The sequence below is a fragment of the Acinetobacter sp. SwsAc6 genome (assembly GCF_013391565.1).
GTDB lineage: Bacteria > Pseudomonadota > Gammaproteobacteria > Pseudomonadales > Moraxellaceae > Acinetobacter > Acinetobacter cumulans.
The window spans coordinates 1-55,149 of sequence record NZ_JACAXE010000024.1 but is presented as its reverse complement, the minus strand read 5'-3'; the positions used below and the strand labels follow the sequence as shown (position 1 = coordinate 55,149).

The following is a 55,149-nucleotide window of genomic DNA, read 5'->3' as shown; positions in this document are numbered from 1 at the left end:
GTGTTTCAGAAAGCTTCTTTGAATCGATATATTTCATACGCAGATTATGCTCGATTATTTAAGATTCTTTGGTACAAATAATCGGCAAAAGAAAGATCTTTTTTTGATTTATGAAAGAGATCTAATATTTTGATTAATTTGAAATCTATTTTTGCTTTAAATACAAGCAAATTATTTTGTAAAATGATAAACAAATCACGTTTTATGTATTGTTTTGTGAATTATTAATATTATTATGTGTAGCTATTGAGGTTGGGTGTATTTTAATCACGTTTTTTTAAAAAAGTGATTTTTAGGATTAATTTGAGTACGGGTGTATTTAAATTTATTCAATTTATATATTTTCAATCACGTATTTTTTTCTCTCCCTCAGCGTTAATAATAGACGCTTAAAGTAATTATATATGGTTAGCCAAGATCGTAGCAGTCCCGCTACACGGTTGTATATTTCTGTTCGCGTTAAATTTGTGATCGCTTTCATTGGAGCCTGTCTGTGGACATGGTTTTCTTTATGGATGGCTGAAAATTGGATCCGTGATTTGAGCCAATTGATTGGGTCAGTTGCAGCGATATTCTTTATTTATGGTATTGCGATTATTCCTGGATTTATGAATTCCTTTGCTGCTTTAAGTTTGTTGATGGATAAAAGGCCTAAACGAAAAATCTTAGATGTTTATCCAAATATTACAATTTTGATTGCTGCATATAATGAAGAATCTTCTATTCTAGACACGCTTAAGAGTGTGGATCGACAGAATTATCTAGGTGGACTGCAAGTCATTGTGATTAATGACGGTTCTAAAAATCGTACTGCGCAACTGGTCAAACGGGCTGAAGCTCAGTATTCATGGCTGACTTTATTGGATTTAACCCAAAATGCAGGTAAGGCTCATGCCTTAAATGAGGGTTTGAAATTAGCCAAACATGATTTGGTGCTTACTGTTGATGCAGATTCCTACTTACACCGTATTGCTTTGCAATGCATTGTGGAGCGCTATGTTGCAGATCCGCCGAATACACGCGCTGTTGCAGGTAAAATTTTGGTACGAAATTCACGTCATAATTTACTGACAAAAACGCAAGAGTGGGATTATTTTTTGGGAATTGCTGCGACAAAACGCTTACAGTCTTTATATCAAGGTACGCTGGTGGCTCAAGGCGCATTTTCAATTTATGATCGTAATGCACTGGTTGAAGTGGGTGGCTGGCCTGAGTGTGTAGGTGAGGACATTGTACTTACTTGGGCATTGCTCAGAGCAGGTTACCGTATTGGACATTCGGAGGATGCCTGTGTATTTACCAATGCGCCGACGGAACTCAACGTGTTTGTTAAACAACGTCAGCGTTGGGCACGTGGCATGATGGAGGCTTTTATTAAGCATCCAGGTATTTTAATTAAGCCACGATTATCCACCTTCTTTATTCATTGGAATGTGCTTTTCCCGTGGTTGGATATTGCGTTTACCTTTGGTTTTATTCCTGGAATTATTCTGGCGTGTTTTGGTCATTTTTGGATAGTTGGTCCAATGACTTTGGCACTCTTACCTATGGCTTTTTTGTTGGGTTTTCTCAATTACAGTATTGAAAAACGTATGTTTAAAGCTATGGATCTTAAAATACGTAAAAACCTGACCGGTTTCTTTGTATATGTTTTGGGTTATAGTTTTTTGTTGCAACCAGCAAGCATTTTAGGCTACTTGGACGAAATTTTGAAAACACGTAAAAAATGGGGTACTAAATGAAATCTAATAATATAAATTTTGGTTTCTCATTATGCTTTTTGTGCTTACTTTCAACCGATGTGCAGGCAGGTGAGTCTTCAGCAACCCAACCCTCAGATTGGGCTGCGGGTACTGAGTTTTTCATTAGCCATGATAGTGAAGGTTTTGAAACGAAAAAATTATCAGCTGAAGTTTTTCCTCAATACACCAATGCAAATGATTATTTGGGGGTACGTTTTAGTGCCTATAATTATAAAATTGATGATTGGCAAAGTGATGCTTATAAAGTTTCAATTCTTGCTAAGAATGTAGAAGCAGCGACTGCAAATGGATGGACGCTCGAAGCTGGGGTGTTTGAACAAAATGACCATACCTTAGCCACCTTTGATGGTAGCTATCGTCAACCATTAACTAAAAGTACCGCAGTAGAAGTATTTGCCAATCGAGATTGGGTCGAAACACGACCAGCTTTAGAGCAAGGTATTCATTTTACTTATTTGGGTGGAGCGGTTGATCAACAAATAGGGCCACATGTTACCGTGGTTGGTTTGGCTGCAACACAGCTTTTCTCTGATGATAATCGCCGTGACCATGGTCGCTTAAAATTAATCTATCAGCCATCCTTAGAACATGGCTTAACTTTGCAGGCGCGATACCGTATGTATCGAAGTGATGCTGATGATGTTGCAGGCTTGTATTTTAATCCTAAAGATTATGAAGAAAGTATGCTGGCACTGGGGTGGCGTAAACGATTCAGTGGTTGGACGACGGGTATGACCGTTGGTTATGGCCGAGAAAAAGTGGCTGATGCACCGAGCCAATCAACAAAACTGCTTGAACTGAACATACAGAGCCCAATCCATCAAAACCAATTTGTGCGCTTAAATGCGGGTTATAGTAACAGTGCTTCATATTATGGCGTCGACTATAGCTATCGTTATTTAATGGGCGAATGGGTACTTAAGTTTTAACAATGCTGTCAAAAATTGAATTCACCTTTAGCTTGGCTTTTTAAGTTCAGGTAAAATGATAAAATTCAGCCAACAGCTCGGCAAAACTGTTCAGAAAATATTAACTTCCTGTCATACTACGACCTTATAAATGGATAGTTTAGATTTGAGGTAATGAGCGTGATTTCAGTTGGTATTGTCGGCGGTACAGGTTATACAGGCGTTGAATTACTCCGTATTTTACTGCGTCATCCAAACGCGGAAGTAAAAGTTTTAACTTCACGTACTGAAAATGGTCGCCGTGTCGATGACATGTTTCCAAGCTTACGTGGCCATACTGAACTCAAATATTCAGACCTTGATATCAATGCATTAAAAGCATGTGATGTTGTATTTTTTGCAACACCACATGGTGTAGCGATGAAACATGCTGCTGAATTAGTTGCAGCAAATACCAAAGTGATTGATTTGGCTGCTGACTTCCGTTTGCAAGATCTTGAACAGTTTGAAAAATGGTATGGTTTAGAGCACGCTTGCCCAGAAATTCTAAAAGATTCTGTTTACGGCCTGTCTGAGCTGAATCGTGAAAAAATTCAACAAGCTTCAGTGATTGGTAACCCAGGTTGCTATCCAACTACAGTGCAATTGGGTTTAGCACCTGTGCTCAAGGCTGAAGGATTAGTGAAACCTGAAAGTATTATTATTGATGCAAAATCTGGGGTTTCAGGTGCAGGTCGTAAAGCAAGTCTTGGCATGATCTATTCTGAAAATGCAGATAACTTTAAAGCATACGGTGTAGCGGGTCATCGTCATCACCCTGAAATTGTAGAAGCACTCGAAAATATTTCAGGTCAAAAAGGTGTATTTAACGAAATTTTATTTGTACCTCATTTGGTGCCAATGATTCGTGGCATGCTCAGCACAATTTATATCGATTTAACGGATGCTGGCGCAACTGCAGATTTGCAAAACTTATATGAACAGTTCTATGCAAATGAACAGTTTGTAGATGTGATGCCAGTGGGCAGTTCACCAGAAACACGTACAGTACGTGGCGCTAACCAATTACGTATTGCATTGTATAAACCACAGCCTAAGAAACTAGTAATTCTTGCAGTACAAGATAACTTAGTAAAAGGTGCTGCTGGTCAAGCAGTACAAAACATGAACTTAATGTTTAATTTTGCAGAAAATGCAGGGTTACAAGGCATTGGTTTATTACCATAAGAAACGCATTAAAACTTCACACACATTTAGATTTCGATTTAAATGTGTGTTTTGAATAAATCAAATAAGAGACGACGATGCCGAATACAGACTCTAATATCACGTCAGAACCGACTTCAAGTAACAACAAACCATTTTTGCAAAGTAATATGCCTTTGGTTGCAGGTGCTGCAATCATTGCGCTGAGCAGTGGTTTATTGGGTTATTCCGTTGGCCATCGTCAAGGCCTGACGGTGGTGGGCTATGATGCGGATGCGGAGCAATTGGTTGAAGTTGTGCAAAAGCAAAAAGCTGAATTGGCTGTGCTCCACAAATCACTCAATACTGCTGTGCAAGAGCGCGATATAGCAGTAAGCAATTCAAATGATTTAGGATTATCTGTAATTAAATCACGTGATGCACAAGAGCAAGCAGAAAATCTTGGTGTGTTATATCGTGAGGTATTACGCCAACGCGGTGGTATTGCCTTGGCAGTCCAACACTTGGCTATCAAACCTTTACCTGAAAATGCTTTTGAATATCAACTGGATTTAATGCAGGTGAGTCCAAATAAAGCCAATGTTTCAGGTAGTGTGGAAATGCGCTTAATTCAAGGTACAGAAGTTCTGACTGTACCTATGGAAGACAAAAACTTCAATTTTGAAAACAATGAACGTTTAACGGGTCGATGGACTATGCCTAAAGGCTTTACCCCAAGTTTTATTGAGGTACGTTTAAATGGTTCAGGTAAACAAGTCACCCGTCGTTTTAGTTGGACAAAAGGCCCTGCAGTAGATAATCAAGCTGCATTCCTTTCCGAGATCCCACAAACTGAAGCAAACGTAAACTAAAGTGTGTAATAAAAAAATTATGCGAACAAATAAGCGTCAAATTAGCCTGTCGAGTATCAAAGCCTCTTTTCATCAATCTGGATTGGTCGATTGGCATCTCAGCCCACGCTTGAGCAACGACGATTCGCATGAAGAAGGTGATTCAAATACTGCGGTAATGACTGCGCCGCCTCAATTTAAACGTCCACCGATGTATGCTGTCGTTTTAATGAACGATGATTACACCCCAATGGACTTTGTTATTGAAATTTTACAACAATACTTTGCAATGAATCTTGACCAAGCTACTCAAGTAATGCTAACTGTACATTATGAAGGAAAAGGTGTTGCAGGTGTTTATCCGCGAGACATCGCGGAGACTAAAGCGAACCAAGTCAATAATTACGCTCGGTCTCAAGGTCATCCATTACTTTGTCAGATTGAGTCCAAAGATTAAGGGGGTTGCATGCTCAGTCGTCAATTAGAAGTATCATTACGTTTGGCTGTCAGCATGGCTCGTCAAAAGAGACATGAGTTTTTGACGGTAGAACATTTATTATTGGCTTTACTTGATAATGACTCTGCTGTAAATGCATTAAAAGCATGCGGCGCAGACATTATTGTGCTTCGCAAAGAGTTAGAAGAATACGTCGAACAACACACCCCAAAATTGGGTGAAAATCAGGATCAAGCACCGCATCCTACGGAAAGCTTTGACCGTATTTTGCAACGTGCCATTTTTCATGTGCAATCTAGCGGTGGTGACCGTACTGTAGAAGGTGCGGATATTTTGGTGGCGATGTATTCTGAGCGTGATTCTTTTGCGGTGTATTTACTTAAACGCCATCAAATTAATCGTTTGACTCTGACTCAATACCTTTCTCATGGAACACGTAAAGAAGAAGTACAAGCTGAAGAAGAAGTAGAAGAGCTGGATGGCGAATCTGCAGCTTCTGCCAATGCTGGCCCATTAGAGCTTTACACCACCAATTTAAATCTAGAAGCGCAAAAGGGCAAAACTGACCCTTTAATTGGCCGTGAAAAAGAAATTGAACGCGCAGCTCAAATTCTATGTCGTCGCCGTAAAAACAACCCGCTGTTGGTGGGTGATCCCGGCGTAGGTAAAACGTCTATTGCAGAAGGTTTAGCTTGGCTCATTGTAAATGGTAAAGCGCCTAAGCCACTTGAGCATGCTGAAGTATTTAGTTTGGACATTGGTGCATTGGTTGCAGGAACCAAGTATCGTGGTGATTTTGAGAAGCGCTTAAAACAATTGTTAAATGCGCTAAAGAAAAAACCAGAAGCAGTGTTATTTATTGATGAAATTCACATGATCATTGGTGCGGGCTCAAGCATGGGTAGCACGATGGACGCATCTAATTTGATTAAGCCAGCACTTGCAAATGGTACTTTACGTTGCATCGGTTCAACAACTTTCCAAGAATACCGTCAGGTATTTGAAAAGGATCATGCTCTATCTCGTCGTTTCCAAAAAATTGATGTGAATGAGCCTTCAATTTCAGAAACGATTGATATTTTACGCGGTTTGAAATCTAAATTTGAAGAATTTCACCATGTGAAGTATGAAGATCAAGCTTTGGTTTCGGCGGTTGAATTATCTGCTAAATTTATTAATGACCGTTTCTTGCCAGATAAAGCCATCGATGTAATTGATGAAGCTGGTGCACAGCGCCGATTGAAGGCAGAGCAAGACGATACCGCAATTACGGTTGAAAATATCGAAGATATTGTGTCTAAAATTGCCCGTATTCCGCCAAAAACGGTATCTAAGGATGATAAATCAGTTCTTGAACATTTAGAGCGTGATTTGAAACGTGTGGTCTTTGGTCAAGATGAAGCGATTGAAGCCTTGTCTTCAGCAATTAAACTGTCACGTGCAGGCTTGAAGTCACCAGACAAACCCGTTGGTAGTTTTGTTTTTGCTGGCCCAACAGGCGTGGGTAAAACGGAAGTTACCAAGCAATTGGCTAAACTGCTAGGTGTAGAACTCGTACGTTTTGATATGTCTGAATACATGGAGCGTCACGCCGTATCTCGCTTAATTGGTGCGCCTCCAGGTTATGTTGGTTTTGACCAAGGCGGTTTACTGACGGATGCGATTCATAAAAATCCACACTGTGTATTGTTGCTGGATGAAATTGAAAAAGCACATCCAGATGTATTTAACTTATTGCTTCAAATTATGGATCATGGTGCGTTAACGGATAATAATGGACGTAAGTCTGATTTCCGTAATGTAGTGCTGGTGCTGACAACGAATATTGGTGCAGAAAGTATTTCTCGCGTCAGCATTGGCTTTATGGATCAAGACAACAGTAATGACAACCAAGATGCAATGAAAAAAGCATTCTCACCAGAGTTCCGTAACCGTTTGGATGGTGTGATTCAGTTCCGTGCATTACCTACAACAGTCATTGAAAATGTGGTTGATAAGTTCTTAACTGAACTACAAGCACAGTTAGATGATAAGAAAGTGATGCTAGAAGTGGATCAAGATGCCCGTGAATGGATGGCTGAAAATGGTTATGATCGCCTGATGGGCGCTCGACCGATGCAACGTTTGATTCAAGAGCATTTGAAAAAACCACTTGCTGAAATGATTTTATTTGGTGAGTTAGCAGAGCATGGCGGTAACGTTGCCGTTTCTGTGAAGAAAGAAAATGGAAAAGCGATTGGCTTGAAACTTGAAGTATTTGAAGATCAAACCGCTGAACCAGCATAATTTCACAACTGATTTAAAATAACCCGTGTTCTCACGGGTTATTTTTTGACTATCCACATAATTGAAGGGCTTAACGTTTTGGATTTGCCATTTGCTAAAATATTAACGACATTCTTTTTGTTTTTAGTCACTGCTGTGATGGAAATATTAGGTTGTTATTTTCCTTATTTAATTTTGAATCAAAACAAAAGCCAATGGCTTTGGATCCCAACTGCTTTAGCTTTGGGTGCATTCGTATGGCTATTGACTTTACATCCAGCAGCTTCTGGGCGTATTTATGCTGCTTATGGTGGAATTTATATTTTTACAGCGTTGCTGTGGCTACGTTATGTCGATCAGGTTAGTTTAAGCCGTTGGGATTTGGCTGGCGGTGCGATTGTGCTTATTGGCGCAGCTTTAATTATTTTGCAACCACAAGGCATGATTCGATAGCATTTTTAAGTTCATTGTGAATGAATGTTTAGCGGAGCTTTATCTAAGACAAAGCCATTTCATTATGTAATAGATATATGCTTCTATAATTGGAGTATTTCAAGCAGTCAGTGTCTATAAAATAGATTGCTAAATGTATTAAATGACTGTTGTAAGTGCTGTGATTTGACCAGCTAGGAGAGTATTTGTATTGGATTTTGGCAATGGAGAAGTCGGCTTCTGAAAGATTCAGGAATTGTTGCAGAAGCCTATCCATATAGCAAATAAGATATTTGGCGATGCTTAAATACCACAATCTTTTTGCTTTAATTCAAGTTTGTAGTGGTTTTTTTCTGAGCTTAAATCGAACTCGACCAAATAAGGATTTTTTTTCTGATATTCATGCTCAAAGAAAATTGAGCAGTTCTGCACTAAATTTTTCATAATCAGTTTTTGCACTTCTTTACGGCCTAAGTCTGCTTCAAATTGTGCAAAGTCGGGTGTAATAATCATGCCTTTTAACTCGGTCTTTTCAGCACTGAGTTGAAGTTGCTCAATAATTGTATTGTGGTCAATCTCAAGAGGAAGTGTTTTAGAGTCTTCGGCACTTAATACAGCAAGAAGTTCATCCAACACTTTAGGTTGTTGAATCTTAAAATTTTGGTCAATAATTTTCTTCGATTGTAGGTATTCGTCAAATTCGGAAGCATGAACCTGACAGAAAGTTGCTGTTAAAACAGTAGTAAGGCAAAGAGCAAGTTTTGATACCATGGAGCAGGTCACTTTTAAAATTTATAAAAAGTTATTATTTGATTATAGCCATGCATGCATAAAAAAAGCACCCGAAGGTGCTTTTTATTCTACAAAAGCCTTAGTCTTTTTTAAGGTTTTCGTTAATTAAGAATTCAACCAATGCTTTTTGAGCATGTAAGCGGTTTTCAGCTTCATCCCAAACTACAGCATTTTTGTTGTCAAGCATATTTTCTGAGATTTCCTCGCCACGGTGAGCTGGCAAGCAATGCATGAATAGGCAATCTGGATGAGCTAAATCCATTAAGCGCTCGTTCACTTGATAGTCAGCGAATGCTTTTTCACGTACTTTTTGCTCTTCCTCTTGGCCCATACTTGCCCAAACATCAGTCACAATAAGATCTGCATTTACAGCAGCATCTTCAGCTGAGTTTACAAGCTCTACGCAGTGCGCAAATTCAGACAAAAATTGCTCTTGAGGTTCATAGCCTTTTGGTGAAGCAATTTTTAATTTAAAGCCCCACATGTGTGCAGCTTCAATATATGAATTACACATGTTGTTGCCGTCACCAATCCAAGCAACTATTTTACCTTCGATTGAACCACGGTGTTCAACAAAGGTTTGTACATCGGCAAGAAGTTGGCAAGGGTGGTGGTCATCTGTTAAAGCATTAATGACTGGAACTTTTGAGTAAGAAGCAAAACGTTCAACAATGTCATGGCCGAAAGTACGAATCATGACAATATCGAGCATGCTTGAAATAACACGTGCTGAATCTTCTACAGGTTCACCGCGACCCAATTGTGAATCACGTGATGAAAGGAAAATTGCACTACCACCAAACTGGCTCATACCAGCTTCAAACGATACACGCGTACGAGTGCTTGATTTTTCAAAAATCATGCCCATTACTTTGCCAACAAACGGTTGGAACACTTCATTGTTGTGCTGTTTGCGTTTCAGCTCAATACCACGTTGCACAATTTGGTTAAGTTCTAAAGTCGATAAATCGCGTAAAGTCAGAAAATGACGCAGAGCCATGATTACTCCACAATAATTGCTGAATCAAAAAATAAACAACAATTAGTTGTTGGTTGGTTAAAGAAAAAAAGGAGAATCAAGTACTCTATACCAAAAACCTGCAAAAATGCAAAAAAACTAGGACTTTTGATGCCCATCTAAGAAGCGATCTACACAGTAATTTATGTAATTGATGTTTTCTTGATCAGTTTCTTCATTTGGTAGACCCATTAAAATTTTCCATTCTAAATTACGTAAGATACCAAAATAAAATTGTGCTGAAAAAAGCGGGTGCTCACAGACCAGTAAACCTTTCTGATGAGCAGTTTCCAGTGCTGTTGCAATCGCCAATTGAATTTGTTTTGGGCCGTGCTCATGGATATGTTGTGCAATATCAGGGTTGCGCTGACTTTGCTCAAGGACTAAACGCATAAATGCGGCTTTATCGGGTTGGTTCAAATGATGCTGAAAATTTAAAAAGGTTTGAACTAAATAATTGCGAAAGCTAGACAGCTCAGGATTAAATGGGACGCAAATATCTTTAAAAAATTGATCGCGCCGATAATCACAAATTGACTTAAACAAGCCTTCTTTATTGCCAAAATATTTATAAATGGATGCTTTTGAGCCACCTGCATGATTGACAATATCATCAAGTGAAACGGCATCATATCCATGTCGTAGAAATAGTTCAGCACCACTTTCTAAAAGTGCGACACATCGTTCATGACCACGTTTAGTTTGTGGTAAGTCGCGTGCGAGCGGTTCTAACTGAGCTAAATCTTGCATATTGGAAATAAATAGATCCACTAAAAATAACACTTGTAATTATAGCAAATCTTTGTACAAAGAGGGTGTAATCATCGGTGTTGACTAAGCAATATACAGTCACGAAATAATATTATATCTTTCAAAAATATTTGACTAAAGTTATAGAGTAAAAATTCTAATTGGTCATAGCACACCAAATAATTATGGTTATACTCAAGCCTCAACAAATATAGAGACCTCTGTGGAAGGGAATATGACAGAACAAACGTCTGCAGGTTTAAGATTTAGACAAGCATTAGAAGTGGAAAAACCATTACAAATTATCGGCACAGTCAACGCTTATGCAGCAATGATGGCGAAACAGGTGGGTTATAAAGCCATCTATCTTTCGGGTGCTGGGGTTGCGAACTATTCTTATGGTTTACCTGACTTAGGTATGACCAGTCTGGATAACGTTTTAGAAGATGTCCGTCGTATTACAGAACGTGTAGACACACCGCTTTTGGTGGATATCGACACAGGTTGGGGTGGTGCATTTAATATTGCACGCAGTGTAAAGCAAATGATTGCTGCCGGTGCAGCCGCGGTTCATATTGAAGACCAAGTGGCTCAAAAGCGCTGTGGCCACCGTCCAAACAAAGAAATTGTGACGCAACAGGAAATGGTCGACCGTATTAAAGCGGCAGTCGATGCAAAAACCGATTCTAACTTTGTGGTGATGGCACGTACAGATGCTTTGCAAAAAGAAGGTTTGCAAGCGGTAATCGACCGTGCATGTGCATGTGTAGAAGCCGGTGCTGATGCGATCTTTGCTGAAGCGATGACCGACATTACCATGTACAAAACTGTCTGCGATGCAGTAGGTGTGCCTGTATTAGCCAATATTACAGAGTTTGGTGATACCCCTTACTACACCAAAGAAGAATTAGGCGAGCAAGGGATTAGCATGGTGCTTTATCCATTGTCTCCGACACGTGCAATGCAAAAAGCAGCATTAGAAGTGATGCATGCCATCCGTAATGAGGGTACGCAAGTCAACGTGCTGGATAAAATGCAACAGCGTAAAGAACTTTATGAGTTCCTCGACTATCACACATTTGAAAATACATTAGATAAATTATTCACCGAAGGAAAATAAAAATGGCTGAAGGAAAAGTACTCACGGGCGCAGGATTGCGCGGACAAGTAGCTGGTAAAACTGCATTGTCAACTGTAGGCAAAAGTGGTGCGGGCTTAACCTATCGTGGTTATGACGTTCAAGATTTGGCAGAAAACTGTCAGTTTGAAGAAGTTGCGTACCTGATTTTCTTTGGTGAATTACCAACAACAGAACAGCTTGCAGCGTATAAAGCTAAACTGAAGTCACTACGACAATTGCCACAGGCATTAAAAGAAGTATTAGAGCGTATTCCTGCAGACTCACACCCAATGGATGTGATGCGTACAGGCGTTTCAATGCTAGGTAACCTTGAAACAGAACAGTCATTTGCTGAACAGCAAGATGTTGCAGACCGTATTCTTGCAACCTTGCCTGCAATCATTTGCTACTGGTACCGTTTCAGCCATGACGGCGTACGTGTAGAAGAAAATACCGATGATGATTCAATCGGCGCACAATTCCTGCATTTACTGCGTGGCGAAAAACCAAATGAATTGCATGAACAAGTGATGAACGTATCACTGATTCTGTATGCAGAGCATGAGTTTAATGCTTCTACATTTACTGCGCGTGTATGTGCATCAACATTGTCAGATATGCATTCATGTATTACTGGTGCGATTGGTTCACTACGTGGCCCATTACATGGCGGTGCAAATGAAGCAGCGATGGAAATGATTGAAAACTGGACGTCTCCAGAAGAAGCTGAGCGTGAAATGCTTGGCAAATTAGAACGTAAAGAAAAGATCATGGGCTTCGGTCATGCAATCTACAAAGACAATGACCCGCGTAACGGCATCATCAAAATTTGGTCTGAACGCCTAGCTAAGGACGTGGGTGACACCGTACTTTACCCTGTATCAGTACGCTGTGAAGAAGTGATGTGGCGTGAGAAGAAATTGTTCTGTAATGCAGACTTCTTCCATGCATCTGCATATCACTTCATGGATATTGCAACCAAACTATTCACGCCAATCTTTGTAATGAGTCGTGTAACAGGCTGGGCAGCGCATGTGATGGAACAGCGTGCAGACAACCGTATTATTCGCCCAAGTGCGGACTATACAGGCCCTGAACTGCGTAAAGTAGTGCCGATTACAGAGCGTTCCGCTGCATAAGTTTTAAATTTTAGTTTTCAAAAAGCCTCTTCGGAGGCTTTTTTGTATATTGAATTTTTTTAATTTAGATGAATAAGCTTATTAGAAGGGCTGTGTAATGAGCGTATCAACTTCTTGTGCGACCAGTTCCGTCAATTGTTCAAGGCGACTAAGTGGTTGTCCTGTTAAATAATATTGAAAGTTATAACACTGCTTTTGATATAAAATACTAATGAAAAATGTACCTTCGGGTTTGTCTACTGTGGCGCTTCCACCTGGCTTGAGCAAACCTGTACATGCCACAATTACATCTGCTTGCGTAAAGAGCAATTTTCCTTGCTGTGCCATTGCTTGAGTTACTTCAGCCGATTCAGCGGTATAACGTTCTATAAGCTGAGGGGATATGTCTAAAATAGACACTTTGATACTTGGGTCATAACTGACTAAACCACCTAATAAAATATCTGCGCCAGAATTTTTATAGATAGAAAATTGACTGCTGAGATAACCTGAACTCGCACTTTCAATAAAGGCAATCGTTTTATGATTGTGCTCAAGGGTTTGGCAACATTGTATTAATTGAGTTTTAGGCATTTTTGAACTTTAAGTTTTTAATGTATTTTAGCAATAATGTTTAAATATTTGAAAGTATAGTAACTTTTTACTGAAACTTATTTCAATTTGGTGTTTATGGTTTAAATGATTAAAGTATGGGCAAATTTTGAAATTAAAGGTTTTACTTCACTTAAAACAGTGGTAAAAATAAAAATAAAGTGTGTTAAGAAAGTAGGATACATTGATGAAAACAACAGTAAAGTATGTCGTTTTAAAAAGCTTAGATTACCAATTAGGCACGCCACTTTTTCAAGAGGAATTAGAGGCAGATAGTCAGTATTTTGACCAAATTCCTGCAGAAATTTCATATCAAAATCACAAGTTCAAAGTCAAAAGCAAAGAGCTGAAGCGATTACAAATTGTGGAAGAGTTTGAAGATTCACAAACGATTATTGTAAAAGTTCTCGCTTTAAGCGAATAATGAAAAGCGATAAAAAAACTCCGAATATCGGAGTTTTTTTTATCGCTATACTTTGGTCAGATAGAGGGTGAATACTTAAAAATAGAATTAATTTTAAAATGTGAAATTGTTTATAGATTATAAAAAGCATGTGATAAATAACTTATTGGTGAGAGAGTTCAAGGCTTGGTGCACTATTTGAATTGTAATTAAATGTAACAAGCGGTTAAAAAAAAGATACAATTCACTGAATGTGTTGCGTAAAACCGTATAATTAATTCGATGTATTAGCGGTTTGAGTCATGAATATTCTAAAATTCATTAAAAGCTTTAATACTTCAGGTACTTACCTCACATTGTCAATTGTGATTTTAGCATTTTTGGTTGTTTATTTTTATGTGATAAATCCAGTATAGGATTCTTCGTTAAATATTTACTCCAGCTAAATGTGTTACCTGATGCTAGCCAGAGAAAAAAGAGCAATGTGATCATCACATTGCTCTTTTTTTATGTGAGTTACTAGGTACAGCGAGATGAGGTGACTTTTAAGCCTATTTAAAGCGCATTTTTTAACGATTTACGATGAGCTTTAACTTGTTTGGCATAGCATTTACCTTGTTTTTTCATAGCACGATTATTGTTATAACCTGTAGGCCCAACATTGTAATAAGCCAAGGCCTTTTTGCTGTCGCCAGCTTGTAGAGTGTATTTGGATAGTATGTAAGTTCCACAGTTAATGTTGGTATTTTCATCAAATAAATCACCCATACAGGTGTTTTGCCAATAACGTGGAATAATTTGCGTCAGACCAACAGCACCTGCAGGTGAGCTTACATTCGTTCTATAAGATGATTCTTGGCGAATTAAGGCAGCCATTAATAATGGATCCATTTGATAGCGTTCGGCACTTTGAATAATCATTGGTGATACGCGATCAGCCGTAGGTGGTGCGACAGAATAAGCCCGTTGTATGCCTACAGATAATTTTTTTGCCCGTTTTTCTACAGATCCACCGCCAAGAGAAGAGCAACCAGCAAGTGTGCTTAAGCTTAGAAAAAGTACCGCGGACTTCAGCATGTTTTGCTGAGCAGAAAAAGTTTGGCAAAAATTGAAAAATCTATTGGCGTACATAAAAGTCCTATTTTAGGGGATTACAAATTAAGCTAGTAATCATTATCAATTACATCCATGTTAGGTCAAGCACATAACAGCATGATTCTGATTGCAAAATGTTACTCAGTAAAAGCCGTCAGTTCATCTGCTCTTTTTACAAAACCAACGAACGTAGTGCATTCATTACAGATTTTTATCAGCATAGCTGATGATGAAATAACGGCTATAGCACGTGTATATAAGGCGACGATAGCGCATTAAAATATGTCTTTTGCCATCCAAATTTCACATGCATGGCTGTGTCCTGTAGCGCCCATTGGAGCCTTTAGATGTGAAAATCCCAATTTTTCATATAGTTTGACTGCTTGCCATAAGCTTGAAGTCGTTTCCAAATAACAGATTTGAAAATGATGTAATTTTGCGAATTCAAATGCGGTTGCCAAAATCTTTTTGGCAAAGCCTAGACCACGTAAAGAAACATCGAAATACATTTTTTGTATTTCAAGTACATTGGGGTCACCCTGAAGCGGTGAGATACCACCACCACCTAAAACCTGATCATCTTCATTAACCACCACCCAATATTGTGCATTCTTTTGGCTATAGACCTGATATAAATCATCTAAAATAGGGTCGGCAACAGCAAATCCAGATTCAGGTGCTAATCCAAATTCTTGTGAAACTTTGCGAATCAGGGTTGCAATTTGTAGATTATCTTTTTGTTGAATGGGGCGAATGTGATACATAAATATAAGATAAAAAAAGAGATGATTTTTTATAGCAAAAAAATCATCTCTTGTGTCTTTTTGAAGAAAAAATAGCAAGAATATTCTACTACTTCAGTTCACTTGACGTTTTTCCTAGCTCACTGCGAGCAATAATGAGTTGTTGGATTTGTTGTGTACCTTCAAAAATATCAAGGATTTTTGAATCACGTGCCCATTTTTCGAGGAGTTCATCTTCGTTATAGCCCACACACGTTGCCAGTTCGACGCATTTTAAAGTGATTTCATTGGCTATACGGCCTGCTTTGGCTTTAGAAATAGATGCTTCACGTGAGTTTGGAATTTTGTTATCTGCCATCCACGCGGCCTTAATCATTAGGAGTCGAGCAGCTTCCCATTCAGCTTCCATGCGGTAAATTTGCGCAGCGATGTTTGAGCTTTGTAGGTAGGGCGTTGCATAAGTAGGATCAATTGAATCTTTAAATATTTCTTTAATACGCTCCAAAGATGCTTTTGCACAACCAATAGCCATAGCTGCAACTAAAGGGCGAGTGTTATCAAAAGTTTCCATCACACCAGCAAAACCTTTGGCTACATCTATTTCGGCATTGCCTAATAGGTTGGCGGCAGGGACACGACAGTCAATAAAGCTAATTGCTGCGGTATCTGAAGCTTTTATGCCGAGCTTATGCTCTAGTCGGTCAATATTCATGCCCGGAGTGCCTTTTTCAACCACAAAGGATTTAATTGCAGCACGTCCTAATTTTTTATCTAAGGTCGCCCACACGACAACTGCATCTGCACGTTCTCCACTGGTCACAAAGATTTTTTCGCCATTTAGGATGTAATGATCGCCATCTAAGGTTGCGGTCGTGCGAATTGCTGCTGAGTCTGAACCACAGCCAGGCTCTGTAATTGCCATGGCAGCCCACACCCCATCAAATCGTTTTAGCTGCTCATCATTTGCCACGGCTGCGATTGCAGAATTTCCTAAGCCTTGGCGGGGCATAGAGAGTAATAAGCCTGTATCGCCATAGCACATTTCAACAACACTCAGTGCTGTTGACATATTTACGCCATTTTTATTGCCTGTTTGTGTATCGCCACGTTTATTCACTGCGGCACCAGCGTTCAGTCCATCACCACCTTGGTTCATCCCATCGACCAAAGATGACAACATGTCGAGCTCTTTCGGATAGGCATGTTCTGCTTTATCGTATTTACGTGAAATTGGGCGTAGCACATTTAAAGCAACTTCATGTGCTTGATCAATGAGCATTTTAAATTTTTTAGGATTTTGTAAATTCATAACGGTGTCCTTGTCTTATCTTTTATGCATGTAGGCCAGATTGCATGATGGCTACGGCACGTAAATCACGATACCAACGCTCTACAGGATGCTCTTTGGTAAAACCATGACCCCCTAAAATTTGCACACTATCCGTACCTATTTTCATTGATTTTTCGGCACACAGTAGACGCGCTAAATATGCTTCACGATGGAAAGGCTGCCCTGATTCTGCAAGGCTAGCTGCATTCAGTAACAGCATGCGCATAGCATCAATTTCAATGGCCATATCGGCAATCATAAAAGCGACACTTTGACGATGAGAAATAGGCTCACCAAAAGCCAAGCGGTCATTGGCATATTCAATGCAGTACTCTTTAGCTGCTATGCATGTACCAATAGCAAGTGCACACCACATTAAATTGCCTAAATCTAAAAAGGCCGTGTAATTAAAGTCATTGTCAGACAGACGCTCAGCAGGACTATTTTCAAAATATAAGGTTACTGTCTCTGCAGGTTTTAGGCCCATTGCAGGTGATTTTTTCATTTGAATTGATGGGTGGCGGGGCACAACAAAAACTTCGGGTTGGCCATTTAACATTGCACTCACAAGCAAAATATCAGCAGATTGCCCTAAGAGAACGGCAGTTTTTTCACCGCTAATACTGTATTGGCCATTCTGATCGGTTGCTTGAGTTTTAAGTTGGAATGGATTAAAGGCGGGGGTATTTTCTTGAACAGCAAAAGTGGCTTTAAGTTCAGAGTCTTCACTAAAAGCGGTGAGATATTTAGCCTGAACTTCAGCAGATCCCCATTGAGTCAGTGCATTTATGACGCTAAAGCTGGAGAGGAGTCCAGCACATAAACTAAAGTCGCCATGTGCGAGGTGCTCTGCAATCAGTAGGTTGGTCACAATATTTTTTTCAGTCGCAACACCACCAAGGCTTTCAGGTAAAGCATAAAAATTTAACCCTAGGTCTGTACTGTGTTGCCAAAGCTGTTGTGGAAAGAGTTCATCATGATTGACTTGTTGAGCGAGTGGGCGTAAGACCTCGCTGGCAAACTGTCTCATAGCATCACTGAGCATTTGTTGTTCTTCACTCAAGCTTAAATCAAACAGCGATTTTTCTTGATTGGGAAGGCGTTGTTTATTGATCTTAGCTTGGGGTTTAAATATTTTTTGTGTTTGGTTGAGGGTTTTGAATCCAGCTTTTGAACCTTGATAGAGTGACTTTTCAAGAAACTTTCGAAGTTTAAGCTGATCTAATACTTCGCTTCCTGCAATTTTTGTAATAAGCGATAACCCAAATCCTTGAGCCTTATTTACCATGTTGGTCATACTGATTATTCCTAAGCGCAAATTTTATGCTTATTTTTATGCTGACATTTGCGTTTTAAAAAAACTATGTCAGTTTTGACATTGTTTATTGACTAAGATAAACGGTCAGTATGGGCTTGAATTGATATTTAATAGATTGATTTTTATTTATTTAAAAATTATTTAGAAAACTTCATTTACTGATAAATTGGCTTGAATGACATTGCATCATTCAAGCCTGAATCATTATTGATACTTTTGGATCATGTTACGTACATTAGTTTTTGCTTCAATAACCGTCATAAAAGTATATGCACCGATAAATTTACGACTGATAAACATAAATTCTTTCGGTGGAATACTGAAGTAACGTGATGCCATAGATTTAGAAGCTCGTTGCATAACACGACTATGCAATTGGCTTTTTTTCCAATCGTAGCGTAAATGCTCATCCATTACACCAGCTGGCAAATCAGGATTGTTTAAGGGACTACTAAATGCTTCTGTTGCCAGCAAAAACACTTTGGCCATATCTGGTTTAATACTCAGAGGCATTGCATCAAAAAACTCATATCCAGTCATCGCTTCAACCATTTCAGCGGCATCATGATGATAACCAGCTTCAATTAAATTACGCGCAACTTTTAATAGATTGGAATCAAATTGGCGGATAGCACCAAAATCAAGTAACACAATTTTATCTTGTACTTGTGCGCCATCACCTAAGCGAACCAAATAGTTACCAAAATTTGGGTCAGTTTGCATTTCACCCCATTCGAATATTTCACGAACGGCAATTTCAAGGGATGCTTCACCTAATGCATTACGACGCTCTTGTGGGAGTGACAGCATGACAGGGCTGTTGATAGGCACGCCACGCTCAAAAGTCATACATAAGACTTGATGTGTGCAGTAGTCATCGACAATCTGAGGAACAATGTAGCGCGGATCGTGATTTAAACGACTTGCAAAACGACGTGTAGTGTCCGCTTCAATTTTATAATTCACTTCACGATGCATCATTTCACGGACTTCTTCGAACCATTGATCGAATTCGCGTGTTTGAGGCACCATACGAGTGAGTTTCAGCATATTTTTAAATAAGTTCATATCTGAATCAATTGCATCTGCAACACCAGGATATTGAACTTTTAACACCAATTCCAAACCATCGGATTTACGGGTTGCACGATGAACTTGTGCCAAAGACGCAGTACCTAATGGTTCATGATCAATGGTCAGATCATTTAATTTTGAACCTAGCTGTGCTTCAAGCTGAGTTTTAATTGCTGGCCATGCCAAAGCCACAGTTTGGTTATTAAGCGTATTTAGAGCTTGAGTAATTTCTTCAGGTAAAAAATGCTCGCCATATAAAGCCATCATTTGGCCAATTTTAACAATAGAGCCTTTAAGTTTGCCAATTTCTGCGACCAGATACTCAGCTTGTTCTTTCATGGCTTTTTTGCGTTTACGTTCTTTTTCTTCTTCACTTGAGAACATTGTGCTTGCACTTGAGGCAGCCCAGCGCGTACCAGCCAGTAAAGAGGCTTTCGCAATCGATAAGCGTCGATCCATGGAGGAGGTTTTCAATTGTTTAAGCTTATCGTTCTGATCTGACATTTAAACTTAATCCTGTTCAACAGTTCGCAGAAAAATTCATTGTAGCGAATCTTACATGGTCTGCACGTATTAAAAAAGTTCAACATGCTGAATTTACAGTGTAGTTATGCAACTGAAAATTCTAAAAATAAGAGAATAAAAGACTTTAGAGCCTAAATTTAATTTTGACATCAAATTTTTGTTGCAGCTCAGTGCGGTGCAATTCGATGTGTTGTTTTATCAGTTGCTGTATAGAAGGCTCCATAAAGCCTTTGGCATAACCTTTTATGAGAATAATACTCGGTAAACTAAAGAATAATGATTTTGCATCTTCAAGATTAGCATTTTCAAAGATACCTAAGTCGTTTAAGAGTTGTTGAAAAAATACTTTTTCAGCATTAACGCGAGGTGTATGTGCGTCATTCCAGTAATTTTGACGCATTGCCATAAGATTGTTGTGCTTGTAGCTCATGTTTCATCTATTGTGGTGACCATAATCTATATAATGAAGTTAAATTTTTAATTTTCAATCATTCTTTATTGAAAGCATTTTAAATATAAATCTAAGATGATATAAAGGCAGAATAATTTTATAACTATTTATTTTTGTATGGGGACGGAGTCATGAAAAAGCGCTTAACACAAGGTTTGTTAATTGCATGTGCTGGTTGGTCCGTGAATGCATTCGCATTAGGTTATACCGGCGATTTTGAGGCATGTATGAGAAAGGCTCAAAGTCAATCCAATCTTATTAATACCTGTCAAATTAAAGAATATAAAGCGCAAAATAAAAGAATGAAAAAGCTTTTAAAAATAACATTAAAAACAACTGCAGATAGCGAGCAAGCGTTGGTAACGCAGTCTCAAGAGGTATGGTTACAGCGTCGCGATAACGCATGTAATATTAAAAATAAAAAAGCGAAAGAGTTTTTGATTTCAAATTCAAGTTGTGCGGTTCAAATGACAATGTCACATGCTGATATGATGGAAGTACGATTGCACAATAAAAATATGAAATGATTTTCCCAAAAAAACCATGAAAACTAAGGTATCATAGGGCGTTTTAAAAATATGACCTTGGAGACGCCTTAAGTGGATCGACCGACTATTAGCCCTGAACATTTGCAGGAAGCTGCTGAAAATTTATCCACCATTCGAGATTACATTCGTTTTGGTGTAACAGCATTACGTCAATACGATGCACATTTAGGTCAAGGTACAGAAGACTATTTTGCTGAAAGTTCTGCACTGGTTTTGCAAACACTGTCATTAGACTGGAATGCGGATGCTGAAATTTTAGATGCGAAAGTTTTGCCAAGCGAAGCCGCTGAGTTTTTAGCTTTACTTGAACGTCGTATTAATGAAAAAGTGCCAACTTCATACTTGTTAAATTTGGCATATTTCTATGGCAAGCCATTCTATGTTGATGAGCGTGTACTTATTCCACGTTCACCTATTGCTGAGCTTATTGAAAACCGTTTTGCGCCATATTGCTTAGGTGAAAATGCTCAAATGGGCGCAGCTGTTAATAATTTACCTGAAAATCCAAATCCAAAAACGCCACAGCGCATTTTAGATATGTGTACGGGTTCTGGCTGTATTGCTATTGCTTTAGCTTATGCTTATCCAGATGCAGAAGTAGATGCTACGGATATTTCTAAAGAAGCTTTAGAAGTAGCATCAATTAATGCAGAGCATCACAACAAGCAATACCAAGTGGCTTTGCTTGAATCTGATTTATTTGCAAAAATTCCTGCAGAAAATCAATATGATTTAATCGTATCAAATCCACCTTATGTGGATGCTGAAGATATGGCTGACTTGCCAGATGAATTCCATCATGAGCCAGAACTTGCATTAGCTGCTGGCCAAGATGGTTTAGACTTGGTACGCAAAATGTTGGCACAGGCAGCAGATTACCTCACGGAAGATGGCTTGATCGTAATTGAAGTAGGTAACTCTGAATGGGCAATGCGCCAAAACTTCAACACAGTTGATTTCTACTGGTTGCAGTTCCAAAAAGGCGGTACGGGTATCTTTGCTTTAACTGCACAGCAATGCCGTACATTCCGAGATTTATTTATTCAATCTATTCAAGCATAAGGAGTCGTTTGACATGGCAGGTAATAGTATAGGGCAACTGTTCCGTGTAACGACTTGTGGTGAATCTCATGGCGTTGGTCTTATGGCCATCGTTGATGGTGTACCACCGGGTATTGAATTAACTGAAGCTGATTTGCAGAAAGATTTAGACCGCCGTAAACCAGGGACATCTAAATTTGCAACACAGCGTAAAGAGCCAGATGAAGTTGAAATTATTTCAGGGGTTTTTGAGGGTAAAACCACTGGCACTTCAATAGGCTTGCTTATTCGCAATACTGATCAAAAATCGAAGGATTATGGCAATATTGCGCAAACTTTCCGCCCAGGTCATGCAGACTATACCTATACTCAAAAGTATGGTTTCCGTGACTACCGCGGCGGTGGCCGTTCAAGTGCACGCGAAACAGCAATGCGAGTTGCTGCTGGTGCAATTGCTAAAAAGTTCTTGCTTGAAAAGTTTGGCATTGAAATTCGTGGCCATGTAACACAAATTGGAACTGAAAAAGCTGAAAAATTGGATTGGAATGAAGTTCCAAATAATCCATTTTTCTGCGGTGACGCTGATGCAGTACCTCGTTTCGAAGCTTTAGTGACATCACTGCGCGAGCAAGGGACTAGCTGTGGCGCAAAGCTTGAGATCATTGCGACTCAAGTGCCAGTGGGCTGGGGTGAACCTGTATTTGACCGCTTAGATGCTGATATTGCCCATGCCATGATGTCTATTAATGCTGTAAAAGGCGTTGAAATTGGCGATGGTTTTGCTGTTGCTGAGCAGTTTGGGCATGAAACACGTGATGAATTAACCACTGAAGGTTTCTTAGCGAACCATGCAGGTGGTATTTTAGGTGGTATTTCAAGTGGTCAAGATATTCGTGTCTCTATTGCTTTAAAACCAACAGCGTCAATTACTACGCCAGGTAAAACCATTACGATCAATCGTGAAGATACAGATGTTCTAACCAAAGGTCGTCATGACCCATGCGTAGGTGTACGTGCAACACCGATTGCAGAAGCTATGCTTGCAATTGTACTTATGGATCATTTCATGCGTAATCGTGCACAGAATGCTGATGTAGTCGCACCATTTGAACCTATTTAAATATGCGCTTCTAAAAAACCAGACTTCGGTCTGGTTTTTTTAATTTAAATATAGATTAAAAATCAATTCACGATATATTGCTACTCAGTCGTATCAATAAAAATACTAAAAATCATTGTCTAATATAATTATATGCAGGCCCATAATGAATACATTTCGTCGTGCAGAATCGAACGATATTCAGAATTTAGTTGTTTTAATTAATCAAGCCTATCGTGAAAATCTTGGGCGGAGTTGGACCAATGAACAGCATATTATTCAAGGTCAGCGTATACAGTCACAACAGTTGGAAAGTTTATTAACTGATCCACATTTTGAACTATGGGTATGTGAAAAATCTTCAGATGATCTTTCGAAACAACACAATGTGCTTTTAGGTTGTATTGGCTTAACACATGATCAAGACGATGTTAGACAGTTAGAAATAGGAACATTTGCGGTGCAACCAGACTATCAAAATCAGGGTTTAGGCCGTCAATTTTTAACGTTTATAGAGCAACATATCCATCAGAGGTATAGTGAAGTTCACACTATAAATATGTATGTATTAAATGTTCGTCACTCTTTGATTGCATTTTATGAACGAGCAGGCTATCAGCAGAGTGGAAATACAGAAGTTTATCCTACGGATCTTGATGTGGGTATTCCTGCTGTAGAGGTTCATTTAATTCATTTACAAAAAAATCTCTCAGAATAAACCAGGTCTGTTTGATTCAATTTTAAAGATGAAATGATGGTATATAAAAATAACAGTGAGCAAAAAAAAGCGTATCCGAAGATACGCAAATGTCTGATTAAAAGACACAAAGTGGAGAGTTTTAAGCCGCTATTGGTTATTAGTAAGCACGACGGAATAAACGGAATGCATCAGATTGTTTATTTGGGCTAAGCATATCGCGTGTGATATCACCTTGGTTGGTACTAATCACTACTTGGATATTCTTGGCTTGATTGATTTGACTAAACAAATTACTCGGAACTTCGGCATTATTTGTAGACTCATAAATGCCTGAATTATTAATATTACGTGTAGTTGTTGCGCCAATGGTGCTAAATGAGCGCGTTTTACCATCTACAATAAAAGTAAATTCTTTTAAATCATACTGCTGTCGATCATATAAATGGAATGAAACATTGTATTGACCTTGATTTTTATTCCAATCAATATCTAGTTCAGGACAAACTTCATTGCTATTACAAGTTAATTGCCCACGAGTATTTACACGAGTAATGTCATTTTTAGAGTTATCAACATTGCTATCACCTTTAATCAGGGAAGCAGGGTTGTTATCTTTAGATTTGCTAGTTGGAATTGCAATACACCCAGAGAGTAAAGCTGTTACAAGTGCTAATCCTAGTAAATTTTTCATTTTGAGTTCCAAAACAATGTAATTTTTATAGAGCGATTATTTGAATCTATAAAAATAATCACATATTTTTTATAAAAAGTAAAATAAATCACACTTTTCAATAATAATTGTATTAATCAAATAACTAAATTGATGATTTATTAAATTTTATTAAATTATATCGTCGTAAATATGTTGATTTTTATGGCACTTTGGAGAGAATTGTGTTCAACATTGCCATATCAAAGCAGTATTTTTTGAGAGTTATTATATTATTTAAACTCTAAGTTTCTTATTTTATTGGATAAATTTATTTTTTCTTGATCTATTTTATATGCATTAGTGGTTTTTGAGAGCTGAGCCGGTGTTTTTTGTCCTAAAAAATATTGGATACGTTCACTATTTGCACCTGAAGGATGAGGGAATCCATCTAAAATTTGCCCTTCATTTAAATAGCCTAAGCTAGAAAGGTAATGTAAAACCTGCGCAACACTTAAACCCATGGGTATATATACAGCACTAGAGGAAAGTTGTTGAATCTCAGGGATCAAAAAACTATGAATATGTTGCTGTAAAAATTCATTTCTTAGCATATTAGGCGTAGAACCATTATAGTTTTGCCCTTTATTTAAAATGCAGTGTCTAAGTGCAGAAGTACTATGTAGCAAGTGTTGATTTTTTTCAAATAGTTGCTGTGAAGTTTCAATCCCAAGTTTATGTTGTAGCCCTACATAATCTAGCATTTGTACAATATTGCGGCGCATTGGGCCACGAAATGCGCTTTCTGCTTTTATCTTTTGCAACAACGTTGCAGGGGGAATATTGCTTTCTAAACCTGTTTTTGCGACCTCAATTGCATGTTGCCACTGGGCTTTACCTGGGCAAATCCCTACAAAGATCACTTGAGCCATTGAATTGATTGCTTCAAATGGGGCGTAATAGCTACTTAAATGACCTGATTGCCCAATTTTGAGATGATCTTGTAGATAAAGTTGCTCCAATGTATGGCTTCGAATGGTGCTGGCAAAATCAGAAAATTGGTCGTTTGAGATCATCGAATATAAAAGTATATTAGGTTGAGTCGTTAATTTATCGATTATTTGATTAAATAATCAAGGGCTTAGCATATTAAACTGGCCTTCTATACAAATAATGAACAAATTATGTGCTTTTAATACTTTTCGTTGGTACATAAATTGCTCATATTAAGATTACAAATTGCTGTAGGAGAGAAACGTAATATAGACGTTCGCCGAAGGAGCAAGGCCTCAGGAAACTCTCAGGCAAAAGGACTGCAGCAATTCAATATCTGGAGAGAAGCGAACAATAAAAAAGCGCTCACCGAAGGAGGAAGGTTTGTATGGCATGTGGCTGTATAAGCTGAAGCTCTCAGGTCGTCATCATCATGACGGAAGACAGATGAGGCACCCAATTTAAAGTGTAGAACATACATTTTAAGGAGGCGTTATGTGTCATATTGCAGTCGTTGGAGCAGGTATTACTGGGGTAACAACAGCCTATGAGTTAGCCTTACTTGGCTATCATGTTACAGTGATAGATAAGCACTTATATCCAGCAATGGAAACTTCTTTTGCTAATGGAGGACAGCTTTCAGCTTGCAATGCAGAGGTTTGGAATCAAAAAGCTACAGTGCTTAAAGGCATAAAATGGATGTCACAAAAGTCTGCACCATTATTGCTTAATCCAAGTTTTAGTATTCATAAATATGCATGGCTGATGGAGTTTTTGGGGAATATTAAACACTATAAAGAAAATACCCAAGAGACGGTAAGGTTGGCACTTTTGGCTCGGCAACGTTTGTTTGAAATTGCAGAAAAAGAAAACATTGATTTCAACTTGGAAAAGCGAGGGATTCTACATTTTTATCATAATCAAGCAGATTATGATGTGGCGATTGGCGTGAATGACATGCTGTGCCAAGGTGGTTTAGAACGTTATGCCGTAAGTAATGATGAAATCAAGCAGATTGAGCCAGCCTTAACTGGGGATTATTATGCGGGTTTTTATTGCCCAGGCGATGCCACAGGAGATATTCATAAATTTACCACTGGGCTGGCTGAGGTTACCCGTAAGCATGGTGTGAACTATAAATTTGGTTATGAAGTCACATCCATTCAGCACCATCAAAGTGGTGTGAGTTTAGCTTTAAAGGCGAGTGACGAAAATATGGAAGGCTCAGATGCTGAGCCAACGACATTAGAGTTTGATGCCTTGGTGGTATGTGGTGGTGTTGGAAGCTATCAATTGGCAGAAATGTTGGGTGACCGCGTAAACGTTTATCCAGTAAAGGGTTATTCCATTACCGTTGAACTGAGGGACGAAGCCAGCCAGAAACATGCACCTTGGGTAAGTTTACTTGATGAAAGTGCAAAAATTGTGACTTCTCGATTGGGCGCAGATCGCTTAAGAGTAGCGGGCACAGCAGAATTTAATGGTTATAATCGAGATATACGTTCTGATCGAATTCAGCCTTTGGTCGATTGGGTAAATCGAAATTTTGAACTCTCGACAGAGTTTTCTGTGCCGTGGGCGGGGTTAAGACCGATGATGCCCAATATGATGCCAATCGTTAATCGAGGCAAGCGTGAAAGGGTGTTTTATAACACTGGGCATGGGCATTTGGGTTGGACGCTTTCAGCGGCAACGGCAGCCATGATTAGTCAGCAAGTGGCGCATAGTCATCCTATTTAAATGCGCGATGAGACCTTTTAATTGAAATGAAGGGGATATAGAGGGATCTTGATTGCAAAACCATCTATATTTTTATAGCGATGGTAATGTGATGAGATCACTTTATATCCTTAATCATTTTTTAGGTGCAGAAGTTGCCTTTACATTAATCATAGAGGCGATAAATCCCTACGAATCGTTCACATCCTTTTTGTTTGCTCTGCACGGAAAGGATTGCTTTGCTGTAGCTGAACTGATATTTACAGTCATGTTCATTGTCTAAAATATCGTTTTTTTGATCTGGTGTAGTATAGGCTAGAAAGGGGATGATTTGTGTTTCAGCACGATTATTGGGATTACGATAAGACAAGCCTTCAATTTTAATACGATCTTTACTGAGTTGATGAACTTTAAGCTGGGTGAATGGTTGTGCAAATGTTCCGTGTTCAAATTTTAAATAATGCTGTGTTAGGCTTTGATTGAGTGAAACAAAAATATTGAGATCATCAGCGCGTAGCTCAAATTGTTGCTTATAACAATTGATACTTTTACATTGTTGTAATCGATTTTGCCAAATGTACTGCGTATCTTGAATGATACTTAAAGGCGCATCAGTGACTAAACTGGCCGTTAGATATAAATTATCAAGTTTTTCACGTTGTGTGCTAAATGCTTCAGAGCACACTTTTTTGAGCGATGCTGTAGCTGGCATGCATTGAATTGCTTCAGCAAATGCCATAGGCGTGCAAAAATAGCCAAGGATGATGGCTAATCTAAAGTTTTTGATGATTTTTTTATCAGTTTTCAACAGCATGATCGCTTATACTTTCATTACGTTGCGCTTGACCTAACTATAGCGAAATAGAAAGCGTGAATACAAGATTCCAATCGTTTATTTCTAAGGAAACATAAGGTGGTTGCACAAATTCGTATCGGTCAGGGCCTAGATGTACATGCCTTTGAAGAAGGTAGCTTTGTTACATTGGCAGGCGTTCAAATTCCACATACACATGGTTTAAAGGCACACTCAGATGGTGATGTTGTGCTTCATGCCTTGTGTGATGCATTGTTAGGTGCATTGGCACTTGGAGATATTGGTCAGCATTTTCCAGACACAGATCCAAACTTTAAAGGTGCGGATAGTCGTGTATTACTGAAACATGTCTATCAATTGATATTAGATCGTGGTTATGTACTGAATAATGCGGATATTACGGTCGCTTGCGAACGCCCAAAATTAGCCAAGCATAATTTGACTATGCGTCAAAGTATTGCAGATGTATTAAATGTAGATGTAACACAAATCAGTGTAAAGGCAACGACCACTGAACAGTTAGGTTTCACTGGTCGTCAAGAAGGGATTTTATCAACCGCAACGGTGTTAATTTCTCACGCAAAATGATCTGGATGGATCATTGAATATTGTAACTCTTGGGTTGATTTTCGACCTTGGAGTTGCACAGTCACAGCATGAATCAGTCCTGTCCATGTTGCATTGGGTTCCCAAATTTGATGCAAATATTCTTGCGCAGTTGGCATATCAATATTCATATAAAATTGGCGATATAAATACATCAGGCAACTGGCGCTAAAATTATCTGTGCAATGTACCCACACCATTTGTTCTTGTACCAAATGATCAATCATATCCAGTACCAATAAACATTGTGCGTCAGAAGGCGTATCTAGTGAAATTGGAATTTGAATGTAGTTGAGTCCCAGATCTAAACACAAATGATCTTCTTGTGGTAGATGGTTTGGCGCATCACTCAGTGCAAGGTTGATTACAGTGGTTACACCATATTCTTTAATGTGTTTGAGTTCTGCTTCTGAAGGTTGTCCTGAGCTAAATAAATGTTCATGAACAAACTGGAAGTGATCAATTTGAGTCAAACTATTTTCAATATCATTCATACGCTGTATTTAAAGTTCTAATCTCTTTTTACTATAGAGTAAAAACGCCATCTTGACGATGGCGTTTTGGATGACTTAGCGGTTTGGGAGCAACTCTTTAAGGGCTGCATCCATTTCCAATAAGACTTTTTCGGTGGTATCCCAATCAATACAACCATCTGTAACGGATTTACCGTACTCAAGATCGCATAAATTAGTTGGAATATCTTGGCGACCACCTTTTAAATGACTTTCAACCATAATACCTACGATTGATTTATTACCGTCTTGAATTTGTTCAGTAATATTTTTAAGTACTAAAGGCTGTAAGTACGGGTCTTTATTTGAGTTGGCATGGCTGGCATCAATCATGATTTTGCCACTTACTTTCGCTTTAGCTAAAGCAGCTTCTGCTTCCGCAACTGAACCTGCATCATAGTTTGGTTTACCATTACCACCACGCAATACTACATGTGCATAAGGGTTACCTTTGGTATTGATGACAGACACTTGACCATCTTCATTTAAGCCAAGGAAACTATGACCATGTTTTACGGATTGCATTGCATTGGTTGCCACAGTGAGGCCACCATCTGTACCGTTTTTAAAGCCTACAGGTGATGAAAGGCCAGATGACATTTCACGGTGAGTTTGGCTCTCAGTGGTACGTGCACCAATTGCAGACCAAGAAATTAAGTCTTGGTAATATTGTGGTGAGTTTGGATCGAGAGCTTCTGTAGCACAAGGTAAACCTTTTTCATTTAATTCGAGAAGTAATTGACGGCCTAAGCGTAAACCTTTCTCAATATTAAATGAGTCATTCATATCTGGATCGTTGATTAAGCCTTTCCAACCGACTGTTGTACGTGGTTTTTCAAAATACACGCGCATCACGATATAAAGCGTATCTTTAACTTTTTCACTTAATACTTTAAGGCGATCTGCATATTCATGTGCCGCTTTAGTATCGTGAATAGAGCAAGGGCCAATCACCACAAATAAGCGTTTGTCTTGACCATCTAAAATATTACGAACAGTTTCACGGCCTTGTAACACGGTCTGATATGCTGTTTCAGTCAGTGGCAGTTCTGATTTTAATTGTGCTGGTGTTACGAGAGTCTGAATGCTTTTTACATTCACGTCATCGATATCGTTTTGGGTAATAGAATTTGACTGTAAAGTATTCATTGCCGTCACTGGTTGTTCATACAAAAAGGTTGTTTCATGAACTGAATATAACATGAATGTACAGCTTCATTGTTATAAAAAAGATCAATAGGTTGGTTAAAAAAAAGTGATGAATCGTATGAGAAATTTAAACATTCACAGTTTTAATTTCTGCATGCGATGTACTTTGAATCATCATCGCTGTTTCAGGTTTTGCTACAGGTTTCGCTTTAACTGGATTGATCATAAAATTTACACCCAGTGCAAACAGGGTAATGCCCAAGATCTTACGAATCAGTTTTTCTGGTAAACGTGAACTAATAAGCGTACCTACTATAATCGCTGGGATTGAGCCACACAGTAACCAACCTAATAGATGGAAATCGACGTTACCTGATGTCATGTGTCCCATACCTGCAACAAAAGTCAGTAAAACTGCATGAACAACGTCTGAGCCAATAATGCGAATCATGGGTAAATTTGGAAACATGAGCACTAAGGCCATAATACCAAATGCACCAGCACCTACAGATGAAAGTGTAACGAAGATACCGAGCACAATCCCCATAATGACAATATAAAGACGCTTATTTTTGGCTTGAAAATTGACATTTTCTAAATCGGAGGTCATATCGTCTTGGGTATTGGCCTGACGGAATTTATTAAAGAAACGTTCAATATGGCCACGAAACATAATAGATAGGCCAGTCAAAGTCAGCATAAAGCCAAGTACTGTTGTGAGTACAGCTTTATAGCTACTTGATTGACTTAAGTAGGTGTCGAGTACCCAGTGTGTTGCAAAAGATGCTGGAATACTACCAACAGCAAGCCAAATGACGATTGGCCATACAATATTAAGTTTTTTGGCATGTACTAAAGAGCCACAAAATTTTGAAATTGCGGCATAAAGTAAGTCTGTACCAATGGCAATGTGAGGTTCTATTCGAAATAGGCTGATTAAAATTGGAGTCATCAGTGAGCCACCGCCTACGCCAGTAATACCGACACAGAAACCAACTAAAACACCAGCCATAATAAATTCTAAAGGACCAAACATGTTTATATGCCATAATCAAAAAACGTGCTTATCTTATGACTTTTAAATATAAGCTGTTGTCTTGATTACTGATTTGCTTATGCAAAAAAAAGATAAAGCTATACGTGTAAAGCAAAAGGTCATTGGTAAAGCATTTATTTTGGAACTGAGTGAGACCGATGTCTTATTTTGAACCAACAAACCATAGCCATATACAGCATATTTATGATGAGAAGTATGCGGATGATGTGCGTGGATTGATACTGTGCTTGAAGCCACTGTTGCTGCTGTTGCGTTGTAGTATGGATGTGCCGCGCCGTAGCGGTGTGGTCAGTAACTAAACTCATCGCTTGAAGAAAGACTTGTTCCTTTGAGCCTTTAGACAGCTGAAATGTTGTGCTGAGATAAATAAATTGCACGGATTGTATGTTGAGTTGCTGATGATGTGCTGCCGATTCACAAAGTTGTTTGATTTCTGGTATTTGCCATGTACAACGTGCAAGGTATTTTTTATAGCCTTGTTGCAACACGATATTTTGTGTTTTCCCGAGATTGATTTGATTTTCAGGCTTTTTAAGCGCGAGATGTTCAATTTTTGTAGGCAACCACACGCTTGGTATGATTAAAAACGTGATTGCTTGAAGCAGAGCAGAAGCAATGACGAAGAGCGCAAAATACTTGAGTGTAAGTTGCCAGATTTGGCGTGCAGGCTGAATCAGCTCCTGATGTAACCATGTAGTTATTTTAGACAAAAGATTTCCTTTGTGCTCAATGAGATCGCGTATTGCGCTGTGCAACTTCATTTATAAAGAAATGTTTATGTTAGAATCAAGCACAATAATGATTTAGATAGACAAAGGATTAAATCTTGCAAAATCGGAAACTTAAAATTGGCATCGTTGTTGGGGAAGTGTCTGGCGATACCTTGGGCGCTAAACTAATCCGCCGTTTTCGTGAGCAAGGGATCGATGCAGAGTTTGAAGGCATTGGTGGCCCGCAAATGATTGCAGAAGGCTTTAAAAGTTATTATCCGATGGATATTTTATCGGTGATGGGGATTGTTGAAGTTTTAAAAGATATTAAAAAGTTATTTGCAGTTCGCGACGGTTTAGTCGAAACATGGAGAAAAAATCCTGTTGATGTTTTTATTGGGATTGACGCACCAGATTTTAATTTGCGTTTATCCAAGAGCCTAAAGCAAAAGCAACTACCGATTAAAACTGTGCAGTACGTTAGCCCTTCAGTGTGGGCATGGCGACAAGGGCGTGTGCATGGTATTAAAGCCAGCATTGATTTGGTGCTGTGCTTATTTCCATTTGAAAAAGCATTTTATAAAAAATGGGATGTGCCAGCCGCATTTGTGGGACATCCACTTGCTAGCCAATTGCCTTTACAAAACCCGATTGCTGAAGCTAAGGCAGAGTTGGGCTTAGCGCAAAATCAAAAGCATATTGCACTTTTACCTGGGAGTCGTCGTGGTGAAATTGAGCGCTTAGGACCGTTGGTACTTGATGCTGCACAAATTTTAATGCACAAACACCCAGATTATGAGTTTTTAATTCCAGCGATTAATGATGCACGTAAACAGCAAATTGAAGCCTTACTAGAAAAATATCCAGCGCCTCTTAAAGCAAAAATTCATTTGTTGGAAAATACAGATACTGAATCTAAAATTGGTCGTCAGGTGATGAATGCATCAAATATTGTCGCTTTAGCCTCGGGGACAGCGACCTTAGAAGCAATGTTGCTACACCGACCAATGGTCACTTTCTATCAGTTAAATACTCTCACGTATTGGATCGCCAAGCTATTGGTTAAAATACCGTATTATTCACTGCCGAATATTATTGCGGGTAAAAAAGTCATTCAGGAATTGATTCAAAAAGATGCAACAGCAGCAAAACTAGCAACTGAAATTGAACGCTTGATGGATATAGAAACAGCACAAATTCAAGCAATGCAACATATTACGATGCATAAACAGCTTTTGTCTGGTAACAGTGAAGACCCTGTTGCTGCAATTTTATCGATGTTAGAAACTGCTTGATTAAGAGTGAGAAACTATACAAATTAGGATAGTCAGAAACATAAGAGTTTATAATGTACCAATTACATCCGAGTCTTAGGCTACAAAAATTATTTAAAGATCAGCCTTATCAAGGCTGTTGTCCTATTGATGCTAAATATTTGTTTATAGGTTTAGATGCAAACTATTCAGCGGATATTGAGAAACAGGATGTATTCCCATTTCTTCTTCAATATCACCAGAATGGAGTCGAGTTTTGGCGAAAATATAATATGCATCATCCATTCTTGCATAAAAATTATAAAGGTGATGGGAAAAAGTATCATCAATCATTTGCCAAAATTGGATTAACATGTGAACTTGCAAATGAAATTTCATTTATTGAATTGTTGCATGTACCGACTGTTGGTAGAAATATGCTAACAATTGATGATTTGAATGAGCAACATTTAGATTATATTAACTGTGCAATATTTTCGAATAAGAAAAAAGCAGTTTTTATTTCTAACTCAGTATTTATGTTAATGAGAAAAAGTAAAAAATTTAATTGGTTAAGTGATCCTAAATCAATCCATAGTCATCATTTGCAAGTCTTTTATGATGAAAATACTGTGGTTTATAAGCATTTGCATTTTTCTAATTATGGGAAATTTCAAGCACGAAAAGAAATCGAAGCTAAAGAAATTTATAATATTATTCAGTCAACTAGTTCATTATAACCTTGTGTGCTTTACTCTATACTGACTTGGCGTGAGTTCATAAGAGCGTTTAAAACTTTGGCTAAAAGCAGTTTCGGATGAATAGCCGACACGATGTGCAATTTGTTGAATCGATAAATCCCCATGGCGTAAATGTTGTGATGCCAAGCGGAGTCGATGTTGCTGTAAATAAGCCAAAGGTGTTTCGCCAATAATTTGAGTGAATAAATTGGCAAATTTAGAGCGTGACATACAGCATTGTTCAGCCAAACTTTCTACTGTCCAAGCAAATTCAGGTTGCCCATGTATGGCAGCCAAAGCATTAGAAAGTTCAACATGTGTGAGGGCATTTAACCAATTTTGTGAATCACTTAACTGTGCAATGTGATCACGCACACATTCAATAAATAAAATACTCACCAAATGATCGAGAATTTTGTCACGACCAGGTCGAATTTGATTGGCCTCAACGGCAAGAAATTGTAAGCCAATCTGCAACCATTCTGGGGCTGTGCTACTTAAAATATGATGAATATGTAAATAGTGGGGCAGTGCATTAAATAAAGGCTTGGCCATAATACTGTCTACACGACCACGAATGGCTAAAATTAAACTTTCTTCATGTTTAGGGTGTTGTTCAGATTTAAGGTGAATGGTCTTTTGGTGCTTTTCATCAAAAAGTGGATGAATATCGGTAGCATCTTGAAATACTGCATTTTTGGATGCGGTACATAAGTGAGGAAGACCTGATGGGACTAAAAGTAAATCACCTGATTCGAGCATAATTTGCTTGTCTGCAATATGTAATACACATTGGCCGTGCATCATAATATAGGCCACCATTGCGCCATGCTCTTGATGCTGGAAGGCCCAATTATTTTGGGCTTTCAAATAGATATATTCAGAATGATTTAAATGTATATCATCGAAAATTTTACTTAAAGCGTCCATGTGCTTTGTTTTTCTTTCCTATTTCTTTTTGCTTTATCATCCAAACATAACAGAAAGAGTGTCTGTAGGTCATTATTTATCAAATTAAGCCAAAGACTTTGGCATAGGTTTTTTGGACGCTCAAGACTTTTGTTACGGCCTTATTTCTACAAAGATAAAGACAGTAAAAGAAATAAGGAAATTTGCCAGATGAATGCGCCTCTACAACTCACGTCAGAGAACACAATACTTCGTACAGGACGTCAACTCGACAAAAAAAGATTTGGTTGGTTACTTAGCCCAGGTTTACCTGTCATTGGGATGGGGATTGTGGCAGGTTATCATTTTGGTCCTAAAGCAACCAAAAAAGTGTTTGCACTGGGAGGACCTTTATTACTGCATGTGATTATTCCAATGATTGATGCTTTGGTTGGCTCAGATGATAACAATCCAAGTGATGATGACATTAAGCAGTTGGTGCAAGACCCATATTATGACCGTATTGTAAAAGTATTTATTCCATTACAAATGGCTGCCAATGTGTTTGCTGGCTATGTGGTTACACGTAAAAATGTTTCTTTGTTGGATCAAGTCCTACTTGGTATTTCGATGGGAGCAATTAATGGTGTAGCTGTAAATACAGCACATGAACTTTGCCACCGTCCTAACAAAAAAGATCATTACTGGTCACATGCAACATTGATGCCTTTGGCGTATAACCACTTTCGTATTGAGCATCCGTATGGGCACCATAAACGTGCCGCGACGCCTGAAGATCCTGCTTCATCTAAAATGGGTGAAACCTTTTATGAATTTTGGCCACGAACTGTTTTTGGTGGCATAAAGTCGGCTGTTGAAATTGAAAGAAATCGTTTAAAACGTAAAGGCTTATCTTTCTTTAGTAAAGAAAATGAGTTATTTCATGGCTGGGCAATGAGTGCGGGCTTTCATGGCACAATGTTGTCTTTATTTGGTAAAAAAGTTGCGCCGTATTTGGCTACACAAGCATTTTATGGTGTTAGCCTATTTGAAGTGATTAACTATATTGAACATTATGGTTTGAAACGCACACAAAAAGAAGACGGCTCTTATGCTCGAACTATGCCTGAACATAGTTGGAATAATAATAATATTGTGACGAATTTATTTTTGTACCAATTGCAACGTCATTCAGATCATCATGCTTATCCAACACGACCGTTCCAAGCCTTACGTCATTTTGATGAAGCGCCTGAGCTACCAAGTGGTTATGCAACTATGCTTATACCCGCATTGATTCCTTCTTTGTGGTTTAAGATGATGGATAAACGTGTCTATGATCATTATGAAGGGGGTTTGACCAAGGCCAATATTCACCCAAAACGCCGTGATCGAATCTTTAAAAAGTTTGGCTTAAGCCTATCCTAAATAATTAATACGCTCTTAAAACTTCGCTAAAACCCATACACAAGTATGGGTTTTATGTTTTTTGAATAGGTTTAGATTCGGATCAGTCATTGTATGGAAGATGTATCGGCATATAATAAGGGCCTGTTTAAAGCATCAGAATATCTATGACTCCAGCAAGTAAATTACTAAAAGCACAAAAAATTGAATTTTCTATTCATGAATATGAACATGATCCAGATGCGAAAAGCTTTGGTTTAGAAGCTGCAGAAAAGCTTGGTTTACAGGTAGAAGAAGTGTTTAAAACGCTTATGGTTACCGATGAAAAAAACTATTTTGTGGCTGTGTTACCTGTGAATCATCAACTGAACTTAAAAAAAGTGGCTTCGGCTTTTGGCTGTAAAAAGCTTAAAATGGCAGACCCTAAAGATGCTGAACGACTCACGGGTTATTTGGTCGGGGGGATTAGTCCTGTTGGGCAAAAGAAAAGACTAAAAACAGTGATTGATGCAAGTGCTGAAACATTAGCTAAAATTTATGTGAGTGGCGGGAAGCGTGGTTTAGACATTGGCTTAAAACCGCAAGATTTAGCCAAAGTGTTGGGTGCAGACTTTGTCGATGTTTTAGATCAATAACAGCTTTATTCTCATACTTATGATATGCCGAGCACAATATGAACAATATTGTGCTTTTTTATATGTGCCTTATTTTATTTCAATAAAAATATAATTATTACATTTGGATTGGATTTTTTTTGTGGTTGATTATTGATTGGTTTTACAAGTGTAAAAATGATAAAAACAATTGCAAATGAGAATATTATCATTTAGTCCCATGCCAATATTTTTAATACTTTTCAGCAGAAATATTCATATTAAAAAATAAGTAAAGAAAAAACAGATTATTACACCCAAAAATCGTATTTGTTAGCAAAAGTTCACAAAAGTGCAAATGTCAATAATAATGATTATCATTAGTATGTTTTCAGCGTTGGCCAGCGTAGTCACAAAATTTGTGCATAAAAGAAACATAAATATATGAAAGGCTCAAATTGAGTTTTAAATCAGAGGATATGGTCAGATGAAAGCGCTTGCTAGTCGCTTGGCGATGCAGCATCTTGTCAATGCATACTCACAAGAAACGGGTAAATCGACTTTACTCGAGAAGTATCAACAAAATTCATCTCAACTAACGTTTAGCCAAGGCTTGACGTTATTAGTATTGCCTTTGGATGCAATACAGTCTCAGCTGTTGGTGCCGCTTTCCTACGTGAGTACAGTAGGACGTCATCGTATAGCAACGTTGCCCAAAGTAAGAAGTAAAGGCCAGTTTAAAAATATGAGCTGTGTGGCTATGGTGGCCTTACTGTTAGAAGAGCTCGTAATGACATCACCTGCGAGTGATGAGCAAGAAGAAGCTCGTACATATCAAACAACACGTTTAGATCCTGCATCATTGTTGGAGCGTTGGATTGAAAGTCGGGATGCGCTCACACAGTTTTTAAGCCTTCGCCAGCATGAATTTGACGATTTTATTCAGCTCGAACAAAGTTTTATAGAAACTGAGCAAGCCTTAATTTTAGGCCATAGCATGCATCCTGCACCCAAGAGCAGAGTAGGTTTTGTGCATGAAGACTGGACGAACTTTTCACCAGAAGCCAAGTCACAGACCCCAATGCATTATTGGTTGGTCGCACCAGACTATATTGCAGAAGGAAATTCCCTCAATACGCCTATTTCGCGTGAATTGAAACAGCACTTATCTAAACATTTACGTGATACAGATGATGCGTGCTTAGAAAAATATCCACATTATAAATTATTGCCCTTACATCCTTGGCAAGCACGCTATTTGCAGTGTAAGCCGTGGTTTAAGCAATTAAAGGCGCAAGATCAAATCATCGATTTAGGTGAGCGTGCTTGGGCATTTTCACCGACAACTTCAGTACGAACTTTGGCAAGTTTTGATGCGCCTTGGATGTTGAAGCCATCGTTATCTGTCATGATTACCAACTCGATCCGCGTGAATTTAGCCAAAGAATGCTACCGGGGCGAAATGACACATCAACTATGGCACAGTACTTTAGGGCAGAAAATATTAGCGCAATGCCCAACTTTAAAAGCATTGAATGATCCAGCTTGGATTGCACTAAAACAGCAAGATGAAATCATCAATGAAACGATCTGCATTTTTAGAGATCAGCCCTTTGATAAGACGCAACAAGTAAGCTGTATTGCATCCTTATGTCAGGATCATCCAAGCCAAGCACAAAATCGTTTTGACACGTTATTTGCCTATTTGCATCAGCAAAATCCAGCACAAGATCGAGGCCAAATTGCGCTGTATTGGTTCCAAAAGTTTCTTGATATTTCTTTAAAGCCGTTGATGCATGTGTATCACCAATATGGCATGGCATTTGAGTCGCATCAGCAAAATGTGTTACTTGAACTGGAACATGGCTTACCTAAATATTTGTGGCTTCGCGACAATCAAGGTTTTTATTACATTCAAGAGCGGGCAACGGAAGTACTATCGCTATTTCCAGATTTAGCCGATAAGGCCCACGCTGTAGGCTCGCAAGAATTTGTAGATGAACGTTTTAGTTATTATTTCTTTGGTAATACATTATTTGGTTTGATTAATGCCATTGGTGCAACGGGGTGGATTAAGGAACAACAGCTATTAGGTGAATTACAGCAGCGATTATTGGTTTTATTTGCGCAATATCCTGAAAGTAGCCTATTACATGCTTTGCTCTACCAAGAGACTCTACCGTATAAAGCGAATCTTTTAACGCGTTTACATGAGCTTGATGAGCTCATTGCACCTGTAGAACAACAGTCGGTGTATGTTCAATTGAACAATCCTTTGCAACTTAAACAAAAGGATGCGCGCTATGCTTGATTTTATAGGAATTGGATTAGGGCCCTTTAATTTAAGTTTGGCCAGCTTATTACAAGATAAAACCAATTTGAAATATCGCTTTTTTGAACAAAAAGCGCAGTTTGATTGGCATGCGGGGATGCAGTTACCAGATACCGTTTTGCAAGTGCCATTTATGGCCGATTTGGTGTCGATGGTTGATCCGACCAGTCCTTATAGTTTTTTAAATTATTTAAAAGCACAACAACGTTTATATAAGTTTTATTTTCTTGAACGTTCGCAAATTCCACGACGTGAATATAACCATTATTGCCAATGGGTCGCAGATCAGCTCAGCAATATTCAATATCAATCGATTGTCAAAGCTATTTATGCCAAAGAGCATGGTTTTGAAGTTGTGGTCGAGCAAGATGGTGTATTACAACATTTTCTATGCCGTCATTTGGTGATTGGTTCAGGGAATGTACCTCATTTACCTTTGTGCTTACAGAGCTTGCAACAACAGTATCCTGAACAATGTTTACACTCAGCTTCTTACCTCATCCAGAGTGGTCAGCAGCGTAGTGGTAATGTGGTGGTGTTGGGTTCAGGCCAATCTGCTGCCGAAGTTTTTATGGACTTGTTTGATCAGCAGCATGCGCAAGAGCGTCAGCCAGGATCTACTCGTCAAGCATTGCCTTATAAGTTGCACTGGCTTACACGGTCTAATGGTTTTTTCCCAATGGAATATGCACCGCTTGGTTTGGAGCACTTTAGTCCAGATTATACCGAGCATTTTTATCAACTCAGTGCAGCGCAAAAAGCGGATCAATTGAAACAACAAGCATTGTTGTATAAGGGCATTAGTGCACAAACGATTCGTGAAATTTACCAAAAACTGTATCACCGCAGTATTGGTACACGAGAGCAAATGACGTACTTACATGCGCAATCACATTTAAAGTATGCAGAGTATGTGCAGGGCAAAATTCAATTGCATTTCCAACATACCGTCACAGAGCAACAGTTTGTTTTACAGGCTGATTGTGTTGTAGCAGCAACAGGTTATGTCAGTCCAGAATTTGAATTTTTAAGATACCTAAAACCCTTAATTCATACCGATGAACAAGGGCGTTGGAAAGTGCATCGTGACTACCGGTTGTCACATGATGCTCTAGGCGAAATTTACGTACAAAACCAAGAGTTGCATACACATGGTGTGGGTACACCCGACTTAGGTTTAGGTGCATGTCGCGCGGCCCATATTGCCAATCAATTAGTAGGATATGAGCTGTATGAAATGAGCGACCAAGCTCAGTGTTTTCAGCACTTTCGGCCTGAAAAAAACCCAGAGTTAAGTCTGGTGTCTACAGCGCATCAAACGGTGCAGATGCAGGAGCAATTTTGCATTCAAAAGTTGAACGATCAGACACAAAGCTTTGAATTAAAAGGGCTAAAAACACAGAAAAATAATGTATTTGAGTATATATCATGAAATTTGCAAAGTTACAGATTGGTCAAAAAGAGTGGCGCCGTGCAGGCCAGCAATTAATAGAAATGGCGATTGCTGAATTTTTATATGAAGAAATGATGAGCGTCACGAAAATAGCACCAAGGACCTACCATTTGGTGTTAAACGGACAGGTTTATCAGTTTAAAGGTGAGCAATATTTGCTTGGGCATTGGCAGATTGAAACAGGTTCAGTTCGCGAGTTTTCAATCAATCAACCAGATGATCCTGATTTAAATACTGAGCCAGCATGGAATTTACATGCATTTATACAGGCTTTTGCCATTCAAGCGAATGTAAAGCCGTTTACTCAAGCCTATTTAATGAAAGAGATGAACAATACGTGGTTGGCAGAAGCGCATGTGATGCTTGAGCACCGTCTGCCAAGTACAGCGGTACTCACAGAGCCTCACTATAAAATTGAAGGTATGCTGCGCGGTCACCCTTGGTTAATTATGAGTAAGGGGCGTATGGGCTTTGGTTATGATGACTATGTGACCAGTGCCCCCGAGCTTTCACCACAAGTTAAAGTGCTGTGGTTGGCGGTTCACCGTGATTTAGCACAGTTTCGTGCAACAGCAGAATGGCAAGCCAGTCGTTTATATGAATATGAGTTGAGTGCATCTGAACGAAATCATTTTGAAGAGATCTTATTTCAGCGTGGTTTATCGACAGCAGATTATTTCCCCATTCCAGTACATGCATGGCAATGGCACCAATGGTTGGTGGCGACTTATGCTCATGAAATCGTGTCACAGCGCATAATTGAGTTGGATATTGGGCAAGACCAATATGTTCCGATGCAATCCATTCGAACTTTATGCAATATCAGTCAGCCTCAACGTCACTACGTCAAACTCCCTGTCAGTATTTTAAATACGGCGGTTTATCGTGGCTTACCATCGAAACGTAATTTAGCTGCGCCAGCACTCACGGCATGGTTAAAGCAAATTCAGCAACAAGATCCTGATTTAAAAGCTTCTGGTGTAGAGTTCTTGGGCGAAATTGCCACATTGACCATACAGCAGCCTTGCTATGACCAAATTGAAGGCGCGCCATATCAATTTAAAGAGTTATTTGGTTGTTTGTGGCGCGAAAGTGTAGACCCGTGCATTGGCGTAGGTCAGTCTGCGCTGTCTCAAGCTGCGCTTTTGCATCGTGATGCCAATGGTGAATCTATTTTAAAAGTGTTAATTGACGCTTCAGGTTTAAGTCCATTGCAATGGTTAAAGCGCTTTGCTGAAGTCAGTGTTCATCCATTGCTAATTTGTCTTTATAAATATGGTTTGGCTTTTTCACCACATGGTGAAAATACCATGCTGATTCACCGTCAGGGTGTACCTGAAAAAATGGTACTCAAAGACTTTATTGATGATGTGAATCTGGTGGATGAAGATTTTGCCGAGCTGGCCAATTTACCTGCTGAAGCACAAATATTACTGCGCCATAGTGCCTTAGAACTCAGTCATTTTATCTTCACAGGGCTGTTTATGGTGCATTACCGTTATATCTGTAATGTATTTTTGCAAGATTTTCCTTCGCACAGCGAACTTGAGTTTTGGCAAACCATATCTGATGTGATTGCTGCATTTCATCAGGCGCACCCTGAATGGGTTGAACGTATTGAAAAATTTGCAATGTTTAGACCTGAATACGACAAAATTTGCCTCAATCGCGTGCGTTTATTTACCACCAGTTATAACGATGAGGCAAAACGCCCAGTTCCAGTTTTTCTAGACCCAATTGCAAATCCTGTAAGCCCACAAACATTAGCGCAGTGGGCAACACAGATTACATCGAATAAAGCTCAACCATCTGTGTCTGCAAAGCAACAGCCAGCTATTTCATAACATTTAAGACATTTTTTAGGACGAAAATAATGACTACTTTATCGCGTCAACTGCCTGATTTTTATGAATACCATGAGAATGAGACGCAATTCTATTTACGACAAATGCGATATCCAGAAGATATGGCTTTGGTACATAAATGGATGCATGAGCCGCATGTCATTCCACAGTGGCAACTGAACAAATCTGAACTTGAGCTACAGGTCTATTATGAAAAAGCCTTGGCGGATGATCATCACCGAATATTGATTGTTGGTGTGAATGGGCAGGATGTGGGCTATACCGAAATTTATGAAGGTAAGCGCGACCGCTTAGGGCGCTATTACGACGGGGATGACACAGATTTAGGCTGGCATTTGTTATTTGGTGAAAAGTCTGCATTTGGTCAGGGATATTTAAGACCCGTGATGCGAATGTTGGGTTTTTATATCTTTGAACATGCACCATCCACAAAAATTGTGGGTGAGCCAGACCATACGGTGAAACCTTATGCAGTTGTAGTAGAAGAGCTTTGTTATGAGGCACAGCGATTAATTCCAATGCCTGAAAAAACCGCCATGCTGTATTACTGCTTCAAAGATAAGTTCTATCAAAAATTTGGCGGTTATTTGACTGCATCTCAGCAAGCTCAAAAGAAGATACAGCCTGTAGCGCAGACTGAGGCCATGTTATGAGCTATGCCTCCACACATATCCAAATTATGGACATGCGCTTTTCAGCGCATGTTTCTACCGAAGAGTTTGAGCTATGGCTGAGTCAGGTAGAGCGCTTTTTTCTAAAGCAACAACATTTTGTTTTGGTCATGCAAACTGAGCCTGTGACTGAGTTTCCAGAGCAATATAGACAGCTACAAGCCACATGGTACAAGCGCTATAAGCAAGATTTTTTCCAATACTGTTTGGGATTGGTACGCATTGCACAAGATCCAGCAGATCAGCAACGTTTAAATGCACCGTCTTTACATGCAGCATGGCGTGTACCGTATTACGTCACTTTAGACCGTACAGATGCGTTGCAATGGGCTGTTCAGAGGTGGCTATGTTAAATGCAAAACAACAAGCAACAGGTCAGGGGCTTACAGCATTGAGCTTGGGTATTGTGATTGTGTTGTATTTGGCTCATGCGCTACCCCTGTATTTTTATAATGTGGCGTTGCCTGCAATCTTGAGGCACCAAGGTGTCGATTTACGTTGGATTGGCATGCTGTCTTTGCTGTATCTGCCGTGGGCCTTTAAGTTTTTTTGGGCGCCATATATAGATCGCTTTTATATTCAAAAATTAGGCAAACGAAAAACATGGTTGTTTGTGACCCAAATTGCCTTAGTTTTGGGTGTATTGGCCTTGGCCATGACGCAATTTTCCTATGGTTTAGGGGTATTTGTCATCGTTGGGCTATGGATCTCCAGCTTTGCTGCTACGCAAGACATTGCCATTGATGGTTATACCGTAGAAAGCTTTAAAGATGCCGATTACCGTTTTGGCAGTATGGCACAAAGTATTGGTGTTGCATTGGGGAGCATGATTGGTGGGGCTGCTACGCTTTGGCTGTATCAATACTATGGCTGGCAATATGCATTGACCAGTTTGGCTGTGTTGACGGCACTGACCATGCTAGCGATATTTTTTATACAAGAAAAATCTACAATATCGACAACTGCAGAAGCATTCGTTGACACCCGTCCTAGTTTAAAACGTGCTTTTAAACGCCCAGAAATATTGTGGGCTTTGGCCTTAATCTTGTGTTATCGCGTGGTAGAAGCACCAGCAATGGCCATGTTTAATCCGATGCTCATCGACCAACAATGGTCACTCTTACAAATTGGCGTATTGATGTCTGTGATTGGGGCGGGTGTGGGCTTGTTGGCGGCTGTCAGTGCTGCCTTCCTACTAAAAAAAATCCCCTCAACCCAATTACTCATTTGGGCTGCATGGTGTCGTACGGCGCTTTATGCCGTTATGGGCTTTGCCATTGTTTTAGGTTGGTTCCAGCAGTGGCATTTATTCTTGGCGCTTTGCGTTGTGCTGATGCTGGCCATTCGTTATATCGCCATGACAGCGCTGTATGCCTACTTCATGCAAAGCGCATCTAAAGCCCAAGCAGGCACAGATTTCACCATTTTAGTGTGCTTCGAATTGCTGGTGTATTTCATTGGCGGAGCTTTTTCAGGCTTTTTGGCCAAAGCACTTGGCTACGGTCATTTCTACTTGATATTGGCTCTTGGATCTGTGCTTAGCGTGCTACTGAGCCAACTCATAATTTCACAAATAAAAAAACACAAACTTCGTCAAAAAAATACTGTGTCACACAGTGAGGAAAACCCATGAAACGCTTTTTTGTTCCAATGCAATTGACCTGCTTGAGCCTTGCTGTATGTACACAGCTATATGCTGCCGACATCAACAGTACGGAAAATACCTCAACTGAGCCCTCAACCACTAAAATGGAAACCATCGTGGTAACTGCAACACGTTCAGCCAAAAATATTGCTGATATTGCAGGAACGGTTTATAGCATTCCACGTCAAGAAATTGAAAAACAATCGAATGCGGGTAAAAGCACCTCAGACATATTGGGCGTATTAATTCCATCTTTAACAGCAGGTTCAGGTACAACATCTAACTATGGGATGACCATGCGTGGCCGTGTCGTGCAATATATGATTGATGGCGTACCACAAACGGGTTATCGAGATTTATCACGTCAGTTAAACAGCATTAGCCCTGCCATGATTGAGCGTATTGAAGTGGTTTCAGGAGCCAGTAGTATTTATGGTTCGGGTGCAACTGGCGGTATTATTAATATTATTACGCGCCGTGGTGGTGATGAACCCTTAAGTTTTGAAACCAAATTAGGAGTGACTTCAGGCAATAATATTAAGTCTGATGCCATGGCTTATGAAGTTTCACAAGTGATGAATTTTAATCAGGGCGATGTGAAAGGGACTTTAGGTGCAAGCTATGCCAAGCGTGGTGAATTTCAAGACAGTCATGGTAAGCGAATTGGCCCTGAAGTTGCACAGACCGATCGCCAAGACACAGATACGCTAGATTTAAATGGTCGCGTGTCTTGGAAAATTGCTGATGGGCAAAATTTAAGTTTTGGTGCAAATTATTTTCATGATGAACAAGACAGTGAATATGGGCCAGATTATGGACCAAATTTAGCTGTTTTAATGGAAAGAAAGACACCGTCATTACATGCAGTCAAAGGCTTACAGCTGGATGAACAACCTCTAACAGAGCGTTATGGTTTTAATACGCAATACGAAAATCAAGACTTTTTGGGTCACCATTTAAATCTAGAAGCTTATTATCGTAATGAAGTTGCACGCTTTTATCCGTCTGTAAATGGTTTTGATCATCCTTCACTCAAAACCTATTTGGTGAGTCAGTCGGAAAGTGAAATGGAGGTATTGGGGGCACGTGTTGCCTTACAAAAAGACTTTGATGTCGCAAATAAAACATTAGGCCTTACTTATGGTGTGGACTATGAAAATGAAAAAGACAGTGCAACTTTTCGCCGTTATGACCTCAATACTTTCCAGCAAAGTAATGGCCTAAACTTTAAAGCACAGGGCAAATATGGTTTTGGGCCAGATGTTGAAACCAGTAAAATTGGTGCTTTCGTACAAGCTCAAATGGATGTAACAGACCGAATTGGTGTGCAAGCAGGCGTGCGTCAAGAATATGTAGAAAGTAAAGTTGCAGCTTCTACGCCGTATTCTGAACAAGTGGTCGCCAATGATGTGCCAGGCTATCAGGCCAAAACCCTCAATGGCGGTAAAATTGACCACGATGCAACCTTATTTAATTTGGGTGCGGTCTATCATTTAACAGACGAGCAACAGCTGTTTGCTAATTTTTCACAAGGGGCTAATTTACCCGATGTACAGCGTATGCTCCGTGATGTGCCTGCTGGTTTTGAGGTAAGCAACAAAAGTATTCAGCCAATTAAAGTCAATAGTTATGAAGTGGGATGGCGTAAACAGTCTGCAACAGGGTTAAATGCAGGGCTGTCGGCTTTTTATAATGACTCTAATAAATCGATTAAATTTGGACAGCCAAATTTTACCATTGATGTCGTTGATACGGATGAGCGCGTTTATGGCCTAGAAGGCAATATGAGTTATCAGTTACAGCCTGATTGGACAGTAGGGGGAACTCTGGCTTATACACGTGGCCAGTTTAAAAATACCACAGGTGCTTGGCAAGAACTGGACGCTATCCGTGTAGCTCCTTTAAAAGGGACAGTTTTTTCTGAATGGCAATTTGATCATGACATGAGCTTACGTGTGCAAGCACTTGCAGTAGGGGGTACAGATAAAGCGAAAAAAGATGCTGAAAAATATGGTTCACGTGCACCAGCAGAAATTAAAGGTTTTAGCACGATGGATGTGATTTTTAATACCAAAGCTGGGCCAGGTAACTTAGGCTTAGGTGTATATAACGTATGGAACAATGACTATAAATCTGTATATAGTCAGTCTGTATCTACGGTATATGGCCCAATTTCGAGCTTGCCTGCACAAGGGCGAACCTATGGTTTGAGTTATAGTTTGAAATATTAAAACTCACACAATCTTTCCGCTTTATGCAGTGCATCGTAAAAAGGTAGCGCAAGCTACCTTTTTTGCTTTATAAACATGTCAGCCGTATGAGTTATAAAACAATGAAGCAAAATAATAAGATTTTTATTGCCGCAAGCCTTGCCAATGGCGCAAGTTTTTCCATGATTTTACCCTTACTTGCACCACTGGTTCGTAAGTTACAGCTGTCGGAGCTTCAAGCGGGTGCCATGGTGTCGATAGGTGCGCTCCTCATGGCGTGTGCTGCAATTTATATCAGTAAAAATCAAACCAAGTTTTCAATTTATCAATTGCTGAGCATTGGTTTTATTGGCATGGCAGTCACGTGGGGACTGTTTAGTGGTGTGCTCATGTATGGGCTTACGGCGCAAATATCCGTAATGTTGCTATTTACCTTACTCATGTTGGCGCGCGCCAGTACAGGGGTATTTATGGCAATGCCACAAATTGCGCTACAAACCCATGTTATGACCAGTTATGAAGAAGAACAGCTACGTTCAAAAACCATGTCAAAATTTGGTGCGCTCAATAGCGTAGGTGTGGTATTTGGGCCATTTTTAACCACATTACTATTGGCATGGGGCATAATGACACCACTTTGGGCTGCTATTGCGATTTTGAGCATTATTAGTGTGGTGATTGTTGTGTTGTTTGATCAGCAAAAGCCAAAGGATGCCAGTTCAGAAAACTCAATCAGCCTTGAATCTAGTACTTTGGCTCAACAAGAGCATGCTCAACATAAAAAGAGCACAGATACAGATGAAATACAGCAAGATGGGCAAAACTTTAGTTTAAAGCGCTCAATGGCATGGCTGGTACTCGGGTTTAGTTTGTACTTGGCTATCGTTACGGTTAATTTAACTGCTGGCTTTTATATTCAAGATCATTTTAAAACCAGTGTTTTACAAGGTGCGACATATTTTTCACAGTGTTCTTTACTGGTTGGAATTTCGCTGGTCGTTATGCAAGTGCTGATTTCTAAGAAACTTAAATGGTCTGTATATACCTTACTTTGGGTGGGCTTGGTTGCAATGAGTATCGCTCTCTGGATATCTGTCAGCACAGAACATTTGAGAGTGTTCCAACTGGCTTATGTGCTTTATGGTGTGTCGGTAGCGTGTTTAATCCCTGCTTTTACTACAGGTGCTGCGCAAATTGCACCTAAACATCAGCAGGCTAAAGTGGCTAGTTGGTGTACGGCTACACAAGCTTTAAGTTTTGTAATCGGGCCAATTCTAAGCACTGGCTTATACCAATGGCACACGTCTTACCCATATTATTTTTTAATGCTGACGATGTTTGCACTCATGGTATTTTTTGCATTCAAGCAAATCAGTCCCGAAAAAAAGCTGAATTGGCCCGTTAAATTGACTAGTTAAATTTATCAATTTTTATGCTGGAACTTAAGTCTGCATAGTTACATCAATATTTATGTTTTAAGCCAATCACGATCAAGTAGCAAGCTATTGAGATTTGTCTGATTGGCTGATTCATGTTAAGTGAAGATTTGTTTTAGCCTATTTTTTTCGCGTTGATTCGTTATTTATACTGCTGAATATTGATCTCTTTTTATGTGCTTAAGCTGGAAAAACTGTAGAAGATAGAATTATTTTGACTGTACGGCTCCGATGTTATTTTGTGCTTATTCTCCATTTATCGCTTGTTGAGATTACATAAGCACATTAGAGCGCTAAAGAAAAAACAACAAAAAATAGTAAGCTTTAAATATTTTGGATCAAAAAATAATCAAATTTGTTTCCATATTTATATTTTAGCCTTTCTTGGTGCGAGCTCAGCTAGCATAGGTAGGTGCATTAATTTATAAATTAGGGGAATAAATGTTTAAATTTCATGGAAAAAATATTTTTGCTGCCATTTTTGATATGGATGGAACAATGTTTGATACTGAGCGGCTTCGGTTTCAAACATTGAAACAGGCATCTCAAGAACTGCATGGCGAGGCATTTTCAGATGCTTATTTAATGGCTTGTTTAGGGCTGAGTGCCAAAAGTGCAGAAGAATTGGCTCATCAAGAATATGGGGAATCAATTCCTTATGCAGACATTCGTCAAAGAGCTGATCAATTGGAATTGGAGTATGTTCGTACGAACGGTGTACCCATTAAATTAGGGTTGGTTCAAGTTTTAGAACGCTTACGTAAATCTGGCCTACGTATGGCGGTAGCCACATCTAGTCGCCGTGCAATTGCAGAAGAATATTTGATTAATGCAGGCGTATATAAATTTTTTGATGTGTTGGTTTGTGGAGATGAAGTACAGCAAGGTAAGCCACATCCAGAAATATTTTTGAAGGCGGCTGAGCAGTTAAATGTCGAAGCAAATGCAAGTCTAATGTTTGAAGACTCTGCCAATGGTATTCGTTCAGCGCGTCATGCAAACGGCATTACCATCTTATTAAAAGACATTAAGACACCGAATGCTGAAATGATGCGTAATGCAGATTTTTATTATGATGATATGTATGCGTTTTTTGATGATTTAGACCAATATGTCGATCATTTGTTGATGCCAGAATTACAAACGGCTTTCCCGCAAACCATTAATTTATTAAGCGTAGGCATCCATGGATTTGGGGCGATTGGTGGGGGCTATCTTGCGCAAGTTTTTTCACATTGGGATGGCTATACGCGGCCAAAGCGTATTTATGCGACCACACGTAATCCACTGTATCAATCTGCGGTAAATGCCTTTGGTGCATATAGTATTCGTTATGGTGAAATGTCTTATGATGAGCGAATTGATAATATACAAGTGATTGATGCTGGCAATCTTGAGCAGATGCAAGAGATGTATACGGAATCGACTATGGTGGCAGTATGTTTGCCTGAATCTGCCTTAGCTCAAGAAGCCAAAACCATTGCACAGGGGCTTATGGCGCGTCATGTTGCATTTGAACAACAAGAGCTTCCGCTGACGTTTTTAATTATTTTAAATAAAATTGGTGCGAAAGCGCTGTTCATGCAACTGGTTCATCGGGCGTTGCTAGACATTACCGATGCAGAGATTGCAAATAAGATTATGTGCCAGCATTATTTCTGCGATACGGTGGTGAATCGTATGGTGTCTAAGCTAAGTGATCAAAACCTATATCGCCAGCTTAAAATTAAACATGGCATTTTTCAGCAACAGCAAGTGGACGCTGAGGACGACGCACAACAGCATTGGGATGATGCGACGCAATTAACGCTCGAGCAAGAACAGCAAGCGACGACTTATATAGATCACTTACGCCGTAATTTACAACCCAGCCATGCATTACAAAATATGGATTTGATTCTATTTCATGCAGAACTCAATATGCCTTTATATGTCGAAAATAACAGTCCTTTGCTACGTAAAATGCGTCAAATGATTTTAGTGGACGACATACAAGACATTCAGCGCATTAAAAATCGTTTATGGAATGGTGTGCATGCGATGACTGCATGGTATGGCAGTGTATTGGGCTATGAAACCATTGGACTTGCGATGGCAGATGAGCGAGTCAGTTTGTTTTGCCAGTCACTGCTTAAAGAAGTGACAGCGGGTCTAAATAGCAGTATGCCAAATTATCATCATGATTTAGCAGAACTGGCTCAGGCATTTTTAAGGTCTTGCCAAAATGCATTTAAAGACCCATGTGCGCGTGTGGCACGAGATCCTTTACGTAAGCTCAGTGCGCAAGAGCGTGTACTCGGTTCATTGCAAACGAATCTTGAGTATGGTTTGCCCACAAGTGCTTTAGAACAAGGTGTTGTATTGGGTGCGATGTATGCCGTACAACAACTGCAATATTCCCAAGAAGATGTGCGGCTATTTTTACAAAAGCAGTTTGCTTTGATCGAGGCAGATCCAAAGCTGGTACAGCAAAGCTTTCATGCGATTGATAGCGTTTTACAGAACCAATTAGCGCAACATGATTTTTAGATTGATCATCTAAATTTACGGCTTTAGGCAAATAGAGTAAAAATGCAGACGATTTATGAACGATTGAGTGTGAGCTGAGAAATATTCAGCTTAAGATGAATATTGCTAATCCAATTGAGTGTGTTTAAGCATGGTTTTCATGCCTAAACATGGTTAAAGTAAGTCACCAATTTTTATTGTGAATTGTCTGTGTTTCTCCAGCCGAATATGCCTGTCATTGCGACGCTACAACAAGATTATCCTGAATGGCATTTAGGGCGCACAGAGTTTTCATTATGGTATCTTGAAATACATGCCCCAGCGCTTTTGGCGTATTTATCACAATTACGTCAGCAATTTGCCGATATATTATTACAACCCAATACGCGCCAATTTCATATTACGCTATATATTTGTGGGTTTTGGAACGCTCAGCACAGTGCGAGTGATAATTTTAGCGTACAACAATTACAAGAACATCAGCACCAATTACAACAATTGAAATTACAGAAATTTCGACTCAAAACTAGCCATATCAACAGCTTTGAAAGCGCATTATTTGTAGAAATTGAAGATCCAGATCAGGTCCTAACACAAATCCGGCAGGCGCTGAATCTCTGCTCTAATGAAATCGCACCTTTAGATTATTGTCCACATATTACTTTAGGTCTGTATGGGCATCAGTTAAATAGCAATGAAGTTTTAGCGCGAGTAGCAGAAGTGCCAAAGCAAAGCTTTGAATTTGAGGTGGATGCCTTAACATTTGGTACCTATCATGCCCAGCAATTACAAGCTGAGTTAATGGCTCAACACTATTTTCACTTAGGTTCTCTATGATTCAATTGATATTGGGTGGTGCACGCTCGGGTAAAAGCCGTCTAGCTGAACGTACTGCACAGCAAGCAAATAAAAGTGTGACTTATATAGCGACTGCGCAAGCATGGGATGATGAAATGGCTGAGCGTATTGCACATCATCAAGCACAGCGACCTTCAACTTGGCGGGTAGTTGAAGAGCCTTTGCAGTTGGCGGCCTGTTTGCAAACATTAGATCAAGCTGGACAAGTTATTTTGGTCGATTGTTTGACTTTATGGATGAGTAATTTGCTCATGCAAGATGAGCAAACGCAATGCCAAGTAGTCGAATGTCAAAAGTTATTAGATGTGCTACCGACCTTAAAATCGGACATTATTTTGGTGAGTAATGAAACCGGACTTGGTGTTGTGCCGATGGGGCAAATCAGCCGTAAGTTTGTTGATGAAACAGGGCGTTTGCACCAGCAATTGGGCCAAATTGCAGATAAAGTTGTATTTTGTGTGGCAGGTTTTCCCATGATTTTAAAAGGAGATAAAGAATGAGTTGGTGGTTAAGTGCATGTAAAGTGCCTAGTGAAAATGCAAAACAACAAGCAGAAGCAAGGCAGCTTCAATTAACCAAACCTACAGGTTCTTTATCTGAATTAGAACGCACGGCAGTGTTATTGGCAACGCTTCAAGATACAGCACAACCATCTATAGAACGACCATGGATTTGTATATTTGCAGGTGATCATGGCGTGATGGAAGAAAATATTTCAGCCTATCCACAAGCCGTTACTCGCCAAATGCTACAAAACTTCACATCTGGTGGCGCCTGCATTAGCGTGATTGCTAAAGAATACAATGCCAATTTACAGGTGATTGATTGTGGTTCTGTGGGTGAGGCTTACGACTATGCAGGAGTAGAGCGCCACTGCATTATGCAAGGCACGGCAAATTTTGCACATCAAGCTGCCATGACAGAAGAGCAGTGCGAACAGGCCATGCAATTGGGCTATCTGAGTGCCGAAAAAGCCTTTGCTACGCAGGCGTCTATTTATGTCGCGGGTGAGATGGGTATTGGGAATACGTGTTCTGCATCTGCTGTGGCGTGTTTTTTATTAAATGAATCTGCAGAAAAACTCACAGGTGTAGGCACAGGAATTCGTGCAGAGCAATTGGCGCATAAAAAACACGTGATCGATCAAGCTTTGGCATTACATCAAGAATATGTACAACAGGATGCATTTAAAGCTTTGGCTGCAGTGGGTGGCTTAGAAATTGCTGCGATGACAGGTGCATATATTCGTTGTGCACAATTAGGTCTGCCTATTGTCGTTGATGGCTTTATTAGTACAGTTTCGGCATTGGTTGCAGTACGTTTAAATCCACAAGTGCGTGAATGGATGCTATTTGGCCATCAATCTGCCGAATATGGCCACCGCCGTTTATTAGAGGAATTACAAGCTGAACCGTTATTAAAACTGAATTTACGTTTGGGTGAAGGCAGTGGTGCAGGTGCAGCACTTGGCCTAATTAAGCTGGCGTGCAGTTTGCATAATAACATGGCCACATTTGCAGAAGCTGCTGTCATCGGTGATAAGGTCTAATGTCAAGTCAGTCTGACATTGCAACTGATGTGCTGCATTTAGATGTGATGCGTCATGGTGAAACTGAGTTGAGCCACACTTTACGTGGCTCAACCGATGATGCGTTGACTGAAAATGGCTGGCAGCAGATGCAGCAAACACTACGCAATGCGATTGAGACGGGGCAAAGTTGGGATGTTGTTTTCAGCTCACCGCTACAGCGTTGTCAGCGTTTTGCACAGTCTGTTGCAAGGCAACTCAATTTAGATGTGCATTGCTTAGCACAATTGCAAGAAATGCATTTTGGCGACTGGGAAGGGCAAAGCACGCAGTTTTTATATGAAACTGTGCCTGATCAGCTGGAAAAATTTTGGTTGCAACCGACTGAATTTAGCCCGCCCAATGCAGAAACTTTGGCACAATTTGATGCACGTGTGACTCAAGCAATCGTGCAGATGATGGCTTATATGCAAGAAAACAAGCTCAAAAAGGCCTTGGTGATTAGCCATGGTGGCATCATTAAACTACTCAAATGTAAAGCGCTCAAGCTACCGATGAATGATTTATTGAAGATGACTGCAGAATTAGCACAGCTCAATCATTTTTGTGGTACACGTGCTACAGATTTGATGTATCTGCACATCGAGGAGTAGCCCTTATGATGCCATTTTGGATTGCACTCCAATTTCTGACCACATTTCCCGTACAGCTGAAAGCCATGCCAAGCAAACAGCAAAATGGGCAGTCGGTATTATTTTATCCGCTAATTGGATTTATCATTGGGGCAATACTCTGTGCTGTAGCCCTATTATTACAGGTTATTCCTGCCATATTATCGGCAAGTCTTATTTTAGTATTGTGGATCTGGCTAACAGGTGGCTTACATTTAGACGGATTGGCCGATACTGCCGATGCATGGGTAGGTGGCTTTGGTGATGCTGAACGCACACTGAAAATTATGAAAGACCCTGCATGCGGGCCGATTGGTGTGCTTAGCCTCATCATCATTAGCCTATTAAAATGGTCTGCGCTGTACGTATTAATCCAAAAGCAACTATATAGTGCTTTGCTACTATTTCCAGTTTTAGGCCGTTTGGCACCGATGTTTTTGTTTTTAAGCACAGACTATGTGCGCGAAAAAGGCTTGGGTAGCTCAATGGCTTCATATATCCCTAAAAAGCTAGCCATTACTATTATGGTCTTGCTTGTGCTGTCATCCTTATATTTTTCAGTTTTAGGTCTTGTTGCTGTTTTAGTCACAGCTTTTAGTTTGCTTTATTTGCGTCGTAAATTTAAGCAACGTATTGGTGGCATTACAGGGGATACTGTAGGCGCGAGCATTGAAATCTGTGAATGTGTCAGTCTATTGGCTTTCGTGCTGGGGAGCTATTATCTGCTGGCATAAAGTTTAAAGCTAATTAGGGCAAATTCATTCTGCATATATTAAAAAAGCCTCTGATGAACAGAGGCTTTTTTTTTGACACAAAACTTAAGCTTGATTAGAAGTTATAGCCAATATTTAGACCATAACCTACAGCATGGTTATTGCTAAAACGGCCAGCTTCAGTATGTGCACCTGTGACCGCATCTGCATCACCTAACCAGAAGTATTTAACACCTGCACCAATAAAGTAATTTTTTGCAGGGTTATAACGTACCCCTGTACCTACAGACCAGTAACCTTCAGTTGGTCCAAGAGTGGTTACAGAGAGGTGGTCCCACTTGTTTGAACAACTAAAAGCGTATTTATAAGTGATATTCCGCTCTAGTTAAGCCACCTTGTTTTGTTGGGGTAGCTGATCATAGTAAAACTCATTTGGTGTCATTTTGTCTAGACTCGAATGAGGTCGTTTCAAATTATAAAACTCAAAATATGCACTTAATTGCTTTTTCGCATCTGTGACACTGCTATAAGCTTTGAGATACACCTCTTCATATTTAACGCTCCGCCATAA

At 39.4% G+C, this 55,149-nt stretch carries 54 protein-coding genes, 1 pseudogene and 1 riboswitch; of the genes and pseudogenes, 35 read left to right on the top strand and 20 right to left on the bottom strand.

What is annotated here, in order from left to right:
• Positions 1-404: 404 nt before the first annotated feature.
• The 7 genes from HYG93_RS14465 (at position 405) to HYG93_RS14435 (ending at position 7,882) form a co-directional block, all read left to right on the top strand.
• Positions 405-1,742, top strand: a complete 1,338-nt coding sequence (locus HYG93_RS14465; protein WP_227865777.1) for a glycosyltransferase family 2 protein — start codon at positions 405-407, stop codon at positions 1,740-1,742.
• Positions 1,739-2,692, top strand: coding sequence for a hypothetical protein (locus tag HYG93_RS14460; protein WP_106984934.1), 954 nt, complete (start codon positions 1,739-1,741; stop codon positions 2,690-2,692). The genes HYG93_RS14465 and HYG93_RS14460 overlap by 4 nt, the downstream gene beginning before the upstream one ends.
• A gap of 153 nt (positions 2,693-2,845) precedes the next feature.
• A complete protein-coding gene (argC, locus tag HYG93_RS14455) occupies positions 2,846-3,898 on the top strand; it encodes an N-acetyl-gamma-glutamyl-phosphate reductase (RefSeq protein ID WP_171406349.1) in 1,053 nt (350 codons plus the stop codon).
• 77 nt (positions 3,899-3,975) lie between these two features.
• Positions 3,976-4,728 (top strand): DUF6776 family protein, encoded by a 753-nt coding sequence (locus HYG93_RS14450; protein ID WP_106984935.1) that lies wholly within the window; start codon positions 3,976-3,978, stop codon positions 4,726-4,728.
• A gap of 19 nt (positions 4,729-4,747) precedes the next feature.
• Positions 4,748-5,164, top strand: coding sequence for an ATP-dependent Clp protease adapter ClpS (gene clpS, locus HYG93_RS14445; protein ID WP_106984936.1), 417 nt, complete (start codon positions 4,748-4,750; stop codon positions 5,162-5,164).
• A gap of 9 nt (positions 5,165-5,173) precedes the next feature.
• Entirely contained in the window at positions 5,174-7,450 is a 2,277-nt protein-coding gene (gene clpA / locus HYG93_RS14440; protein WP_106984937.1) for an ATP-dependent Clp protease ATP-binding subunit ClpA, read from the top strand.
• 78 nt (positions 7,451-7,528) lie between these two features.
• Entirely contained in the window at positions 7,529-7,882 is a 354-nt protein-coding gene (locus HYG93_RS14435) for a YnfA family protein (protein ID WP_106984938.1), read from the top strand.
• A 282-nt stretch (positions 7,883-8,164) separates the two neighbouring features.
• Here HYG93_RS14435 and HYG93_RS14430 read toward each other — a convergent pair whose 3' ends face one another.
• The 3 genes from HYG93_RS14430 to HYG93_RS14420 form a co-directional block, all read right to left on the bottom strand.
• A complete protein-coding gene (locus HYG93_RS14430) occupies positions 8,165-8,632 on the bottom strand; it encodes a hypothetical protein (protein ID WP_106984939.1) in 468 nt (155 codons plus the stop codon).
• A gap of 100 nt (positions 8,633-8,732) precedes the next feature.
• Positions 8,733-9,653, bottom strand: a complete 921-nt coding sequence (gene argF, locus HYG93_RS14425; RefSeq protein ID WP_120366015.1) for an ornithine carbamoyltransferase — start codon at positions 9,651-9,653, stop codon at positions 8,733-8,735.
• Positions 9,654-9,770: 117 nt separating this feature from the next.
• Positions 9,771-10,421, bottom strand: a complete 651-nt coding sequence (locus tag HYG93_RS14420) for a TetR/AcrR family transcriptional regulator (protein ID WP_178962573.1) — start codon at positions 10,419-10,421, stop codon at positions 9,771-9,773.
• Positions 10,422-10,656: 235 nt separating this feature from the next.
• On the opposite strand from HYG93_RS14420, the gene prpB reads away from it, so the two are divergent.
• Both prpB and prpC read left to right on the top strand, forming a co-directional pair.
• Complete coding sequence (gene prpB / locus HYG93_RS14415) at positions 10,657-11,541, top strand: methylisocitrate lyase (RefSeq protein WP_106984941.1); 885 nt, start codon at positions 10,657-10,659, stop codon at positions 11,539-11,541.
• A 2-nt stretch (positions 11,542-11,543) separates the two neighbouring features.
• Positions 11,544-12,680, top strand: coding sequence for a 2-methylcitrate synthase (gene prpC / locus HYG93_RS14410; protein WP_106984942.1), 1,137 nt, complete (start codon positions 11,544-11,546; stop codon positions 12,678-12,680).
• Positions 12,681-12,761: 81 nt separating this feature from the next.
• On the opposite strand, the gene HYG93_RS14405 is transcribed toward prpC, so the two are convergent.
• The gene (locus HYG93_RS14405) at positions 12,762-13,253 is read right to left on the bottom strand and encodes a CinA family protein (RefSeq protein WP_106984943.1); all 492 of its coding nucleotides are present in this window, start codon (positions 13,251-13,253) and stop codon (positions 12,762-12,764) included.
• 205 nt (positions 13,254-13,458) lie between these two features.
• Here HYG93_RS14405 and HYG93_RS14400 point away from each other — a divergent pair, with 205 nt between their 5' ends.
• Both HYG93_RS14400 and HYG93_RS19500 read left to right on the top strand, forming a co-directional pair.
• Positions 13,459-13,695 carry a hypothetical protein gene (locus HYG93_RS14400; protein ID WP_106984944.1) on the top strand — a complete coding sequence of 79 codons (237 nt, stop codon included), beginning with the start codon at positions 13,459-13,461 and terminating at the stop codon, positions 13,693-13,695.
• A 281-nt stretch (positions 13,696-13,976) separates the two neighbouring features.
• Positions 13,977-14,090: a hypothetical protein gene (locus HYG93_RS19500; protein WP_227865776.1), complete on the top strand. Its 114-nt coding sequence runs from the start codon at positions 13,977-13,979 to the stop codon at positions 14,088-14,090.
• Positions 14,091-14,229: 139 nt separating this feature from the next.
• Here the strand turns inward: HYG93_RS19500 and HYG93_RS14395 are convergent, their stop codons facing one another.
• The 6 genes from HYG93_RS14395 to HYG93_RS14370 form a co-directional block, all read right to left on the bottom strand.
• Entirely contained in the window at positions 14,230-14,751 is a 522-nt protein-coding gene (locus HYG93_RS14395; protein ID WP_106985029.1) for a lytic transglycosylase domain-containing protein, read from the bottom strand.
• Positions 14,752-15,044: 293 nt separating this feature from the next.
• The gene (locus tag HYG93_RS14390) at positions 15,045-15,533 is read right to left on the bottom strand and encodes a GNAT family N-acetyltransferase (protein ID WP_106984946.1); all 489 of its coding nucleotides are present in this window, start codon (positions 15,531-15,533) and stop codon (positions 15,045-15,047) included.
• Positions 15,534-15,621: 88 nt separating this feature from the next.
• Positions 15,622-16,821, bottom strand: a complete 1,200-nt coding sequence (locus HYG93_RS14385) for an acyl-CoA dehydrogenase family protein (RefSeq protein WP_106984947.1) — start codon at positions 16,819-16,821, stop codon at positions 15,622-15,624.
• Between the two features lie 22 nt (positions 16,822-16,843).
• Positions 16,844-18,139: an acyl-CoA dehydrogenase family protein gene (locus tag HYG93_RS14380; RefSeq protein ID WP_120366014.1), complete on the bottom strand. Its 1,296-nt coding sequence runs from the start codon at positions 18,137-18,139 to the stop codon at positions 16,844-16,846.
• Positions 18,140-18,364: 225 nt separating this feature from the next.
• Positions 18,365-19,738 (bottom strand): AarF/ABC1/UbiB kinase family protein, encoded by a 1,374-nt coding sequence (locus HYG93_RS14375; protein ID WP_106984949.1) that lies wholly within the window; start codon positions 19,736-19,738, stop codon positions 18,365-18,367.
• A gap of 145 nt (positions 19,739-19,883) precedes the next feature.
• Complete coding sequence (locus tag HYG93_RS14370) at positions 19,884-20,189, bottom strand: hypothetical protein (RefSeq protein WP_106984950.1); 306 nt, start codon at positions 20,187-20,189, stop codon at positions 19,884-19,886.
• Positions 20,190-20,341: 152 nt separating this feature from the next.
• On the opposite strand from HYG93_RS14370, the gene HYG93_RS14365 reads away from it, so the two are divergent.
• From HYG93_RS14365 to HYG93_RS14350, 4 genes are all read left to right on the top strand, one after another.
• Complete coding sequence (locus HYG93_RS14365) at positions 20,342-20,737, top strand: lysozyme inhibitor LprI family protein (protein WP_106984951.1); 396 nt, start codon at positions 20,342-20,344, stop codon at positions 20,735-20,737.
• A 72-nt stretch (positions 20,738-20,809) separates the two neighbouring features.
• A complete protein-coding gene (gene prmB, locus HYG93_RS14360) occupies positions 20,810-21,820 on the top strand; it encodes a 50S ribosomal protein L3 N(5)-glutamine methyltransferase (protein ID WP_106984952.1) in 1,011 nt (336 codons plus the stop codon).
• A 13-nt stretch (positions 21,821-21,833) separates the two neighbouring features.
• Positions 21,834-22,919, top strand: a complete 1,086-nt coding sequence (gene aroC, locus HYG93_RS14355; protein WP_106984953.1) for a chorismate synthase — start codon at positions 21,834-21,836, stop codon at positions 22,917-22,919.
• 145 nt (positions 22,920-23,064) lie between these two features.
• Positions 23,065-23,616 (top strand): GNAT family N-acetyltransferase, encoded by a 552-nt coding sequence (locus HYG93_RS14350; protein WP_106984954.1) that lies wholly within the window; start codon positions 23,065-23,067, stop codon positions 23,614-23,616.
• A 139-nt stretch (positions 23,617-23,755) separates the two neighbouring features.
• Here HYG93_RS14350 and HYG93_RS14345 read toward each other — a convergent pair whose 3' ends face one another.
• Both HYG93_RS14345 and HYG93_RS14340 read right to left on the bottom strand, forming a co-directional pair.
• Positions 23,756-24,289: a hypothetical protein gene (locus HYG93_RS14345; protein ID WP_106984955.1), complete on the bottom strand. Its 534-nt coding sequence runs from the start codon at positions 24,287-24,289 to the stop codon at positions 23,756-23,758.
• 251 nt (positions 24,290-24,540) lie between these two features.
• On the bottom strand, positions 24,541-25,323 hold the full coding sequence (locus HYG93_RS14340) for a hypothetical protein (protein ID WP_117006717.1): 783 nt from the start codon (positions 25,321-25,323) through the stop codon (positions 24,541-24,543).
• A 159-nt stretch (positions 25,324-25,482) separates the two neighbouring features.
• A riboswitch (glycine riboswitch) is annotated at positions 25,483-25,573 on the top strand.
• A 162-nt stretch (positions 25,574-25,735) separates the two neighbouring features.
• Here HYG93_RS14340 and HYG93_RS14335 point away from each other — a divergent pair.
• Positions 25,736-26,980, top strand: a complete 1,245-nt coding sequence (locus HYG93_RS14335; protein ID WP_106984957.1) for a D-amino acid dehydrogenase — start codon at positions 25,736-25,738, stop codon at positions 26,978-26,980.
• Between the two features lie 145 nt (positions 26,981-27,125).
• Here HYG93_RS14335 and HYG93_RS14330 read toward each other — a convergent pair whose 3' ends face one another.
• Positions 27,126-27,773 (bottom strand): hypothetical protein, encoded by a 648-nt coding sequence (locus HYG93_RS14330; protein WP_120366011.1) that lies wholly within the window; start codon positions 27,771-27,773, stop codon positions 27,126-27,128.
• Between the two features lie 99 nt (positions 27,774-27,872).
• Between HYG93_RS14330 and ispF the strand changes: the two genes are divergently transcribed.
• Entirely contained in the window at positions 27,873-28,361 is a 489-nt protein-coding gene (gene ispF, locus HYG93_RS14325; protein WP_106984959.1) for a 2-C-methyl-D-erythritol 2,4-cyclodiphosphate synthase, read from the top strand.
• Here ispF and HYG93_RS14320 read toward each other — a convergent pair.
• From HYG93_RS14320 to HYG93_RS14305, 4 genes are all read right to left on the bottom strand, one after another.
• Positions 28,349-28,873, bottom strand: coding sequence for a protein tyrosine phosphatase family protein (locus HYG93_RS14320; protein ID WP_106984960.1), 525 nt, complete (start codon positions 28,871-28,873; stop codon positions 28,349-28,351). The two genes, ispF and HYG93_RS14320, sit on opposite strands and share 13 nt — an antisense overlap.
• Before the next feature lie 75 nt (positions 28,874-28,948).
• Positions 28,949-30,040, bottom strand: a complete 1,092-nt coding sequence (locus tag HYG93_RS14315; RefSeq protein WP_165382478.1) for a 3-deoxy-7-phosphoheptulonate synthase — start codon at positions 30,038-30,040, stop codon at positions 28,949-28,951.
• Positions 30,041-30,167: 127 nt separating this feature from the next.
• On the bottom strand, positions 30,168-31,076 hold the full coding sequence (locus HYG93_RS14310; RefSeq protein WP_106984962.1) for a sulfite exporter TauE/SafE family protein: 909 nt from the start codon (positions 31,074-31,076) through the stop codon (positions 30,168-30,170).
• Between the two features lie 134 nt (positions 31,077-31,210).
• Complete coding sequence (locus tag HYG93_RS14305) at positions 31,211-31,807, bottom strand: hypothetical protein (RefSeq protein WP_147396026.1); 597 nt, start codon at positions 31,805-31,807, stop codon at positions 31,211-31,213.
• 116 nt (positions 31,808-31,923) lie between these two features.
• Here HYG93_RS14305 and lpxB point away from each other — a divergent pair, with 116 nt between their 5' ends.
• Together lpxB and HYG93_RS14295 are read left to right on the top strand one after the other, a co-directional pair.
• Complete coding sequence (gene lpxB, locus HYG93_RS14300; RefSeq protein ID WP_120363966.1) at positions 31,924-33,102, top strand: lipid-A-disaccharide synthase; 1,179 nt, start codon at positions 31,924-31,926, stop codon at positions 33,100-33,102.
• 53 nt (positions 33,103-33,155) lie between these two features.
• Positions 33,156-33,800 carry a hypothetical protein gene (locus HYG93_RS14295; RefSeq protein WP_106984965.1) on the top strand — a complete coding sequence of 215 codons (645 nt, stop codon included), beginning with the start codon at positions 33,156-33,158 and terminating at the stop codon, positions 33,798-33,800.
• Here the strand turns inward: HYG93_RS14295 and HYG93_RS14290 are convergent.
• Positions 33,795-34,730 (bottom strand): AraC family transcriptional regulator, encoded by a 936-nt coding sequence (locus HYG93_RS14290; protein ID WP_117006722.1) that lies wholly within the window; start codon positions 34,728-34,730, stop codon positions 33,795-33,797. The two genes, HYG93_RS14295 and HYG93_RS14290, sit on opposite strands and share 6 nt — an antisense overlap.
• A 189-nt stretch (positions 34,731-34,919) precedes the next feature.
• Here HYG93_RS14290 and HYG93_RS14285 point away from each other — a divergent pair, with 189 nt between their 5' ends.
• The 16 genes from HYG93_RS14285 (at position 34,920) to HYG93_RS14210 (ending at position 54,599) form a co-directional block, all read left to right on the top strand.
• Positions 34,920-36,116: an alkane 1-monooxygenase gene (locus HYG93_RS14285; RefSeq protein ID WP_178962572.1), complete on the top strand. Its 1,197-nt coding sequence runs from the start codon at positions 34,920-34,922 to the stop codon at positions 36,114-36,116.
• A 146-nt stretch (positions 36,117-36,262) separates the two neighbouring features.
• The gene (ybaK, locus tag HYG93_RS14280; RefSeq protein WP_120366008.1) at positions 36,263-36,730 is read left to right on the top strand and encodes a Cys-tRNA(Pro) deacylase; all 468 of its coding nucleotides are present in this window, start codon (positions 36,263-36,265) and stop codon (positions 36,728-36,730) included.
• A 445-nt stretch (positions 36,731-37,175) separates the two neighbouring features.
• The gene (locus HYG93_RS14275; RefSeq protein WP_120366007.1) at positions 37,176-38,999 is read left to right on the top strand and encodes an IucA/IucC family siderophore biosynthesis protein; all 1,824 of its coding nucleotides are present in this window, start codon (positions 37,176-37,178) and stop codon (positions 38,997-38,999) included.
• Positions 38,992-40,452, top strand: a complete 1,461-nt coding sequence (locus HYG93_RS14270; RefSeq protein WP_120366006.1) for a lysine N(6)-hydroxylase/L-ornithine N(5)-oxygenase family protein — start codon at positions 38,992-38,994, stop codon at positions 40,450-40,452. The genes HYG93_RS14275 and HYG93_RS14270 overlap by 8 nt, the downstream gene beginning before the upstream one ends.
• Complete coding sequence (locus HYG93_RS14265; RefSeq protein ID WP_120366005.1) at positions 40,449-42,317, top strand: IucA/IucC family siderophore biosynthesis protein; 1,869 nt, start codon at positions 40,449-40,451, stop codon at positions 42,315-42,317. Before HYG93_RS14270 ends, HYG93_RS14265 begins: the two co-directional genes overlap by 4 nt.
• A 29-nt stretch (positions 42,318-42,346) precedes the next feature.
• Positions 42,347-42,991, top strand: a complete 645-nt coding sequence (locus tag HYG93_RS14260; protein WP_117006728.1) for a GNAT family N-acetyltransferase — start codon at positions 42,347-42,349, stop codon at positions 42,989-42,991.
• Complete coding sequence (locus HYG93_RS14255) at positions 42,988-43,362, top strand: hypothetical protein (protein WP_106984973.1); 375 nt, start codon at positions 42,988-42,990, stop codon at positions 43,360-43,362. The genes HYG93_RS14260 and HYG93_RS14255 overlap by 4 nt, the downstream gene beginning before the upstream one ends.
• Positions 43,335-44,642 carry an MFS transporter gene (locus HYG93_RS14250; protein ID WP_372659060.1) on the top strand — a complete coding sequence of 436 codons (1,308 nt, stop codon included), beginning with the start codon at positions 43,335-43,337 and terminating at the stop codon, positions 44,640-44,642. The genes HYG93_RS14255 and HYG93_RS14250 overlap by 28 nt, the downstream gene beginning before the upstream one ends.
• Entirely contained in the window at positions 44,639-46,885 is a 2,247-nt protein-coding gene (locus HYG93_RS14245) for a TonB-dependent receptor (RefSeq protein WP_120366003.1), read from the top strand. The genes HYG93_RS14250 and HYG93_RS14245 overlap by 4 nt, the downstream gene beginning before the upstream one ends.
• 101 nt (positions 46,886-46,986) lie before the next feature.
• Positions 46,987-48,282 (top strand): MFS transporter, encoded by a 1,296-nt coding sequence (locus tag HYG93_RS14240; RefSeq protein ID WP_120366016.1) that lies wholly within the window; start codon positions 46,987-46,989, stop codon positions 48,280-48,282.
• Between the two features lie 459 nt (positions 48,283-48,741).
• Positions 48,742-50,829 carry a bifunctional mannitol-1-phosphate dehydrogenase/phosphatase gene (gene mtlD, locus HYG93_RS14235; RefSeq protein WP_106984977.1) on the top strand — a complete coding sequence of 696 codons (2,088 nt, stop codon included), beginning with the start codon at positions 48,742-48,744 and terminating at the stop codon, positions 50,827-50,829.
• Positions 50,830-51,018: 189 nt separating this feature from the next.
• Entirely contained in the window at positions 51,019-51,645 is a 627-nt protein-coding gene (locus HYG93_RS14230) for a 2'-5' RNA ligase family protein (RefSeq protein ID WP_227865774.1), read from the top strand.
• Complete coding sequence (cobU, locus tag HYG93_RS14225; protein WP_106984979.1) at positions 51,642-52,166, top strand: bifunctional adenosylcobinamide kinase/adenosylcobinamide-phosphate guanylyltransferase; 525 nt, start codon at positions 51,642-51,644, stop codon at positions 52,164-52,166. The genes HYG93_RS14230 and cobU overlap by 4 nt, the downstream gene beginning before the upstream one ends.
• Positions 52,163-53,215, top strand: a complete 1,053-nt coding sequence (gene cobT / locus HYG93_RS14220; protein ID WP_117006732.1) for a nicotinate-nucleotide--dimethylbenzimidazole phosphoribosyltransferase — start codon at positions 52,163-52,165, stop codon at positions 53,213-53,215. Before cobU ends, cobT begins: the two co-directional genes overlap by 4 nt.
• Positions 53,215-53,847 carry a histidine phosphatase family protein gene (locus HYG93_RS14215; RefSeq protein WP_218646832.1) on the top strand — a complete coding sequence of 211 codons (633 nt, stop codon included), beginning with the start codon at positions 53,215-53,217 and terminating at the stop codon, positions 53,845-53,847. The genes cobT and HYG93_RS14215 overlap by 1 nt, the downstream gene beginning before the upstream one ends.
• Before the next feature lie 5 nt (positions 53,848-53,852).
• The gene (locus HYG93_RS14210) at positions 53,853-54,599 is read left to right on the top strand and encodes an adenosylcobinamide-GDP ribazoletransferase (RefSeq protein WP_120366002.1); all 747 of its coding nucleotides are present in this window, start codon (positions 53,853-53,855) and stop codon (positions 54,597-54,599) included.
• 94 nt (positions 54,600-54,693) lie between these two features.
• Here HYG93_RS14210 and HYG93_RS19495 read toward each other — a convergent pair.
• Positions 54,694-54,900 (bottom strand): annotated as a pseudogene (locus HYG93_RS19495) (transporter); the annotation flags it as partial.
• 63 nt (positions 54,901-54,963) lie between these two features.
• Positions 54,964-55,149, bottom strand: a 186-nt coding sequence (locus HYG93_RS14205; protein ID WP_139791357.1) for an integrase core domain-containing protein, incomplete at its 5' end; no start/stop codon positions are given.

Excerpts from the sequence above, each read along its gene's own strand:
- HYG93_RS14465 (WP_227865777.1), top strand. The coding sequence starts at position 405 with ATGGTTAGCCAAGATCGTAGCAGTCCCGCTACACGGTTGTATATTTCT.
- HYG93_RS14460 (WP_106984934.1), top strand. The coding sequence starts at position 1,739 with ATGAAATCTAATAATATAAATTTTGGTTTCTCATTATGCTTTTTGTGC.
- argC (WP_171406349.1), top strand. The coding sequence starts at position 2,846 with ATGAGCGTGATTTCAGTTGGTATTGTCGGCGGTACAGGTTATACAGGC.
- HYG93_RS14450 (WP_106984935.1), top strand. The coding sequence starts at position 3,976 with ATGCCGAATACAGACTCTAATATCACGTCAGAACCGACTTCAAGTAAC.
- clpS (WP_106984936.1), top strand. The coding sequence starts at position 4,748 with ATGCGAACAAATAAGCGTCAAATTAGCCTGTCGAGTATCAAAGCCTCT.
- clpA (WP_106984937.1), top strand. The coding sequence starts at position 5,174 with ATGCTCAGTCGTCAATTAGAAGTATCATTACGTTTGGCTGTCAGCATG.
- HYG93_RS14430 (WP_106984939.1), bottom strand. The coding sequence starts at position 8,632 with ATGGTATCAAAACTTGCTCTTTGCCTTACTACTGTTTTAACAGCAACT.
- argF (WP_120366015.1), bottom strand. The coding sequence starts at position 9,653 with ATGGCTCTGCGTCATTTTCTGACTTTACGCGATTTATCGACTTTAGAA.
- HYG93_RS14420 (WP_178962573.1), bottom strand. The coding sequence starts at position 10,421 with ATGCAAGATTTAGCTCAGTTAGAACCGCTCGCACGCGACTTACCACAA.
- prpB (WP_106984941.1), top strand. The coding sequence starts at position 10,657 with ATGACAGAACAAACGTCTGCAGGTTTAAGATTTAGACAAGCATTAGAA.
- prpC (WP_106984942.1), top strand. The coding sequence starts at position 11,544 with ATGGCTGAAGGAAAAGTACTCACGGGCGCAGGATTGCGCGGACAAGTA.
- HYG93_RS14405 (WP_106984943.1), bottom strand. The coding sequence starts at position 13,253 with ATGCCTAAAACTCAATTAATACAATGTTGCCAAACCCTTGAGCACAAT.
- HYG93_RS14400 (WP_106984944.1), top strand. The coding sequence starts at position 13,459 with ATGAAAACAACAGTAAAGTATGTCGTTTTAAAAAGCTTAGATTACCAA.
- HYG93_RS19500 (WP_227865776.1), top strand. The coding sequence starts at position 13,977 with ATGAATATTCTAAAATTCATTAAAAGCTTTAATACTTCAGGTACTTAC.
- HYG93_RS14395 (WP_106985029.1), bottom strand. The coding sequence starts at position 14,751 with ATGCTGAAGTCCGCGGTACTTTTTCTAAGCTTAAGCACACTTGCTGGT.
- HYG93_RS14390 (WP_106984946.1), bottom strand. The coding sequence starts at position 15,533 with ATGTATCACATTCGCCCCATTCAACAAAAAGATAATCTACAAATTGCA.
- HYG93_RS14385 (WP_106984947.1), bottom strand. The coding sequence starts at position 16,821 with ATGAATTTACAAAATCCTAAAAAATTTAAAATGCTCATTGATCAAGCA.
- HYG93_RS14380 (WP_120366014.1), bottom strand. The coding sequence starts at position 18,139 with ATGACCAACATGGTAAATAAGGCTCAAGGATTTGGGTTATCGCTTATT.
- HYG93_RS14375 (WP_106984949.1), bottom strand. The coding sequence starts at position 19,738 with ATGTCAGATCAGAACGATAAGCTTAAACAATTGAAAACCTCCTCCATG.
- HYG93_RS14370 (WP_106984950.1), bottom strand. The coding sequence starts at position 20,189 with ATGAGCTACAAGCACAACAATCTTATGGCAATGCGTCAAAATTACTGG.
- HYG93_RS14365 (WP_106984951.1), top strand. The coding sequence starts at position 20,342 with ATGAAAAAGCGCTTAACACAAGGTTTGTTAATTGCATGTGCTGGTTGG.
- aroC (WP_106984953.1), top strand. The coding sequence starts at position 21,834 with ATGGCAGGTAATAGTATAGGGCAACTGTTCCGTGTAACGACTTGTGGT.
- HYG93_RS14350 (WP_106984954.1), top strand. The coding sequence starts at position 23,065 with ATGAATACATTTCGTCGTGCAGAATCGAACGATATTCAGAATTTAGTT.
- HYG93_RS14345 (WP_106984955.1), bottom strand. The coding sequence starts at position 24,289 with ATGAAAAATTTACTAGGATTAGCACTTGTAACAGCTTTACTCTCTGGG.
- HYG93_RS14340 (WP_117006717.1), bottom strand. The coding sequence starts at position 25,323 with ATGATCTCAAACGACCAATTTTCTGATTTTGCCAGCACCATTCGAAGC.
- HYG93_RS14335 (WP_106984957.1), top strand. The coding sequence starts at position 25,736 with ATGTGTCATATTGCAGTCGTTGGAGCAGGTATTACTGGGGTAACAACA.
- HYG93_RS14330 (WP_120366011.1), bottom strand. The coding sequence starts at position 27,773 with ATGCTGTTGAAAACTGATAAAAAAATCATCAAAAACTTTAGATTAGCC.
- HYG93_RS14320 (WP_106984960.1), bottom strand. The coding sequence starts at position 28,873 with ATGAATGATATTGAAAATAGTTTGACTCAAATTGATCACTTCCAGTTT.
- HYG93_RS14315 (WP_165382478.1), bottom strand. The coding sequence starts at position 30,040 with ATGAATACTTTACAGTCAAATTCTATTACCCAAAACGATATCGATGAC.
- HYG93_RS14310 (WP_106984962.1), bottom strand. The coding sequence starts at position 31,076 with ATGTTTGGTCCTTTAGAATTTATTATGGCTGGTGTTTTAGTTGGTTTC.
- HYG93_RS14295 (WP_106984965.1), top strand. The coding sequence starts at position 33,156 with ATGTACCAATTACATCCGAGTCTTAGGCTACAAAAATTATTTAAAGAT.
- HYG93_RS14290 (WP_117006722.1), bottom strand. The coding sequence starts at position 34,730 with ATGGACGCTTTAAGTAAAATTTTCGATGATATACATTTAAATCATTCT.
- HYG93_RS14285 (WP_178962572.1), top strand. The coding sequence starts at position 34,920 with ATGAATGCGCCTCTACAACTCACGTCAGAGAACACAATACTTCGTACA.
- ybaK (WP_120366008.1), top strand. The coding sequence starts at position 36,263 with ATGACTCCAGCAAGTAAATTACTAAAAGCACAAAAAATTGAATTTTCT.
- HYG93_RS14275 (WP_120366007.1), top strand. The coding sequence starts at position 37,176 with ATGAAAGCGCTTGCTAGTCGCTTGGCGATGCAGCATCTTGTCAATGCA.
- HYG93_RS14270 (WP_120366006.1), top strand. The coding sequence starts at position 38,992 with ATGCTTGATTTTATAGGAATTGGATTAGGGCCCTTTAATTTAAGTTTG.
- HYG93_RS14265 (WP_120366005.1), top strand. The coding sequence starts at position 40,449 with ATGAAATTTGCAAAGTTACAGATTGGTCAAAAAGAGTGGCGCCGTGCA.
- HYG93_RS14260 (WP_117006728.1), top strand. The coding sequence starts at position 42,347 with ATGACTACTTTATCGCGTCAACTGCCTGATTTTTATGAATACCATGAG.
- HYG93_RS14255 (WP_106984973.1), top strand. The coding sequence starts at position 42,988 with ATGAGCTATGCCTCCACACATATCCAAATTATGGACATGCGCTTTTCA.
- HYG93_RS14250 (WP_372659060.1), top strand. The coding sequence starts at position 43,335 with ATGGGCTGTTCAGAGGTGGCTATGTTAAATGCAAAACAACAAGCAACA.
- HYG93_RS14245 (WP_120366003.1), top strand. The coding sequence starts at position 44,639 with ATGAAACGCTTTTTTGTTCCAATGCAATTGACCTGCTTGAGCCTTGCT.
- HYG93_RS14240 (WP_120366016.1), top strand. The coding sequence starts at position 46,987 with ATGAAGCAAAATAATAAGATTTTTATTGCCGCAAGCCTTGCCAATGGC.
- mtlD (WP_106984977.1), top strand. The coding sequence starts at position 48,742 with ATGTTTAAATTTCATGGAAAAAATATTTTTGCTGCCATTTTTGATATG.
- cobU (WP_106984979.1), top strand. The coding sequence starts at position 51,642 with ATGATTCAATTGATATTGGGTGGTGCACGCTCGGGTAAAAGCCGTCTA.
- cobT (WP_117006732.1), top strand. The coding sequence starts at position 52,163 with ATGAGTTGGTGGTTAAGTGCATGTAAAGTGCCTAGTGAAAATGCAAAA.
- HYG93_RS14215 (WP_218646832.1), top strand. The coding sequence starts at position 53,215 with ATGTCAAGTCAGTCTGACATTGCAACTGATGTGCTGCATTTAGATGTG.
- HYG93_RS14210 (WP_120366002.1), top strand. The coding sequence starts at position 53,853 with ATGATGCCATTTTGGATTGCACTCCAATTTCTGACCACATTTCCCGTA.